This window comes from Bacillus sp. B25(2016b), from assembly GCF_001679765.1.
GTDB lineage: Bacteria > Bacillota > Bacilli > Bacillales > Bacillaceae_G > Bacillus_A > Bacillus_A thuringiensis_K.
Genome location: NZ_CP016285.1, coordinates 2372886 through 2430556 on the forward strand (window position 1 = coordinate 2372886; position 57671 = coordinate 2430556).

Genomic DNA, 57671 nt, shown 5'->3' on the forward strand with positions numbered 1-57671 from the left:
TAGTGGAAATAGAGGCACCTAAAGGCTATGAATTAGTAAAAGATAAAATAACTGTAAAAATAGAAAAAGATGCAGTAGCAGAAATTAAAATAGGAAATAAGAAATTGCCCGATCCAATGGGGAAAATGAAGTTAGTGAAAGTAGATACGGGAGATAAAAATAAAAAGCTAGCAGGGGCAAAGTTTCATATAGAAGATTCAAATAAAAAAGTAGTTGGGGAGTTAGTAACAGATGAAAAAGGAGAAGTAATATCAAAAGACTTACCAATAGGAAACTATACCCTAGTGGAAATAGAGGCACCTAAAGGCTATGAATTAGTAAAAGATAAAATAGCTGTAAAAATAGGAAAAGATACAGTAGTAGAAATTAAAATAGAAAATAAGAAATTGCCAGATCCGACTGGGCAATTTGAAATTGAAAAAGTTGATGATAAGGATAGTGAATTAAAGCTAAAAGGCGCTGTATTTCAAGTGTTAGATAAAGAAGGGAAAGAAGTTAGTAGATTAATAACGGATGAAAAAGGAAAGGTAATTTCCAACCAATTAGCAATTGGAAAGTATACGATTAAAGAAATAAAAGCACCGAACGGATACATGTTACTTAGGGATCCAATAGAAATAGAAATTACAGAAGCAGTAAAGACACAAAAAATAACAGTGAAAAATGCGAAGAATAATTGGGTAATTCCTAATACTGGTGGGAGCGGAACAACAATTTTTTACGTAATTGGTATTATGCTAATGTTTGGTGTGCTATATTTCTGTAAGAAAAATCGTATATTATGAACTAATTTTATAGAGTTAGACAGATCGTTGCGTTAGAGAGTTTTAGGGCATGAGTTCGGTATTGTACTGGACTCATGGTACTACATTTGTTGAAGGAGGAAGGATAATAGTAAACATAGAATATATTAATGAATTAAAATGTTTAAGAGGTGAACATGGTGGCAATAAAACAAGACGAAATTAAAGTAGTTGTCGGAGCTGGAGTGTTTAATAATAATCCAGGCTGGATTCAAACGCAAGAAGATGAACTTAACTTACTAGATAAAGCTACGTGGGAAGAAAGATTTGAATACAACTCTATTTCAGCTATTTTAGCTGAGCATGTATGGGAACACCTTACTTTTGAAGAAGGTGTAAGAGCAGCTGAAATCTGTTATGAATTTTTAAAACCATCTGGTCATATTCGGTGCGGAGTCCCTGATGCATTCTTTCAGGATGAGGTATATCAAAATATAGTTCAAATAGGGGGACCCGGTCCAAAAGATCATCCAGCAGCAAGTCATAAAATCGTTCATAATTATAAAACATTAACGAAAATGTTTGAAACTGCTGGATTCGAGGTAGTTTTACTTGAATATTGTGATGAAAGTGGTCGGTTTTATTACAACGAATGGGATGCAAACGACGGTGTTATTTTCCGTTCGAAAAGGTATGATTCTAGAAATAAAGGCGATAAACTTGGTTTTCCATCGCTAATTGTCGATGCGATTAAGCGCTAATCATTCAACAAAAAAAGGAGTTAATTCTATGATTTCATAAGTCGCAAATGCGGCTTTTTTATTTGTACGTAAATCTATATTTAATTTTCAATACTATATAACTCGATTTAGAAAATATTTAAGTTTTTCTCAGCGTCATTCACTTTAAATTAACACTTCGTTGACATAAATATTTATTTTATATTTATATTCGTGTAAAATGAAATGGGAACATATATTCTGTATAAGGGGGCAATCAAAATGATAGCTGAAATTGGGAAACTAACTGATGGATATATTGTAAAATTTGAACGCGAATTTCCATATACGGTAGAGGAAGTTTGGTCTGTATTAACAGAAAACAGTAAGCTGAAAAAATGGATGTCCAATTTACAGATTGAAAGCCTTAAAACTGGTGGAATAATAAAGTTCGACATGATGGACGGTTCATTCATAAATATTGATATTTTAGAGTGTCAACTAAACTCAGTACTTGAATTTACTTGGGATAAAGACCGTGTCCGATTTGAAATACATAAAGAGGAAAATAGTACTCTTTTATTCCTTAAAGAGTACATTAATGAATTAACAGATCATACACCGAGAGATATAGCTGGTTGGCATATTTGTTTAAATCTTTTTTCTTGCGTTTTAGAAGGAGACGAGAAAGAATTTTCTAAAGATGAATGGCAACAATGGTTTGAAATATACAAGGGTAAGATTCATGAAGTTAGAGGATAATTACATAATAGGTAATATTCATTATGTAATTATTATATTGCAAATATGTTTTTAATGAGAAATAAGAATAGAGGTTCATATGAAGGTAAATCAATTGATTGCTAGTCGCGATCGAATCAATAAGTGAATTTTTATAACCTAAAGAAGGAAGAGGATATAAAAGTAAATAAAGAAATATAATTCAAACGTTATAAACAGTTGACCCTCACACAATGTCATTGTTTAAAATAAAGTTGAGCTTCAAAGTAGATGTAACTTATAGGAGGAAATCATGTTTAAAATAGGGGATTTTTCAAAACTATCTTCCATTAGTATACGAATGTTGAGACACTACGATAAAGTGGAATTACTACAACCAGTAAAAGTCGATGAGCAGAGTGGATATCGATTTTATTCAGCAGACCAATTAAAAAAAGTAAATCAAATTCAAACGTTAAAAGCTATGGGGTTTAATATTGCTACCATCAAAGAAATAATAGAATGCGATAATATAGATACCATAAAAGAGCAATTTTTTAATCGTAGTGCTCAAATTAAAGAAGACATGAATAATCTCCAAAAACAATTACGTCTCCTCGAAGACTCAATGAAAACGATGAGAGAGGATGTTGTTGAGATGAATTATCATGTTTCCATAAAAGAAATTCCAGAAAGAACTGTAGCTAGTGTTAGAAAGATTATTCCATCGTATAATTGCGAAGGTGATTTATGGAGTATATTAATGCAAGAAATTCAAATGAAAAATATTAGTATTGCCCATCCGAGTTATAGTATTGCGGTTTTCCATGATCGTGAATACAAAGAAAATGATGTAGATATAGAAATACAGCTAAGTATTCTTGGTAAGCACGAAAATACAAAAGACGTTACATTTAAAAATATGAAATCAACCAATGTAGCTTCTATAACAGTTAATGGAAGTTATGAACAGATGACAGCTGTAAATGAGGCTGCAGCAAAATGGATTGAGACAGAGGGTTACAAATTAGCAGGCCCGATGTTTAATATTTATCATGTGAGCCCAGCAATGGAATCCGATCCTAATAAGTGGGTTACAGAAGTTTGTTATCCAATAAACAAATAAGTAATAAAAAAAGGCATGTTTTATGCCTTTTTTATTTTATTAATATCTCGAAATATATAAATCTTAATCTTTACAGTTTTCGTATCGGACTATATAAGGCAATAAAGACTTCAATTATTTTAGTAAAAGCAGCTAAAGCAAATATAAATACAGGATTGTAGGCTGAAATAATTCCACCTACTAATGCCCCCAATGGCATAGATAATCGTGTAAGTACACGAGAAAAACCTAAAACACGTCCTTGCAAATTGGATGGAACAGTTTCCTGCCGAATTGATGTAACAATCGTATTCCATGTGATATTACATGTCATCGCGATTCCGAAAGCAATTCCGGGAGCAAGCCAATATGTACTCCACAAAGCAAATGTTAACCCAAGCGCTCCTAAAAATAGGAGTAAAGGAATAAGTACACCACGTCGAAATTTCTTTTCTAAAGGAACGGCAATTAAGCTTCCTAAAAGCCCACCTATTCCTATTAAAGTATAATTATAGCCACTTTGTGCGGAGGTAAGATTTAATGTCGATAATAAATAATACATAAGTACACCTAAAACAGCACTTGCTCCAAAGTTACCTACCATAGCTTGAAGTGACAAAGCTATATTTAACCGATCATTTTTGAGCCATTTAAAACCATCAAACAAATCATTTAGTACATTTTGCAATGTTTTTTTATCAGTATTCTTTTTATTTAAGTTTTTCATAGAAGGTAATATAATCACAGCAATTAATGTAGCAATAAATGAAAGAACATTAATCCAAAGTACTTGAAAGCCGCCAATAAAAGATATGAAAAGCCCAGCTATGATTGGACCAAACAAACTAGCCAATTGATTAACCATTTGATATAAAGAATTAGCCTTCGTTAATGATGCACCTGCGATGTGTGGAATGACTGTAACAGTTGTTACATCAAAAAGCATGGACATAACTGCTAAGATAAAAGTAATTACGTATAAATGCCAGACTTCTAATAGATGTAATGCATGTAAAATTGGTACGAAACTTACTAAAATAATATTGGTAATATCCGCCATCCAAAGTAACTTTTTTCGATCATATCGATCAACTAGTACACCAACTAAAGGGCCAAATAAAACGATTGGCAATACGTTAACAGCAAATAAAGAACTCATAATTACAGCTGAACCAGTTAATTGATAGGCAATCCAAGGCAGTGCAAAAGTATATAGTGAATCCCCGATTCGTGAAATGAGTAAACCAAAAATAAAAATCTTGTATTCTTTTGAAAAAGTTGTCTTGATAGTTAATCTTCGTTCTTGTACAAATTTCACAATTGTATGACCTCCCTTTTTTATAGAGGAACTTGAAAATAATCCGTCCAATACGTATTAAATATAGAATTCTGTAAGAAGTTGTTGAATCCTACTTTATAATATTGATTTTATATAAAATTGTAGGGAATAGAAATTAGGGCGGTTTTTATGCGAGGAGGCGGAATGATTCGAGAACAAAAGGGGTTGCTGGATAAAGAGTTAATCTTACGACCTTTTCCACAACTTTTGTTTTAGCAGAACTAATAAAAGAGAATCCTATATTACTTCAGCGATGTTTAAATTAGCAACAAAAGCCACTGTAATAAGGGGCTTTTGTTGCTGATAATTTAATGATATGTGTACCCTCCATCTGGAAATAATACATTACCCGTAGTAAAACTATTTTGCATTAAATATAGAACAGTATGTGCAATTTCATTATTATGGCCAGGCCTTTTTACAAGAGAAAGAGATTTATAAGATTCATAAGCATTATCAAGAAATACCACCTAAAGTAGAATATAGCTTAACTGAACATGGAAAAACAGTCAGTACTGTTTTGGATAGTATTTGTAGTTGGGGAAGAAGACATTTAGAACATATAGTTAAAGATAAACTATAAAATTATTATGTAAACCAAATGTAGTGCGAAGTTAAATGTTGTTTTAATAATTTTTATTTTATAATATATAATTAAACAGTGTTGTAGGTTATATTACATATTTAATTTATTTTTACAAAGGGGAAGTAATAAGATGAACGAATTAGAGTATAAAAGCTTCTATGATAAAGTAGGAAGATTAAATGGATGGGATTTTAGCAAAATAAAATGTGAAACTGTAGGAGATACATGGGACTTTTATAGTGAGGTAAAAGAAAGGTGTAAACCATCACATATTTTACTTGATGTTGGTACAGGCGGAGGAGAAAATGTACTTAACATAGCATCTTCGGCTAAATTGTTAATTGGAATTGATAATTCTAACGGCATGATTGAAACGGCACATTCTAACTTGAAAAAATCAGGTGTACAAAATGTTGAGTTTCTTCAAATGGGTTCTGAAGCTTTAACATTTCCGCATGCCCATTTTGATATTGCTTCAAGTTGTCATGCTCCGTTTCTAGCATCTGAGTTAGCAAAAGTAATGAAAAAGGGTGCCTTTTTCTTAACACAACAAGTAAGTGAGAATGATAAATTAAACCTGAAAGAAGCATTTGGCAGAGGACAATGCTTAGGTGAACGAGATGGCACTTTAAAAGAAAAGTATATGGATGAACTTATTAGTGCAGGATTTGATCTCGTGCAAGTACGCGAATATGATGTTACTGATTATTACAGTACGCCTGAAGATCTTATTTTCTTATTAAAACATACACCTATTATTCCTAGATTTGGAGAAGAGGAAGAGGATTTTACTATTTTACAAAAGTTCATTGAAACGAATAGTTCTGAAAAAGGGATTCGTACAAATTCAAAAAGATTTATGATTATCGCTGTTAAATTATAATATATTTTAGTGTAAAAGCTGCTTTTCATTTAAAGAAAAGCAGCTTTTTGTGTGGAAAAGAATGCAGGAAATGAAGGTTTTGAAACGTTACTATATTAACAATGAAAAATTAAACGTACATATTACTGAATGGGGGAATAAGGATAAACCTGTTATTTTTTGTTTACATGGATTAGGAAGTACGAGTTTAAGTTTTATAGAAATTGCTGAGGAATTAAAAGAAGAGTATAGATTTATCTCCGTTGATGCACCTGGACATGGTAAAACACCGCCCTTTGAAAGAACGGAAGATTATGAGATGCCCAATTTAGCAAATTGGTTAAATGAAATAATAAATGAATTGAGAATCGAACACTTTTATTTTCTATCACATTCATGGGGAAGTTTTGTAGCGTTATTTTATTTGTTACATCATCCAGAAAAAGTACAAGGAAGTATTCTTATTGATGGTGGATATCAAACAAAAAGGCTTCAAGAAGAAACGTTGGGAGAAGAAATTGCTTATTATAAAAAGGACTTTGATGAATACGTTTTTAATAATTGGGACGAATTTTTCAAAAGTGAAAAAGAAGCTTATACTAGGTGGTCTTCATTGTTAGAAGTTGCTGTAAAGGACCTAGGGGTCGAAATGGATAATAAAGTATGGTGGCATGCCAGGGGGAATACAGCTAGTAATATAATAAGAGGTATGCATAAAGATGAAACGATAGATATATATGAGAAGCTGCCGGCTAATATTGTATTACTTCGAGCTACAGTTCCACAAGTTTGGGCGGATTATAGAGATAAGACAGCAAATGTTTTCAAAGAGAAAACGGACAGTATAGTAAAAGTAATTCCTGATACTACACACATGTTGCACGGGGATAAACCAGAAATTGTTATAGTAGAAATAAAAAATAATTGGAGCTAACATATTCATACTAAAGTTGTAGTTTCTATATAAAAAATCCACCCTTCCGTTTGATTTTATCTATTTATAAGTGTAATACAATACGAATAGATAATAAGAAATGAGGGGGAATGTAAAGTGATTACACATATATCAGATATAAAACTACAAACGGTTTCCATAGAAGGGGTAAAACAAGTTTATAAGGACATATTATCTTTTCCAATAAAAAAAGAAACAGCATCCTTCATTCAATTTGAAGTAACACCTTATACAACAATTAGCTTTCAAGAAGTGTATGAACCAATTGTACCTGCACATTTTGCTTTTGAAATCCCATATTCAAAATTTCATGAAACAGCAAGATGGCTTGAGGAGTCTGGATTACTCATTGCGAAATGGAAAGATGGTCATATAATTGATGAAGAGGATGGTCGATTCAATTTATACTTTAAAGACGGAGATGGAAATCTTCTTGAAATTATTGCACATAGTTATGTTAAAGAGGATGTATTAGTACCACACTCACCTTTAAACATTTTATACGTACGGGAAATTGGTCTTCCTGTTAAAAGTGTACCTATTTTTAGAGAATGGCTGAAATTAAATTTAAATATGAAAACGATGGAAGAAGGGGATATTTTCAGCTTTGTTATAGGTGGCACTGCATATATCGTCGCGACTTGGTGGCAGAGACCTTGGATTCCAATCGCGATGAAAGCTTTACCACCGAAAGTGCACGTTTCTTTTGGAACACCGGATCCCGCATTTTTACAGCGAATCCAAATTAACTTTAAGAAAAATAATGTTCCATTTGAATGTAAACATAATGAAGTGTCATTTATTGAGCAGGGATATACATTTTCTATTGTGTATATACCAGAGTTTCATTCAGATATTCCTAAACAAATAAATTTACCGCTTTCTATATAGTTATAGAAAGCGGTAAGTTTATTTTGTTTTAAGGAAAATTAAAGTCTAGTTATTATGTTGATTTAACATTTGAGCTATTCCTTGACCAAATGACCAATTCTCCATCGGTGTCTCGTGTAGTGTAATGAAAACATCAGCAGTAGAGATTTGTAGAATATTAGCTGTACTAGTGGCTATAGCTTTATATAAATCTTTTTTTTGATTAATTGTTCTTCCAGGTCCACATGTAATAGAAACATAAATCATATTATTGGATCGTTTTAATGAACCTTCTAAAAGATAAGATGAATTATAAAAAAGTTGATGAGAAGGATAAGGTAAAAACATTTGAAAATAATCATTTTCAGGAATATTGAAATGTTCAATTAACGAATGGTGAATTTGATTGCTTACATTTTTTAATAACTTATTATCGGATAATTTTTCAGGATGATAAACGGTGACAAATGGCATAATAGAGGACTCCTTTCCTTTTGATTTCATTTTACTTCCAATGTTTCCATTTGTATAATTGAAAATATATTAACTAATTATCAATAAAATCGATGAAGATGGTGTATGAAATGGAAATGAAAGAGTTACTTACATTTAAAAAAATTATTGAAGAAGGAACGTTTTCACAAGCTGCTAAACAATTAAACTATGCACAATCAACAGTAACAACACATATGAAAAAGCTGGAAAATGAAATTGGTTTTCTGTTATTTGAAAGAGGATGGGATGCAAGATTAACAGAAGAAGGAAAACTTTTTGCAGAGGAAGTAGAAAACTTAGTAACACATTGGGAATATTCAATAACTCAAGCACAACGTATTAGTAATGAAGAGAAAGGGAGTTTGAGAATAGGCCTATTAGAATCCGTTGCTAAAAGGTTAATACCGATAATATTAAAGTTTTTAAATGCTGAAAAACCATACATACATTGTGATTTTGTAGTGGGAAATACAGCACTTTTATCAGAAATGATAGAACATAATAAGATTGATTTTGCGGTGTGCGGAAATAATGAAAATAAATCAAAGGTACAATTCACCCCAATATGTGATGAACAGATTGAATTTATAGTGAATAATCCCAAGCATCCTTTGTTACAAAAAGAATCCGTTGAAGCATTTGATATTATAGATTATCCAGTTATTGTAGGAGAAAGTAATTGTTATTCCTATCAATCTGTAAGTTCTTTCTTGGTAGAAAACAATTTATCTTTTAAAAGAATTTACAATTGTAGTGCTTTAAACCTCATTCCAGAAATGCTTTTTGAAAATGCGATAGGAATTATCCCGAAAGGTACAATTTTGAATGAAGAAATACTATCTTTTAAGATTAAGGACTTTAATTCTAAAATCCCGATTGGTATATTAATTTCTACTAAAAATAACAATTATTTAAGTCAAACGAAACAAAACATTATCAACATCATTAAAGTCGCCCTATAATTATGCTAAAAAATTATAGGGCTGTTTTCGATGCGTACTTTTCTTTTAGCATTTCAAAGATTTTTGTAATAATAGGATTTATGTGAGTAGAAGGATTTCCTAACATTGCAGTGAATTTAAAATAGGGGTGTAGAATACTATATGGTTTAAGGAGGGTGAAACTTGAACTTAGGTGAGCCAATGGCTAAAGGAAATACAGCGGAAATTTATCTGTATGATAATAAGATTGTGAAGTTATTTAAAGAATATCTTCCAGGTACAGAGTCTATGAATGAAGCAAAAAAACAAAAATATGCTTATTCATGCGGGCTGCCAGTTCCAAACGTATTTGAAGTGACAAAGATACACGATAGACAGGCAATTATTATGGAATATGTAAAAGGAGAGAACATTGGTGATCTCCTGCTTAATAATTTGAATGAGGCAGAGCGTTATATCGGCCTTTGTGTTAATGAGCAAAAAAAGATCCATGCTATACGTGTGAATACAGATGAAATGGAGTTAATGAGGAAAAGGTTAGAGCGTCAAATTAAATCTGTACAAAAATTGGATGAAAGCAAAAAGAAGAATATATTACAAAAATTAGATTCTATTACATTTAATTTTAGGCTATGTCATGGAGATTTCCATCCATTTAATTTGATTTTGAGTAAGGAAGAGAAAGTGAAAGTTATAGATTGGGTAGATGCTAGTTCAGGTGATATTCGCGCAGATGTATTTCGAACATACTTGTTGTACTCACAATCTTCGGTAGAATTAGCTGAAATGTATTTACATATATATTGCAGTCGTAACGGCATATCAAGAGATGAAGTTTTTCAATGGGCTCCTATTATTATTGCAGCTAGATTTTCTGAAAAAGTATCACCGCAAAATGAAGTGTATTTGAAAAGATTATTGAATCAGTATTTATAAGTCATAAAAAAGGTTGTCAGCTAATTAATAAATGCTGTTGTTTAACCAAAGTTTCCTTGTAGTTAAACAACAGCGTTCTTAAATATTGATATAGGTATTCTTATTTTCGATCTTCATCCTATAAAGGTTCATAATCCGTACTTGTTCCTCCGTTAATTCTTCTTTATCCCAATACATATGCATTAAGCTATATTCAAAAATCTCCTTTAATTTAATAAATAATGGAAACTTGTCTATCATCTCTTTTGGTAGTTCATTTTCCTCTTGGTAGCCTTCAAATAGTGCTTTTGTAATAGAATGTTCATAGTCAATGATATTCCCATTTCCAGCAAATGAATATTCTATCGCACTATAAATAGGAACGGCTAAATCGAATATGTAAAAATGTTTTTGGAATGAATCCAAGAGAATACCAACGAACAACATGCCTATTCAATCATTTGTTAAACTCAATATAAATAAAGAAGGGGAGTTCAAAATGAATATTTCTAGAAAATTAGAGGTTGAACAGTTACGTAATAAGAATAGTGAGCTATTTGATAAAGATGTACTTAACATATTGAATGGTCAAATGATGTATGAAGAATTTAAAACGGAGGAGCTAATGGGTGAGTCTGATTATGCTCCATTTAACGAGGCCATGTGTGTAAATAGCGCTACTGCACAAGTTTTTGATGAAGAGTTTATTAAAATAAGAGCAGAAGGTCATAACAGTTCAGTCGAAAATTATGCAAAAAAAGTTATAGATCCGTTAGAAAATCTATTTGCGAAAAAGTATAAATGTATTGTTTTATGGTTCGGTGAAGATATGTTTTGCCAAATGAATCTACTTACTTTACTTTCATACCTTGAGCAGTCGTGCTATGAAGGGAAAGTATACTTAAATAGTTTCAGGGAGGATGAATTTAAAGTAAATCAAATTGAACTTGAATTGGGGGATAATTCTACTATATACAATGAAGTATTAGTAAACCATAAAAAGACTTATCATAAAGTACCACCTGTAATGTATCAAGCTATAGATTTATATTTAGAAATGCTAAAAGAAGATAATATCGTAATGAAATTCATCTCTAAAAATAAAGGTTTATCAAATCAAGAATTATTAACAAAGTTGTTTTATCTTTTTCCAACAATCGGATATGGTGATACTCAGTACATAGAATTGATAAATAAAATAAAGAAGAAAGCTGAACCTAAAATATAGGAACAGCTTACTTCTTACAATTGTTCAAGTGACTCTAATTCGTCCTCTACAAATAACATTAGTTCTTTAATCGTTTCTCCAGAAAAATCAAAACGAATTCCAGCCGCTTCATATATTTCCGGTAAAGATTTAGAGCTACCTAATGATAAAGCTTTTTTATAATTTTCTATTGCTTGTTTAGGATTTTCTTTATATTGTTTATACATTTGCAACGCACCAAGCTGTGCAATAGCATATTCGATGTAATAGAATGGTATTTCGAATATGTGTAATACAGGTAACCAGCCAGTTGCGATCCAATTTTCATACCCTTCGATATTTACGACGTTTGATTGGTAAGTGTTATGTAATTCTAAATATTTTTCGTTTCTTTCCTTAGCAGTATGATTAGGATTTTCATACATCCAATGCTGGAATTGATCAACGATAAGCATTGGGGGTAAATATTTAACAATATCTTTAAAGAAATCTAATTTTGCTTTTATAAATTCTTCACTATTATCATAAAATGTACCCCAATATTCCATCGAAAATAATTCCATCGTCATGCTAGCGAGTTCAGCTGATTCAGAAGGGATTTCTAAATATTTTTGTAGCTCTAACTGCTTCATACATTCATTATGAATACTATGACCCATTTCATGGAGAAAAATAGTAACATCATCATGTGTATGATTGAGATTCATGAAAATGAAAGATAATCGAGAAGCAGGCAAATATTCGCAAAATCCTCCTGGCGCTTTTCCTTTACGACTTTCTAAATCTAAGCAATTATTTTCATGCATACGATTCAGTAGTATAGAAAATTCAGGGTCTAGTTTATGTAAAATATAAGAACTCTTTTCGATTAATTCACTCGCGTCTTCAATTGGTTTTAATGCTTTTTGATTTGGTGCGGTTGCTTTTAAATCCCATGGACGAAGACTATCTACTTGAAGTTCAGATTTTTTCTCATTAAATATTTTATCGATAAGTGGTACTACGTATTTACGAATAGATTCAGCAAGCTCATAGCAATCATCAGGCGTATAATCAAAACGTTCATGTTTTTTAAACATATAATCACGATAATTATCTAATTGAATATTTTTAGCCTTTTGATGACGGATTGCGATTAATTCATTTAATATATGTTGTAATGTATCTTCAACAGATAAGAATGTTGCAGAAATGAGCGTTTTTGCTTTTTTTCGTATATGACGATCTGGATCTTGTAAGTAAGACTGTAGTTCAGTAACTGTTTTTTCTTCACCGTCCCATTGTGCAGTTAAACCACCTGTAATTTCGAAGTACTCGGTTACTAGTTTATCTTCAGTTATCTCTAAATCAATGTTCTTTTCACAAAATAATGTTTGCGCATTCTTAATTCTTTTGTCTAGTAAGCTATACTTTTTTACATCAAGTTCCATTCGAAAAGGTGACTCTAAATATTTATTATCAAATGAATTTTGATAACGTTTCAAAAGAGGGCGTACATATTGTTGATCATATTCAAAAGTATCTTTTATTTTTTTATTATTTGTATTACATTGAAACGCGATATAGTGCGATGTTAATTGTTCTTCAATTTCCCAAATGACTGTAGATTGTTTTTTTAACCAGTTTTCAAGCTCTAGCTTTGAAGAAATCTCTTTATTTAATAAAGTAAAAAGAGTCTTTTCTAATTCTAGAACGTTACTAATATCAATTGTATTTAAGCGCTGCATGACATATCCCTCACTTTTTATTTACTTAAGGAAGTATTCTTCTTCTTTACTACAATCCCTTTTTTTACAAAGAAGTTTGTGCCCACTACTCCAAGAACAATCAAAATTGTTCCGATGATGTGATAGTATGCGATTTGTTCATGTAAGAATACAACACCCGCGATAATTGTAATAAGTGTAGATAAATTGCTAAAAACACTTATTTTAGCTGCTTCAATATAAGATAAGGAATAGTTTAATAGCAATGCCGTCAGCAAGGACGATAGTAACCCTAAATATAAAATTGAGATAAGAAATGTTCCATTCGTAAAAGGTTTAAAGTATACCGTTATTGTACCTTTACTTATATGGCTGGCGATTGCGATTAAATTAAAGCTAATAAAACCGATTACTGTCATAGTGTAAGTTAAATCCATTAGTTTGAATTTCTTCGTCATTTTTCGAGCTAACACATTATAGAAAGCAGATGATAATGCCGATAGCAAAATAAGAATAACACCTATGAAACTAGTTTCATGAGTTCCTATACCATTCATGATAAATATATAAATGACACCAATGACAGAAATGAGTACAGAGATTTTTTGCCATGTATTTGTATACTCTTTTAAAAAATAGGAAGCTAACATCATTGTAAATATAGGAATCGCCGCTTGTATAATTCCCGCCTCAGAGGAACTTGTATACAATAAGCCAAAAGCTTGAAAAGCAAAAAAAAGTGCTGGATAAAAAAACGCAATTGGTAAAAGAGAAAGTATGTTTTTTAATGATATATTTAACTTTACGAATCCAAAAATAATCGGAATATTTGCTGCTATGAAAGCAACTGTAAAACGATGAGCCAGAGTATCAAGAGGGCTTGTAATGGTTAGTGTTAGTTTCACGAATAAAAAGGAAAATCCAATAATAAATGAATAGAGTAAAGCTGATAAATATGCCTTTGTTGTAAGTTTCATAATTTCACCTCATAGTAACTGATTTTTTACTGGCCAGTATACGTACATATTAATCTTTCTGATCTAGTGCTACAATGTGAATAAATACAAACTGTACCGGTACAAAATAAACGTAAGAGGTGTCATAATGTATAAGTATTTACATGTTTTAAATGATTTAGAAAACATGATTCAATATGGAGAGATAAAAGAAGGAAAGAAATTACCGTCTATACGGTCACTCGTTATGCAATATAAGTGTAATAAGGCAACAGTTATACGTGCACTTCACGAATTAGAAAAGCGTCATATTATTTATTCCGTGCCTCAGAGTGGATACTACGTTGTTAAAAAATCAGGGAGTACCATAGAAAGTAACGAGATAATTGACTTTGCCTCTTCAGCACCAGATCCAGATGTTTTTCCATATTTAGATTTTCAACATTGTATTAATAAAGCCATTGATACATATAAAAATGACTTGTTCGTATATGGGACGCCAAAAGGTTTACCGTCTTTAATTCCGGTCATTCAAAAACAATTAGCAAACTATCAAGTCTTCACTAAAGAAGAAAATATTTTTATAACGTCAGGTGTACAGCAGGCGCTAGCAATATTAACTTCTATACCATTTCCAAATGAAAATGAAACGATATTAATTGAACAACCAACATATCATCTATATATTGAATATCTAGAAATAAACCAAATTCCTGTAATTGGTATTAAACGTACGAATGAAGGGATTGACTTAAATGAGTTGGAACGTATTTTTCGAACAGGTAAAATAAAATTCTTTTATACAATACCAAGATATCATCATCCGCTTGGAACTTCTTATTCTAAAGATGAGAAAGAAAAAATCGTATTATTGGCTAAGAAATATAATGTATTTATAGTGGAAGATGATTACTTAGCAGATTTAGAAACGGATTCGAAAGCTGATCCGTTATATAGCTTGAATCATAATAATCATGTCATATATTTGAAAAGTTATTCGAAGATTATTTTTCCAGGTTTACGAGTTGGTGTAGCAGTTATTCCACCGATTATTGCGAATGCTTTTTATACATATAAAAAAATTTTAGATATTGATAGCCCAATGATATCTCAAGCTGCTTTAGAAATTTATATAAAGAGTGGCATGTTTGAACGTCATAAAAATAAAATTAAATCTTCCTATCACGATAGATCTAAAAAATTAGCAGAAACACTAGAAAGAACTCATAGTGAAAACCCACTTTTATTCACATATAAAAAGCATAATACAATTGGAATTCATACTTGTTTAAAATTACATAAAACGAGTATTTCAGAAATTTTTTTCCAAAGACTAAGTGAAAAACAAATAAGTATTGATACAATTGATAAAAATTATGTGAGAGGTTTTCCGCAAGAAAGACTATTAAAGTTAAACGTATCGAATGTAAAGGAAGATAGGATTGAAGAAGGAATTCGTAAAATAATAGAGGAAATCAAACAATTGGAACATATAACCTTCCAATTTAAAAAAGAAAAAAATGAATAAGTAGCTTTGTTGTGAGACGCAAAATAATTCTTTTGTTTGTGTGTATCGCTATAATAATTGAATTTATTTTTGTAACTGAATATTATAATAAGGATGATAATTATAATCCTTCAAAGATACATGGCACGATTTATTAGAAGATAATTCCTAAAGCCAATGCTTAATTAAGGTTATGGCGGGTGTAAACCAATTAGAACGTGATCTGATCCGTACGTGGAAACATAAAGGGATTGAGCTGAATAAGAAAGAAGGAAAATTTAAAGGTCGGTTAAAGAAATACCATAAAAATCATGCAGGAATGAATTATGCAGTAAAGCTTTATGAAGAGGTAGATATGAATGTAAATGAAATTTGTGAAATTACAAATGTGTCTAGGGCCTCATTATTTAGAAAGCTATCGGAAAGGAACAGTTGATGAGTTATACTAAAAATCAGAAATATATAATAAGGGATAAATTCCATAGAGAGGTGGAATTACATGCCTAAAATTGATAATATGTTAGCGATTCTATGGATGCTTCGCTCAGATAAAAAAATTACTGCAAAACAAATTTCAGAAAAGTTAGAGATGAATATAAGGACTGTGTATCGTTAAATTGATACAATTTCAACAAGTGGTGTACCTATAATTTCAGAACCAGGACATAACGGTGGATACACGTTATTAAACAATTTTATTGAGGCTCCTCTTTTTTTTGATTTTGAAGAGCAAACTTCACTATTTCACGCTGCTGTTTTTGCAGAAGAAGCCGGATATTATGGAGGTGAAGCATTAAATAGGGCCATTTCAAAACTAAGTAAATACTCAAATCAAGAGCAGGAAGCAAAGATAAACCGACATTTAAGTAGTCTAGAAGTAATAAGTCGATTTAGTTCATCCTCTATGGAACATTTTTTGAAGGAGTTGGAGCAGGCCGTAACTGATGGGTATTCAGTAAAAATTCTTTATTATAAAAGTGGGAAAAAGCAATTAAATTATAGATTGGTCGATCCGTACAGAATTATCTATTGGAATAATAAGTGGTATGTGATTGGATTTTGTCATCTTAGGAATGATATCCGTAGTTTTAGGGTAGATCGAATTGAAAATTTAATGCTAACCGAAAATAAGTTTAACCGGCCAGAAAATTTTTCAGCACGTGACTTTTTTATAAAAAATCTTCTTCCAACTATAGAAGATAAGGAAGGGATTATTTCTTTGGTTATTAGTGGGGATAAAAGTGTATTGGCTGATATTTGCCAACATTGGTTTTTAGGACATTATTTACAAGTGCGGACTTCAAATCAAGCAGTTTTTCTTCTTGAAAAAGATATGATACATACATATGTACCTTATTTACTTTTACCGTACAATAAATCTATTAAAGTTATTGAGCCAATAAGTCTTAAGAAAAGACTTATTGAAGTTCTGTCGGAATTAATAAAATTTCATGAAGTATGATAACTTCCCTGACGTTAACTGTCAGGGAAGTTATATTATAATATCCATATCAATTGTGATTGGAGTGATATGGGATACAAACAAAAAAAGTTTTTCTATATGTATTTAATACAATGTCGGACTGGGAATATGGATATTTAATTACCGAACTAAATTCAGGAAGATATTTTAAAAAAGATTTAGTACCTTTAAAAGTAATTACAGTAGGAGCTAATAAAGAAATGATTACTACTATGGGGGGACTGAGCATAAAACCAGATATTTCCCTTGATGAATGTACTCTTGAGAGTAAAGATCTTTTAATTTTACCAGGAGGGACTACTTGGAGTGAAGAAATTCATCAATCTATTTTAGAAAGAATTGGCCAAGCTTTAAAGATTGGCACTATTGTTGCTGCAATTTGTGGTGCAACTGATGCCCTAGCGAATATGGGATACTTGGATACTAGAAAGCATACAAGTAATAACTTAGAATATACTAAAATGGTATGTCCTAACTATAAAGGAGAAAAGTTTTATGAGTTGGTATCTGCGGTATCTGATGCAAATTTAGTTACTGCATCAGGGATAGCTCCTCTGGAATTTGCAATGGAGGTACTGAAAAAATTAGATGTATTTGCACCAGATACATTACATTCATGGTATAACCTAAATAAAACTCACAAACCTGAATACTTCTTCCAGTTAATGAATTCAATAAATTGCTGAACTAAAAAATCAACTAAGCAGATTTATATTTGTTTAAAAAATAACCATGCTCTAGACAATGTCAAAGCATGGTTATTGAATATAACTTAAAAATGGGTATAAAGTAATGAAAATTCCTTAACGTTGTATATTCGTATCTTCCTGACGTTACCTCTATAAAAGGAAATATGATAACAATCATATACCGAAAGTGATAGAACTGAGTTATAAAAAGTAGAAGAAAAGTGTTATGTTAATACTTTTTAGAGCACCCAATTGTTGAGTGCTCTTTTTGTTTAGGACATAATTGTTTCAAATGGAAATAAACTACCAATAGATGATATCTTTAAAGTATAGCATTTATTTTGAATGGGAGTTATTGGTTTACTCGCTTGTTATTTCTTAAAATACTATGTAGGTGTTGAGCATGTGGATGTTGTTGAGCCAAATAAAAATAGAAGAGAATTTGCAAAGAAGTTTGGTGCGAAAAACCTCTTTGATTCAGAAAAACAAATAATAGAAACATATAATTACGGTTTGGAATGTTCTGCTACAAATAGAGGGTTTCACACATTACAAAAGGCTATTAATAGTAATAGAGCGATATGTATTCTTTCTGATGGTAATATAGAAGACTTAACATTAACCGCCGAATTTTATCGAAAAGAATTGAAAATCATTGGTTCAAGTGATGGATATGGTTACCAAAAACATGCAGATTGGTTTTTTAGTCAAATAGAACAGACGCCATGGATAGAAGAGATTTTTCAATATGAAATTCATTATACTGCACTTGAAAAATGTTTTGAGGAATTAAGTCAAGGAATAATTACTCCTTTAAAAGTATTTGTCTCATATGAATAAAATGACAACGTACTTGTCACGTAGCTTACATATATTTTGTCATTAATATGATAATAAAACGAGGAGTAGCATGTACGTGTTAATTTTTAATAGGCACAACGGGTTGTTGCTCTTTCATTATGTACAAATCGTATATTATCTTTCTCAATGTACATATTAAGTAAAGTATTTAATATCACGTACATAAAAGGCGGGGTAATATGGATGGAAATAAGAAAAATGAAGAATTGAGTAAATTTAAGAAACAATGGTTTAATGAAGATAATCAACCAGTAGCTGGTATAGAGCTAGCTTTACCGCCTGATATAGGCAGCATGTTAGACTTGAAATCAGTTGATGATAAAAGTGGAGAAAGTAATAATGAATAAGTTTAATCTATAAGCATCCATTTGGGTGCTTTTGTTTTTTTGACAATAGAAAATAGATTATCAAATTCTTATTGAAAAAAGGTGGATCTAAATAGATCCATTTTCTATATATGTAAGTTTTAATTTCCACCAAAAAGTTTAAAGTGCATCTAGAATGCTAATAACATTTACCATTAAAGGATTGGGCTATTATGCATATTATTGTTGAAAGCATTACTTTAATTCTCACTGGGATTCTTGCATTAAAAATGACAGGTAGTAAATCTGTTAGCCAAATGACAAGAGTTGAAATCATTATAGTAGTATCAATTGCGCGTATTATTGTAGAGCCTGTATTAAGTAGGAAAGTAGTCCCATCTATATTCGCGGCTATCATATTTGCAAGCATACTACTTATCATTCATTTCTTTGAATTGAAATCAAGGGAGGTAGAACAATTTCTAAATGGAAGTAGCATTGGCTTTTTTTATTTTCTACAAGCGTAAGGATTAATAAAATAGGGTGGATTTTAAACCAGTCATTATAATAGATATAGACTTATAATTATGCTATATTCAATGGACCTAAAGTGAATGTGGTAAAAAATTAATTTGGCATAGGTAGCCGCAGTGTAAAAGTTGATAAGTTTTTAATGTGATACTAAAAATGAGATGAAAACAAGGAGATAGAAACATAATGGAATTTTGGGAATCAAGTTTTATTGAGAAACAAACAATGTGGGGATTTGAACCTACAGAATCTGCAATTTTGACAAAAGATTTTTTTCTAGAAAAGAACATTAAGGACATATTAGTTCCCGGTATTGGATATGGTAGAAACGCAAAGGTATTTATCGAAAATAGTATAAATGTAACAGGTATTGAAATTTCGAAAACAGCGATCGATTTAGCAAGAGAAAACGGACTAGAAGATGTTAGTATGTATCACGGTTCAGTAAACGAAATGCCTTTTGATAATAAACTGTATGATGGGATATTTAGTCATGCACTTCTTCATTTGTTGAATGGACAGGAAAGAGAAAAATTTATTGAAGATTGTTATAATCAGTTAAAACCAGGTGGATATATGGTTTTTACAACTGTTTCTAAAAAAGCTCCCATGTACGGAAAAGGAAAACAGTTGGATAAAGATTATTATGAGATAATGGAAGGTGTAAAAATGTTCTTCTATGATTCTGAATCTATAAAAAAAGATTTTAATCAATATGGATTAGTACAAGTTTCGGAAATTGATGAACCAAATAAGAACATAGTAAATAAACCTTCAATCAATTTCTTAATGATAAAATGTAAGAAAGAACGATAACTAAAAGTTATTAAGAATGATTAAAGATGTTTATATATTGATTATGCACAAATAAAAAGGACAAGCATATAATATAAATACCTTTTAACTTTAAGTAACCTTAACTTTCGTTAATAGGGTATCTCAAAATCCCCAAAAGAGCACTTGCGGAAACAAGTGCTCTTTTATTTTTTTGTTTCATAAATATTTATACTTGCAAATTTCGTGCAATAAAAATAAATCTGAGAGAAATAACCATATCTTTATTATACGATTATTTCTGAACTACAAACGTTATAGCATTTGTTTTTAATTGAATGTGTCTTTCATTACGAACTATATTATAAGCTAATTCTTTTATTTCAACTTTTACTTCTTTCCATCCTTTATAAATGCTTTTTAATAGACGTATCATTTCTTCGGTTGGGAGATTAATTTCAATTAAAGCTTTTACTTCTTCATTCGTTTTTAAAACAATTTCTTGTATGTTAGAGTTAATAATTAAACAATTAATACCGCCGTTTTTTGTCCCTTGTTTCATAGAATGGAGCACTTTTTTAAAAGCTTCTTTTGATTTAACATGCTCTAAACTTGATACTGCAACGATATAATCATAAGCGTTAGAGTCAATATGATAGTTTTCAATTTCTGCTTGTTCTGTTTTTATAACCTCGAATACATCATGTTCTTTACTATAAATTTTTAGCTTTGTTAAAGCGGAATCAAGTAAATCAACACATGTAACAGTGCCATTATAATTTTTTATTATTTGTGCAATTGGAATGCTATTTCTACCGACGCCAGATCCAAGGTCAAGTACTTGTAATTTGTTTTGCCCTTCAAAGTAGTTCATTAAGTCCATAACTGTTTTAACCGGTTTATAAAGCCAAGAGCCAGCTTCAAACAATTTATATTGTTCATAGCAAAGATCGTGATATTTCTTTTCTTCTTGTCTTATGTAATCGATACGGTTCATATTGTTTCAGTTCCAATATTTTTATTACAAAATGAATAGGTGGGGCAGCCTTTAACATTTGTTTGAATTCGAAAAATACCACCAGCATGTGGATACTCTTTTAATTCGTCATCAGTCATTCTTGTTCTGGCTGTTGTAACATATAAATCAGTTAAGTTAGGCCCACCAAACGTACATGATGTTACATATAACGCAGGAATTGGAATACTTAATATTTGTTCTCCAGTAGAGGGATTCCATCTAGTTATTTTTGAACCTCCCCAATGTGCAATCCATAAACAACCTTCTTCGTCAATTGTCATACCATCAGGTAGACCGTCATTTTCAGAGAAAATGATTACATCACTTGGATTATGAATTTCTCCAGTACGTATATTATATTGATAGCGAACCACTTTTTTAGTAGGTGTATCTATAAAGTAAAGGTATGTATGATCAGGTGACCAAGCCATTCCGTTTGAAGTATTTACATGTGAAATTTTTTTCTCTACACTTAAATTATTATGTAAACAATATAAGGAACCTGCAGCATTCATACCGTATGTATCTGTAGTACCTGCCCAGAAACGACCAGCGGGATCACATTTTCCATCGTTAAAACGATTTTCTATTAAATGTTGTTCGGGGTCAAAAATATGTGTCAGTTTTTCTGTATTTACATTAATAGAATAAAAGCCGTTTTCCATAGCTAAGAGTAGTACATCCTCTAAATATGGAACAACACAGCCAATTTGTTGATTGAGAGCAATTACTCGGTTCGTATTAGCGGTAGGATTGTATATGCATAATTTTCTCTCCATAATATCAACCCAATATAAAAGTTGCTTTTTTTCATTCCAACATGGTCCTTCAGCTAAACTTGCTTTAGCATCTAAAACTAATTCTATATCACTGAACAAGATGTTCACCTCGCGTTATAAGATATTAATATAATTCGATAAGAATAGAGGTAAACCTTTTAGTCAGAGGATATTAAGATTTATACTGTAGAAAAATGACCTTCTCACAAGTGATTAAAAAAGTGTATAAACAAGGAGAGGAAAATGCATATGATGTTTTACGAAATTGTTTGCTTTTCTTGTAAGAATATATTTCGTGTTTACGAAGGTAGTGAAAAATATAAGCGATTTAAAGAGAAACCAAAAGGGGCATATTGTTGTGATGAGTGTAGCCACAAAATTCAATTAGAAGCGATAAAGAATTTTTTTAGGTAATTAAACTAAAATTCCGGAAATCATAACTTAATTTTTATTTTAGAAGATTTTTTAAGAATAATGTCTAAATATAGAATGTAAATAAAGATGAAGTATACACAAAACAATTCGTTTAATCGATAAGTATATATTATGAAAATTGAGTTATAAAAAAAACGGCAAGCTAGAATTCGCTTGCCGTTTTTTTATAGTTTTGTATGTATTTGTATACCTTTTTCTTTTTCTTTTTCGTTCTTTACGCGTACAATTAAATTATAAGATCCAGATTTTGGTGCTTCAAAAGAAAGTAAACCTTCTTTTTGAGAAGTGACTTCTTCTTCGTAAATGACCTTATCGTCTTTAGTGATTTGTAATAAAATTGTACCCTCTTCAACGGTTGCATCAAAAGGGAATTGTACATTTCCTTGTTCAGTTTTGATCGTTTGTACATCGTAATACCCTTTCAGGGAGCCAATGTTTAAAGTTGTTTCGCCGTTTTTTTGAACCTTGGTGACTTTTACTGCTGTATTACCACATGCGCTTAATAATACAACAAGAGTTAGAATGAGAAATAAACGTAGTAATTTCATAGTGATCCCCTTTTTATCATTATAAAATTTTTCCAATGCGTAAATTAGTTTATCATTTTTTTATAAACAAATATATATATTAAAACTAAAAGTTGTTATTTAGTGATAATCTCTTATATACCATTTGGTTTCTATTAGTCTAAGAAACTTCAGTACATGTTGAATATTCAATTAATAAAATGTTATAGGAGTTAAATATTTTATCTTACTATTAGATTACTTGAATAAAAAGAAAACACCGAAAGTATATATAAAAGCAGGTACTTTCAGTGTTTTCTTTTTTACTATCGTGAATACATTTTCGGACATTCATCACCACTTGGTTCATAAAAACAATGGCTTTTAAACTGTCCTACAAATGGCTGGTTATACCATTCAGGTGAACAAGCTCCAACTGGACGGAAATACCAAAGTGCCCATCGTGCGGGCCAGCGCCATTCACCTTGCAAAACTTTTCGTGCGATTTCTTTTTCTGATTCACGAGCGCGTTGGTAAAAATACCCGTATTGTACTGCTTCGAATCCGCCGGGGCTTTGATATACAGCGTCGCGTACGGTACGGAGTTGTTTGAAATCTAAGCAATCACAAAATACACGGTTTACTACAACGCATCCAACTAACTCCTCACCTTGGCGACCTTCGCCTTCAGCTTCAGCACGAATTAAACGAGCTAGTAAATCAACATCACTTTCGTTGTATGGAATAAGGGGCATAGCAATACCACCTTTCTGTTATAGTAAAGATTGTATGTTATAAAACAATCGGCGTGCTTTTTTACATAAAAATAATATTAACTTTAAGAGGAGCTTGTATAAAAAAAGCTAATTAGTAATAGTAGATAAATATAAAAGGGAGAGGTATTATGTATCGAATTCATAAAGACCATATCATTTACTCAATGTCACCAGATAATCAGCCTTGTATCGAAGTAGAAATAGGGAGTCGTCTTGTATTTGAAACATATGATTGCTTTGAAAATCAAATTGATTCTGAAGATGTTGCGTTTCAAGAATTAGATTGGAACCGAATTAATCCAGCGACTGGTCCAGTATTTATTAATGGTGCAGAACCTGGTGATATATTAGTCGTAACGATTGAAAAAATTAAAATTGCAGAGCAGGGCGTTTTAACTACAGGTGCAAACCTTGGTGTAATGGGGGATGAGTTAAATGAAAATACAGTGAAAATTGTCCCAATACATAACGAACATGTTTTGTTTTCAAGTGAACTACAAATCCCGATTAATCCAATGATTGGTGTTATTGGTACTGCGCCGAAAGAAGAGAGCATTTCATGTGGCACCCCGCATGATCATGGTGGAAATATGGATTGTAAAGAGATAAAAGAAGGAACGACATTGCTATTACCTGTAAATGTTCCTGGTGCTCTATTAGCATTAGGCGATTTACACGCAGCGATGGGGGATGGTGAAATTGGTGTTAGTGGTGTAGAGGTTGCTGGTGAGGTAACTGTAACAGTTCAAATTATAAAAGAAAAGAAATGGCCGTTACCAATGGCTATTCAAAAAGAAAAAATGATGACGATTGCTTCAGAGAAATTGTTAGATGATGCAGCAAGTCGTGCTGTACATAATATGGTGACATTTTTACATGAAGAATTAGCAATGTCTAAAGCTGATGCAACTCTTTTATTATCGGCAGCAGGTAATTTAAAAGTTTGCCAAGTTGTGGACCCGTTGAAAACGGCGCGTATGGAATTAGGGATGGATTATGTGGAGAAACTAGGATTTACTTTTAGTAAATTTCATATTAAATAGATAAGGGACGAAAAAGGATACTTTTGTATAAAAGCATCCTTTTTTTAATTTACGGATTTTGTGAAAAGAGGTAGTATTTATTTTATATAAGTATATTTGAGATTGTGCATTAAAAAGGAGTTCAATAATGGTCAAAATTATGATTGTAGAAGACGATATGAAAATTGCAGAACTATTATCAACATATGTTGCGAAATATGGTTATCAAGGAGTTATTGTATCGGACTTTCAAAATGTATTAGACATTTTTTTAGATGAACAACCAGAGTTAGTTTTATTAGATATTAATTTACCGAGTTTTGATGGTTACTTTTGGTGTCGTCAAATTCGTGGTGTTTCTACATGTCCGATACTATTCATTTCGGCTCGTGAAGGTACGATGGATCAAGTTATGGCGTTAGAAAACGGTGGCGATGATTTTATTCCGAAGCCTTTTCATTATGAAGTTGTAGTGGCGAAAATTCGTAGTCATTTAAGACGTGCATATGGAGATTATGCACCGAAACTAGAAGAGCGAATGATTGAGCAACAAGGCCTTTGTTTATATCCTGAAAGACTTGTATTGAAACTTAGAAACGAAGAGATTGATATAACGAGAAACGAAGCTATTTTATTAGAGACATTAATGAAAAATTATCCGCGTGTTGTGAGTAGGGAAGTGTTGTTAAATAAATTATGGGATAGCGAATCTTATGTTGATGATAATACATTAAGTGTAAATACAACACGTGTGCGTAAAAAGTTACAAACGTTACATATAGAAGGTGCGATTGAAACGATTCGTAGTGTTGGATATAGATTGCATATTACTTGGGATACTGGTATAGAAAAATGATAAGGTTGTTTATACGTGATCATATACCACTTATTTGCTTTACTATAATTCAACTACTAGCTATATTTCTCGTATATTGGTTTGATGGGCATAATCACATTACAACGGCGTTATATGCAATGTTTCTAGGGGTTTTCTTTATGGGAAGTTATTTAGTGTTTCGTTATTTTACACATCGTTCTTTTTATGAGCGCTTAGCAAACCCGATGCAATCTTTGGATGAATCTGTTCAAAAATCTGATTTTGCAGCTGTATCGGCTGCTCTTCAAGAACTACTTGAGGTGCAATATCGACATTATCAAAATCAGCTGCAAATGCAAGAGAGAAAAAATAATGACCATTTAACCTTTATGAATCAGTGGATCCATCAAATGAAAACACCTTTATCTGTAATAGAATTAATTACACAGGATGAAGTAGATTCACGTTTTGAAAGTATAAATGAGGAAACTGATCGATTAAAAAAGGGATTAGAAATGGCTCTGTATGTCGCACGTTTAGAAGCATTTACACAAGATTTTTATGTAGAAAGAGTACAACTACATAAAATAGTGAATGATTCGGTACATGAGCATAAACGGTTCTTTATCCGGAATTTTGTATATCCAGAGCTTGAAATTGATAAAGGCATTACTGTAGAAAGTGATGTGAAATGGTTACAATTTTTAATTGGGCAAATACTATCGAATGCGATTAAATATTCATCAGGAAGTAGAGAAAAGATTAAAGTGAAAGCTTGTAAGGAAGGTAATACCGTCATACTTGAAATTGCTGATAATGGCGTAGGTATACCGAAGCAAGATTTACCAAGAGTCTTCAAACCTTTCTTTACAGGAGAAAACGGTAGAGGTTTTAAAGAATCAACAGGAATGGGGCTATATCTTGTATATGAAATTACAAAACAATTAGGTCATAGTGTAGAGATTCATTCAGAAGTTGATAAAGGTACGGCAGTACGAGTAATATTTTTTAATGTGTAAAAATTGATCAAGGCTAAAGAACTTTGGAGATAAGTTTTTTAGCCTTGTTTTGTATTTTTTTTAAAGTTTTCATATGAATAAACGATACAAATTAGTAAAAATTAAAGATACGAGCACATGAAATTGTAGAAATGAAAAATAATGGTTTTTGTAGTACAAATAATAATATTTACGCATACAGTATTATCATGGTACAATATGGTTACTAATGACGGAAAGGAATGATGGGTGGACGATGATTAACTAATCTTATTTTTAAATGTTGAAATTCAATAAATTTCAATTTCTAAAAAATAGGATTAGTCTGCCCAATTTCCATAGAACGGTATTGCTATTTATGTTACGTAATAGCTTATTTGGGTGTAAATATTTTAACGACTAATCCTGCCAAATTTATTTGGGAGGATTTTTTTATTCTCCCTTAATGAAAGGGATCGGTATTATGAAAGAACTATTAAAATTAAATGATGTTTATGTTGAAATAAAAGAAAATATGTTGTTAGAGAAAATGAATGTGACAGTAAAACAAGGGGATGTTATCGGACTAATTGGTAAAAACGGTGCTGGTAAATCAACGTTACTTCAATTAATAAATGGAAAGATTGAGCCTTCAAAAGGGATTGTTGAATGGCAGCAAATGAATATGACAACCGTATATGTTGAGCAAGAAATAGAATCTTTTATTAGTAATGATGTAATTGCAAAAGAAGCAGAACTTCTTGCGAAATGGGGTGTGCCAACGAACGATTTTCATACTTTAAGTGGTGGTGAAAAGCTGAAAATTCGATTAGCAAAAGGATTTGCTGAAAATCCTAATGTCTTAATATTAGACGAACCGACAAATCATTTAGATGAGATCAGTACGGGATTTCTCATTAAACAAATAAAAAACATGAAAGGTACAGTTATCGTTGTATCGCATGATCGATATTTTTTAGATGTTGTCGCAACAAAAATATGGTCAATTGAGGACAAAAAATTAATTGAGCATAGTGGTAATTATACGAGCTACATGAAAGCACGTGAGCAAGGAAGGAAGTCGCAGCAGCGTGAATATGAAAAGCAGCAAAAAAAGATAGAACAAGTAGAAACACATATAAAAGAATTGAGTTCATGGTCACAAAAGGCACACGCGCAGTCTACAAAACAAGAAGGTGTGAAAGAATTCTATCGTGTAAAAGCGAAGCGAATGGATGCACAAGTGAAGTCAAAACGAAAACGACTCGAAAAAGAGCTGGAGAAAACGAAAGTAGAACGTGTGAAAGAAGAGTATTCAGTTGAGTTTTCTATTCAAGCGAACAAAAAAGTAGGAAAACGCTTTTTAGAAGTAAAGCAATTAAAAAAAGACTTTCATGGGAAAGTATTATTTGAAAACGTTAATTTTACAATTCAGCACGGTGAGAAAGTTGCGATTGTTGGACCAAACGGTAGTGGGAAAACAACATTACTGAAGATGATTATGGGAACGGAAACTGCTGAAGGAGAAATATGGATTTCACCTTCAGCAAACATCGGCTATTTAACACAAGAAGTTTTTGATTTACCGCTTGATAAAACACCAGAAAATTTATTTTTTAAAGAGACGTTTGAAGAAAGAGGAAAAGTCCAAAATTTAATGAAACATTTAGGATTCCAAGCGTCTCAATGGAAAGAGCCGATTGAGCATATGAGTATGGGAGAAAGAGTAAAGTGTAAGCTAATGGCTTATATTTTAGATGAAAAAGATGTACTCATTTTAGACGAACCGACGAATCACTTGGATCTACCTTCACGTGAACAACTTGAAAATACATTAGCTGAGTATAACGGAACATTAGTAATTGTATCTCACGATCGATATTTTCTGGAGAAAACAACTAACACAAAACTCGTGTTTTCAAACAATACGATACAAAAGCAGCTAGAAGAACCTACTAAAACAAGAGATGATATTGAAGAGCTACGTTTAACGTTAGAAACAGAGAGACAAGAAGTATTAGGAAAATTAAGCTTTTTAACTTCTAAAGACAAAGAATATAAAGCACTGGATGAACGGTTTATTGAACTTACGAAGCAGATTAAGGAGCTGTAACGTAAGTAAGGGGGATTAACATGGGAGAAGAGAGATTCACTAAGTTATTTAAAATAGATTGTAGAGATATATACTTGCAAGAGTTTACTGTCAAAGATGCAGAGAGTATTTATAAAATAGCAAATCAACCGGAAATAGCAAAATTTTTACCAGACTGGAAATCAACGAAAGAACAAAGGGTGGATTGGATTGCAGATTATGAAATACCAGCAAACAAAGCATTTCTTGATGCAGTGAAAACTACGAATAACATAGATAATCATATGTTAAAGCTAGGAATATTTAAGAAAGCTACAAATCAACTCATTGGATGGTGCTGCACAGCTATGAAAGAAGAACTCGCTTCACCAAACAGAGAGATAATGTATGCTATCTCAAATGAATATCAAAATCATGGCCATGCTACAAAAGCGACTAAAGGTTTAATTGACTAATTGTTTAAAGAAACAAATTTAAATGTCCTTAACGCAATTGCTTTAATTAACAATGTAGCATCAAATAAAGTTATTGAAAAATGCGGGTTTATTTATAAGAGCCAACAGAGGATAGAAAATCAAATATATAATCATTATATATTGAGAAAATCTGAGTGGATAAAAATATAACGTTTGGTAGTAAAAGACCGATAGCAATCGGTCTTTTCTCATTTATATAATAAAGATTTATTATACATTATATTTCCTACTACTATACAATTATTATAAGATAGTTATGCGTTAATTTTAGTTTGAAATAATTATGTTGTCAGTTTTTTTAGAAATCTTACAAGCGTGTAAGGTAAATGAAAGGTGAATCAATATGAGCTGTAAGATAATTCATTTACACTTTATAGTGAGCAGTGGAAATGAAGGGAGAATATACATGGAAATTTTACAGGCTAAAAGTATTAGTAAAGTATATAAAGGGAAAGTACCTTATAAAGCATTAGTAGATATTGATTTATCAATTCAAGAAGGTGAATTTGTAGGAATTATGGGTCCATCAGGTAGTGGGAAAACAACGTTATTAAATATGGTATCTACTATTGATTCTCCATCATCGGGAGAAATATTTATTAATGGCACAAATCCTTTTCAATTATCATCAGAAGAATTAGCGTTATTCCGCAGAAAACAATTAGGATTTGTTTTTCAATCATTTAATCTTCTTAGCACACTTACTGTAAAAGAAAACATCGTATTGCCGATGACTTTAGATGGTGTTTCCGTGCAAGAAATGAACAAGCGATTGGAAGAGATTGCAGAGAAGTTAAATATTACAGATATATTGAATAAAAGAACGTTTGAAATATCAGGGGGACAAGCTCAAAGAACAGCAATCGCTCGTGCGATCGTTCATAAGCCGCAATTATTACTTGCAGATGAACCAACAGGGAACTTGGACTCTAAATCTTCAAATGATGTAATGGAGATGCTGGATACTCTAAATAAAGAAGAAAAAGCAACGATGATGTTAGTTACACATGATCCGTATGCAGCGAGCTTTTGCAGCCGAGTAATCTTTATTAAAGATGGTCAACTATATAACGAAATTTATTGTGGTGAAAGTAGGCAAACTTTTTATCAAAAGATTATGGATGTCCTTTCTTTGTTAGGAGGGAAAAGGCATGACTTTTCGTCAGTTCGCATTTAATAATATTTTTCGTAATAAGCGTACATATGCTGCCCATTTTTTAAGTAGTGCATTTTCTATTATGATTTTCTTTACGTATGCTCTTTTATTATTTCATCCTGATTTACAAGGTGAGTTGAAATCGACAAGTGCAACAATAAGTGCATTTGGTACATTGGGATTTTCAGTTTCGCAAGGATTGATTTTTGTATTTTCATTTTTCTTCATTTTATATTCAGTTAGTTCGTTTTTAAAAACGCGTAAGAAAGAATTTGGCGTTTTATTGATGCAAGGTATGTCAATGAGACAGCTTAAGAAATTATTATTAATTGAAAATATGTTGATTGGACTTGGTTCAATTTGTATAGGGATTTTCATTGGACTCATATTTTCTAAACTAGTCTTATTGATAAGTGCAAGTGTATTAATGATTAATAATGGTTTACCTTTTTATATACCAGTGCGGGCTGTATTATTAACAGTTATCACATTTCTTTTCTTGTTTTTAATTGTTTCATTATTTACATTTAAAATGATAAAAGTAACGGAACTTGTGGAACTTATTCGAGCAGAGGAAAAGCCAAAACCTGAACCGAAATCTTCAGTTTTATTATCGCTACTTTCTTTAATTAGTATAGGGTATGGATATTTTTCAGTATTTCGCTTCATACCAAGTACCAATTTTATTACGCTTGGAATAGGTGTGCTCCTAGTAATTATAGGAACGTACTTTTTATATACACAGTGTAGCGTGTATATATTGCGCCTTGCTAAAAGGAGGGACTCTTTCTTTTTAAAGAGAACAAATATATTAACATTTTCTGAATTAATTTACCGTATGAAAGATAATGCAACGATGTTTTTTATAGTATCTATTGTTTCAGCAGTTGCATTTACAGCAATTGGTACAACAGCCGCAATTGGAAATAGGGATTTGGTAAGGATGACAAATCCGTATACATTTTTGTATGGAAGTCTTGAAAATGACAAAGTATTGAATAAAAATCTTTCTATTATAAAAAAGCACCTTTCTGATGCTAATATTCCGTATCGAATGGCTTCATCTTCATATATATACACAGAAAATGGCGTAAATGTAATGAAGTTAAGTGAATACAACGATCTTGCTAAAGCACTAGGTTATCAACAAGAAACAATTGAAAAAGAAGATGAAATTTTATTAATTCCTGGAGTCGTATCACAAAAACAAGAATTTAAAAATGGCGAGTATAAAAAGAATATAGAAGTCATTCAAGGTGACTGGACAAAGACATTTCATGTGAAAAAAGCTGTAGAAAATTTAGTTTTACCACACGATTCTAGAACTATTTATATCGCTGTTCAAGATCAGGTATATGATGGAATGCCTCTTACTAGTGACCCAGTTAATAAAGAAATTCCATATCGTACTTACGGATTTGTTGTAGATGATTGGATAAAAACGAAAGAGATTTCCAATCAATTAAAGAGTATATTCGATAAAGATCTTAGGGACAGAGATTTCTACTTTGAAGCTTTAACATTAAACTTGTTGGAAGCAAAGCAAAAGAATGGTTTATTACTTATGGTAAGTATTTTAGTCGGAATCGTCTTCTTTACATTCGCTGCTAGTTTTATTTATTTCCGATTATATACAGATTTGGATCGCGATCAGCAGCAATATAAAATGATTTCGAAAATGGGATTAAGTAAAGGTGAGTTAAAAAAAGTTGTAACGAGACAGTTATTATTAATGTTCTTTTTACCAATTGTCGTTGCAGTGATTCATACTGTAGTCGCTTATATAGCATTACAGCAATTAGTCGATTTTTCTATCATAAATAGCTCTATCGTTATTTTAATTTCATTTATATGTATACAAGTTTTATATTTCTTTATAACCCGTTGGCGTTATCTGCAAAAGCTTTATAAGGTTATGGAGCAATAGAATTTATTAGCTTGTAAGACTACAATAAAGTATGTAGAAAAATGAACTGTATGATGAAAGGAAACGAGATGAAAAGAACTTTAACTATTTTTATGTTAACGATACTACTATTAATAAGTTTTAGTGCATGTTCTAAAAAGGAGAATCCATTTCCTGCAAACGGTGTATTAATAATTGGAGATGAAAATAATATTTCACCAATTATTAATCGTTATCAGGAAATTACGGAAGAAAATGAAGTGTTTTCTGTGAAAAAAGGGGAAGTTGGAAATGGAAATGTCTTAATTTTAAATGAATCTACAGCACAAGCATTGATTAAAGAAAAACTTTTTCGAAAACAAGATAATGGCTCCAATTATATTATAGATACGTTACCGAAATTCCCAAAAGAAGGGGCGCTAATATTTACAAGTGAAGACAATAAGACTATGAAAAGTATTAAAATAGGAGAGGAAGAGATTCCTGTTACATACGATAGTGATGCTTGGATAGGTAACAATCGTAAATATTCAACGGAATGGTATATAATTGTAGCAAAAAATAGTGTTTATAAAGAAATAAAGGCAAATGAAATGAAAATGCATCTTCTTCATTTGAAAAAATCACTAGGTGACGAAAAACCTAAAATGTCGACAGATAATACATTGGTTAATGAAAATGTCAAAGTAAAAAAGTTAATTAAAGGTTTGGAAGGAGAAGTATCTTTTCAATTTGTAACGATTGGCGAAAAACCTTAAAAAAGAGTTCGGAGTTGATAAAAATTTCATCAGCTTCGAACTCTTTTTAGTTTATAGACAAATCAATTATTATGCTTTACATTACTTCATTTAATCGAGTCTCGTTTGTTTCCTCAATCCCATTTGAATTTTGAACTGAATTATTTTGGGATTCTTTTTCTTTACGAGCCTTTTGTAGCATTTCAAGGATAATCCATAAAGGAACACCTTTATCCTTTAACATCTTCCATAAATCTAATTCATTAAATTTATGCTCAGGCTGTTTCATTTCTTTTTCAGATGAACGAATATCAAACTTGATAGGATCATTTACTTTCGTACTTTCAAGTTTAGTAGAAGAGATAGTATTATGCTCAAGAGTAGATGGAGTTATTTTAGTAGGTTGAGATAATGTATGAATATTTGATCCGATTTGCATGCTTTTTCCTCCTTTTCAAGCAATGAGATTAGTTTTCTTATGGTTTTTAAATCTTTTTAACATGAGGAAACTATATCTAATTATAAATCCAAATAAATAGATTTACAAGTTGTATTGTAAAAAGTAAATATTTACTTGAATTAATATTTATCAACATTTGTATATGTTTTCTATATATACAACGTATATAAAATACTTTACATTATGTTTAAGTTGTTAAAGTATTCTGTTATTTTTTAAAAAAGAAACATGTAAACGTTTTATTAGGGGGAGGAAGTATGGGGAAGTTATTTTTAAAAATATGTTTTTTCGCATTAGTGACCGTATGTTCATTCGCAGCAAAAATATCATACGCTGAAGAGAGGCAACAAAATAATTATCCTATCATATTGGTGAATGGATTTGCTGGATGGGGTAGAGAAGAAATGCTTGGCGTAAAATATTGGGGTGGTGTTCATGATATACAGGAAGATTTGAAACGCAATGGTTATACGGTACATACCGCAGCTGTTGGACCTGTTTCTAGTAACTGGGATCGTGCATGTGAATTGTATGCACAAATTAGCGGTGGGACAGTAGACTATGGTGCAGTACATGCTGAGAAACATGGACATAATCGTTTTGGCAGAACTTATAGTGGTTTTGCGCCGAATTGGAGTGAAACAAATAAAGTTCATTTAGTTGGACATAGCATGGGTGGACAAACGATTAGAACATTAGTACAGCTATTAAAAGAAGGTAGTTTTGAAGAAAAGAATTATGTGAAAAATGACCCAGACACCAAAATATCACCACTATTTGAAGGCGGAAAATCATATGTTCATAGTGTTACAACATTAGCAACCCCTCACAACGGTACAACACTTGCGGATGGTAGTCTTCTACTGCCGTTCGTTAAAGATTTACTCATTACAGCTGCAAGCTTTGGAGGAAACAATAATTTATCATTATATGATTTTAAATTGGATCAATGGGGTATAAAGAAAAATGCTGGAGAGTCCTTTTTCCAATATAGTAATCGTATTCTAAATAGTTCACTTTGGAAAAATACAAAAGATATAAGTCAATGGGATTTAAGTACAGATGGTGCAAAGGAGTTAAATAATTGGGTAAAGACGCAACCGGATGTGTATTACTTATCTTATAGTGGACATGCATCACAAGCAGCACCTATAACAGGTTTACATTTACCGTATATTACGATGAATAAAGTGTTGATGGGGAATGCATTTTTCTTAGGTTCTTATGCGAGATATGAAGAAAACCGTCCGTTAGTTGATACTTCTTGGTGGCAAAATGATGGTGTAGTAAATACAAATTCTATGATCGCACCAACTTCTAATGTTGCTGTAAATAATAATGAGTCATTACAGGTTGGAAAATGGAATCATATCGAAACGAAAGCGAATTGGGATCATCTCGATATGGTAGGATTAAGTGTTTCAGACTCGTTAGGTTTTTCTAGCATTCAAGAGTTTTATAGAACAATTGCTGAAAAGCTATCACGTTTACCGAAATAGGTAATAATAAAGCGCTCTCGATGGAATTCGAGAGCGCTTTATATTATATTGAAAGAGGGATTTGGTAGAAAAATATGGGGGGATATTATGAAAATTCAAGTTGTATTATCAGGATACGGAACAGTAGGCAGAGAGTTTATAAAATTATTAAATGAAAAATATTCATATATATATGAAACATATGGGATTCAATTAGTTGTAAGTGGCGTATTAGGGAGAAATATTGCAATACATAATGAAGACGGCTTATCACTTCATCATTTATTGATGTATGGTGGTGGTACCGCTGCAATTGAAAAATATTTAGAGTATCATCCGAAGGAACGTGCCACAACTAGCATAAGTGGTACTGTATTGGTAGAATCAACAGTTACAAATCTTAAAGATGGAAATCCAGGGAAACAATATATGAAACAAGCGATGGAGAAACAGATGGATATAGTAGCAATTTCTAAAGGGGCGCTCGTTACAAACTGGAGAGAAATAAATGAAGCAGCAAGAGGCGCAAATGTACGAATTCGATATAGCGGTGCAACAGCCGCTGCACTACCGACCCTAGATATCGGACAATTTAGTTTAGCCGGTTGCAGTATTGAAAAAATAGAAGGAATATTAAATGGAACAACTAATTATATTCTTACGAAAATGTATGAGGAAGATATGACATTTGAAGAAGCACTGAAAGAAGCACAAGATAAAGGAATTGCTGAGACAAACCCTATATTAGATATAAGTGGCTCAGATAGTGCGTGTAAATTGTTACTTTTGGCAAATAGCTTAATGGGAACAGAGAAAACACTTACTGATATACATATAAAAGGAATCGAGCACGTTACAAAACAACAAATTAGAAATGCTAAGGAACAACATAAAATTATTAAATTAATAGCATCAACATATAAGGATGAGGGTGGCAATGTCAATTTAAATGTTGAACCGTGCGAAATAGAAAAAGATCATCCGTTAGCAAAAGTAAATGGGACCGAAAAAGGAATTACGTTTTTTACAGATACGATGGGACAAGTTACTACAATTGGTGGGGCTTCTAATCCACGAGGCGCTGCAGCTGCAGCTTTAAAAGATGTAATTAACTTATATCGAAAAGATTTGTAAGACCGTACCGCCCTTTATAAAAAATACATATGTCGTGGACCTTTTGAGAATGAAATAAATATGCAAAAATGATTGCAGGGGGTAAGGAATTGTTTAAGGATTTTAAAGTTGTTAAAGATCGTCCCGTTTATATTCAATTGAAAGATTATTTGAAGAAGATGATTATGAAAGGGCATTTGCTCGGGGATCAAAAAATCCCATCAACAAGGGAACTAAGTGAATTACTAAGTGTGAGTAGAAACACTGTACTCGCTGCTTATGCAGATTTAGAGCAAGAAGGACTCATTTATGCAGTTAAAGGAAAAGGGAACTTTGTTGCGAAGGTGGATATATCTAACAATTCGTCTGTTGAAATAGATTGGAAAAATAAACTTAATACAGTGACCGCATTAGCGGATGAATTAGATTTAATGAAACATGGTGTTCGTTGGGAAAAGGGAATGATTGTTTTTAATAGTATAGCCCCGGATGAGAAGCTATTTGATGTTGAAAATTTCAAAAGAGCTTTTCTTACTCGTATGTCCATTGAAGGGGACATCGTATTGAACTACGGATATGCAAAGGGATATAGACCGTTAATGAATTATTTACTTCATTACATGGAAATGAAAGGTGTAGACATTTCAAATAAAGATATTCTAATTACAAATGGATTTACAGAAGGATTGGATATTGTACTCTCTTCTTTATCAAAAAAATCCGGTCGTGTCATTTGTGAGAATCCAACTCACCACGCTGCACTTAAGCTTTTCCGTTTACATGGACTTGAAGTTCATGGGATTGATATGCATGAGGATGGTATTGATACGAATGAAGTTGAAAAAAGTTTGCGTGAAAAAGATTTTGATTTTGCTTATTTAATTCCTTCTTATCATAATCCAACCGGTATTGTTACGAGTTCAGAGAAAAGAACGGAATTGATGAGGTTATTCTCAAAATACAACGTTCCTATTATAGAGGACGGATTTAATGAAGAACTACGTTATTCAGGTTCACATTTAGCTCCATTATTAACTTTTGCTGGAGCTGGCAATAATGTGATTTATATTAGTAGCTTTTCAAAGGTACTTTTCCCTGGTTTACGTGTAGGCTGGATTATTGCAGATAAAGAGCTGATTCATTATTTAGAAAGCGTAAAAAGAGCAAGAACGATTCACACATCTACGCTAGATCAAGCTGTTCTGTTTCAATATTTACATGAGGGATATTTTGAAAAATATTTAAAAAAGGCAAGATCTGTTTATAAGAAAAAATATGAGTTAGCTGTCGGGACATGTAACCAGTACATTCCTTTTAAAAGAATGACTGGAGATGGTGGACTTCATTTATTTATAGAGCTAGAAGAGCATATGAACGCCCGCACACTTTTACAAAAGTGTTATGAGAAAGGCGTTACGTTTTCACCTGGAGATGTTTTTTACTCTGATGGAGAAGGAGCGAACACTTTCCGATTAGGATTTTCGCGCTTGAAAGAAGAAGAAATAGTTCGGGGAATTAAAATAATTGGTGATACATTAAAAAATGAAATTTGGAGTTGAGAAAATGAAAATCGGTGTTATTATGGGCGGGGTATCGTCTGAAAAACAAGTTTCAATTATGACGGGGAATGAAATGATTGCTCATTTAGATAAAAATAAATATGAAATAGTTCCAATTACATTAAATGAAAAAATGGATTTAATTGAAAAAGCGAAAGACATTGACTTTGCGTTGCTCGCATTACACGGAAAATACGGAGAAGATGGGACAGTTCAAGGAACACTGGAGAGTTTAGGGATTCCTTATAGCGGAAGTAATATGTTATCTAGCAGTATATGTATGGATAAAAATATTTCGAAAAAGATTTTACGTTATGAAGGTGTAGAAACACCAGATTGGATTGAACTTACAAAAATGGAGGATCTAAAGCTTGATGAGTTAGATAAGTTAGGATTTCCATTAGTAGTAAAACCAAACTCTGGCGGATCAAGTGTCGGGGTGAAAATCGTTTACAATAAAAATGAATTGATCTCAATGCTAGAAACTGTATTCGAATGGGATTCTGAAGTAGTAATTGAGAAGTATATAAAAGGTGATGAAATTACATGTTCAATTCTGGATGGAAAAGAGTTACCTATAGTTTCAATTCGACATGCAGCCGAGTTTTTTGACTACAATGCAAAGTATGATGATACTAGTACAGTTGAGGAAGTTATCGAACTTCCAGCAGAAATTAAGGAACGTGTAAATAAAGCGTCACTTGCTTGTTATAAAGCATTAAAATGTAGTGTTTATGCAAGAGTTGATATGATGGTGAAGGACGGAATTCCATATGTAATGGAAATTAATACATTACCAGGGATGACACAATCAAGTTTATTGCCAAAAAGTGCAGAAGCAGCGGGAATTAGTTATAGCAAACTATTAGATATGATTATTGAAACATCATTAAAAGTTAGAAAAGAAGAAGGATTTTAAGGGAATTATATAACTAATTCTTTTGACAGTTTCACGAAGTATGCTATGATGAATACATTATAAAAATAAAATATTTATCCACTAGGGGGGCCTTTTATAGGCTGAGATCAAATGTGATTTTGAGACTCTTAGTACCTGATCTGGTTAATGCCAGCGTAGGGAAGTGGGAAAGACGTTGCTATTTAATGAGTAAATAAATACTGTCAATTTCACTTTCTTTACGCCTGTAAAGAAAGTTTTTTTATTTTACAGCTTTAATAATTGTGGATAAATACTTATATTTTATACATTATTGGAGGGATTTAAATGACTTTTTCACAATCATTACGTAAAGAAGTAGATTCAATTTGGGAAGCGAGTTTTAACCATCCCTTTGTAAAAAAACTTGGTGAAGGAACGTTAGATTTAGCTAGTTTTCGCTATTATGTGCTTCAAGATTCATATTATTTGAGTCATTTTGCTAGAGTGCAAACTTTAGGAGCTGCAAAAGCTCTTGAATTAGAGACGACAGCTCGTATGGCACACCATGCTCAAAATACATATGAGGCCGAGTTATCTTTACATGAGAATTTTGCTAAAAAGCTAGGGATAACAAAAGAAGAAAAAGATAATTTTATTCCTGCGCCAACTGCATATGCGTATACTTCACATATGTATCGTGCTGCGTATGAAGGACATTTAGGAGATATCATTGCAGCAATTTTACCTTGTTATTGGTTGTATTATGAAATTGGCGAACGCTTAAAAGAGTGTCAGCCGGAAGAGCCAATTTATAACGAATGGATTTCTGCTTATGGATCTGATTGGTTCCGTACGCTAGTTGAAGAACAAATTACACGTTTAGATACTATCGCTGAAAAAGTAACAGAGGCAGACCGCAAGCGTATGAAACAGCATTTTATTATTAGCAGTCAATATGAATATTCATTTTGGGAAATGGCTTATACATTAGAAAAGTGGCCAGTGGATACAGACGTAAAAGACGTAATTGGATAAAGAATAGAAGTAATGTTATAGATAGGTATGGATCATACCTATCTATATATTTTTTCTTGTTAAATTTGCGTAAAGTCATTAGTGCTACGGATATGGCGAAATAGAATATCGATAAGTTAGCTCATTTAATTGTCTACGAATTAACTGGATAAAATTCTGTCACACTTATTTTACAATCAAAGAACGTAAAGATTGGTGGTATGAAGTTAAATAAGAAAAGAAACCGGCTCTGTTAATTGTAACGGATTTACTTTTTCTTTACGGGAATTTCTAAATCATCATGGAATGCTGTTCATACAATATGCAAATATGCATATTGTATCTTTTTGAGTTCTTTATGTGTTAAAATTAAATATAGGGATATGGAAATATAAAGAAGCAAAAGCAGGAATATCCAATGAATTTTGAGAGGTGTTATATGTTTACAAATAAGAAATTAATTCGATTTGGTTTATCTTTGTTTGTGTTTTTAGGGATAATTAATTTTACAATAAGCTATTTCCAAACATATCTTGAAACAGCAGCAGATATCAAATGGATAATTCCAGAAATTTGGAAAACTATTTTGCTAGATGTTCCTCAAGGTATACTTGTCCTTTTAAGCGCAATTGCTTTATATGATTTCACAAAAGAGGCATCACAAAAAGACGCATCAATCTAAGTGTGTCTTTTTTGATTAGCAATTTCATAGAGAGCTTTGCTGGAGAAATAGAAAAAAAAGCCCTAATCAGGGCTTTTTTTTGTAGAAATTTCTTAACCATCGTAGAAACCGGTTACTAGGAGGTGTTGGCATTTATAGTACAGAAAAATCTAAGCGGCAGACGGAAATATATAGGAAATGGCACCATAATTATTGAGAAATTAATTGAACTTAGTAAGTATAAAGATATGAAACTAGAATTTATATTTTTTAATTTTTATTTATCCCACCAATCGGGCTGTCCGTAAAAGCCCGATTGGTGAGGACTAATTAAAGTTTCACTTTATCAATTAAAAAACATTAGTTTTATATATGTACGTGCCAACAAAGAATATAGCCATTATTAATGGATATATTCAATCATTCAAGTGAAAAAGTAACAATAAGATATATAGGTGTAATCAAGATGTGATGGATAAAGCAATGACTAGATTTAAAATCTAATCATTGCTTTTTTTATGGTTTTACTATCAAATATCTGTCTAGATTAGCGATTGATTTCTTCTAGCTAATGAATTTATTACAACTTTGTAAGGTTAATGTAATGTTAATCGATAGTAAATGAAGATGCTTGAGTGTAATTTAAATAAGATTAAAAAGTACTGTTTATCTATAAAATAATTGGGTAAATAATATGTAATTAGGAAGTGTATGAATATGATTGAACTAAAATCTATTATCCATTCGTATAAACTAAAGAGAAAAATAGCTAAAGATTTATACGGAAAAAGAGATGAATTGACACTGTTATTAAATGAATTTAATAATATGAAATGTACAGTAACATCTGAAAAGAAGAAAAACAATATATTATCTCGTTTGCAACTAATTTATCAAAATATGAAATTAGATAAGCAGTACCCTCTAGCAGTTGCTTTTGATAGTAAATTATTGGAGCGGTTAGAAAAAGAATCTCTACATACTATTGAGGATGGTGTAACATGTCTACATTTAATGTTAGATATGAATTATGAGAAAATAAAACAATATGGGTCGAGTACAAGTAGGTCATTTGTTCCATTATCGCAGTCTTCTATTTGTCTTGCTGATTGTATTTGTTTAACAGGATTTGTAGTAGGTTTACTAGGAGCAATTTCATTTGGAGGATTCATGTTATCTATATGTTCAATTACATAAAGGTTAATATTTGTAAAAAGGGCACCGATTTAAGGTGTTCTTTTTTGTTTTTCTGTAAAGTTATTGTAAATGATAAGTACAATACATCACATAAAATGTATAATTTAAATGTATTGAAATACAAATATACAGAGGTGTTGTAAATGATAATTACTTTAAATTTTTAAAAGAGTTGTTTTGATAAAATTTTATTTATATAAACAGTTTTTACTTTTCTTTTAAATACTTGGTTTGAATGGATTAGATTAAGTAACTATTGTTCTAGCATTTTGATAATCAAGACAACTACAGAAAGGAAGGAATCATTTTATGAAAAAATTAAGGCTGTTAACATTTGAAAATATAGTAGAACCCCTTTTAAATGAAGAGGTATCATTTATATACTTTCCTATTGAATGGCTTGACATCGTAGAGATACATTATAAGACGTTTTTATTAACGAGTAAGTTGAAACGTTTAAATGAAAGATTGTATGATATGTTTTCCGATATATTGTTTATTCAGCATAATCCGTACGTATTAAATGAAAATACACCATGGATTGTATCGAAAGAACCTATTAAACAAGAGCAGCTCGATTATATTTTTCAAAGTTGGTATGAGATTATTCATGATTGGAAGCCAAATAGATTAGTAGAGCCACCAAAATATGAATGGCAATCCGATTTGATTTCTAATTTGCCAGTACTACATGATAATGAAACGTATTCTAAGTGGGTGCCCGCTTTAATCTCACATATTTTTTGTGAGCGCCCTATATATTTAGAAAATACAAATGAAGAAGAAATCTATTTTTCTCCTCTTAGATCACAAAATATTTGTGAGGCGATGTCAGGACCGATAAAAGATGAAAAAACAGAAGATTTTTTCTCCTATGTATATCGATTCGAATGCATAACCCGCGGTGGTGAGAACGCTCCATTATTAAATATTTCAATAGGGATCCGGAGATTTTATCAAGAATATAATCATCCAGATATTCCTTTACTTTTAAGACGGAAACGAGGCATGATATTGATTTCTACCTCAGAGTTTGCGTCAAATAATAAAAAAATCCGGTTTGTAAAGCTAAAAATACAACAAGCTACAACCGGTATGAAATGGATTAAGATATTTAGAAATTTAAAAGATGATTTTCAAATAGGGGGGAGAGGTGGATTTAGACCATATTCTCCAATATCCGAAAGATTATATTGTAGGAGAAAATAAAAGGGTGTTATTTCCATACAATGAGAGAATTTATAAAGTTCAAGGTACTAAAATAGAACCGGGTATAAAGGTAAAGGAAAGAGAGTATTTATTTAAAGAATTTCAGCGTAAATTCTCTTATTTCACAATACTTCCAGAATGTAAAAAGATAGCAACAAATAACAAAAATGAATTATTTCCTTTATTTGCACCAAAAGGATTAGAGACATTAACATTAGAAGTTTGGTCTGAAAATATAGCGCTGGAAATAGAACAAGCATTACTTGAGAGTGAAATTGTTTTGACTAAAGTTGGTGAAAATTCTTATGTATTGAATACAGATTTTCCAGTGTTATTAAAGATTGTGAGATATAATATTGAAAAGGTGTTACAAAATCCATATAAAATGCAATATTGCCAAAAATATAAAACAAATCTTGTAGATGATGTTAAGAAAGCTGTCTATGCTACCGCGGGTAAGCGCAGTGATGCGACATTAGCATTAATCGCAATGAAAAATTGTGATGGACGCGAAAAAATTGATCCAAAACAAATCATTAGAGAGGGATTTGCACGAACAAACCGTATTTCAACATTTATTAATTTATTTATAGGCCAAAGTGTATCTCGTAAAACAATTGTAAATAGTATTTTTAGTCTATTAGAACAAAAAGGATTTTTGAAGCGTAGTTGGAATAAGATAAATTTACCTTGTACATATGTTAGTTTATCAATTGAACGAATATCGAAATTTGATTTCTTACCTATTTTTTCAAAAATAAAAGGAAAAGAAATTTTATATAAATTATATGGGAATACAGAGTGGCAAACGATTGATTACGTAATATTAAATATAAATAAACATAATGCATTTTTACCACAACCATCAAAGAGAAATGATATGGGGGCTCTTTTTAAACAATATGTTTTCGAAACATTAATGGAAATTGTACAATATGCAAAAGAACAAAATGAACAAGTTTACTTCATTGTAGATGCAAATTTGAGAAAATATTGGATAAAAGAGTTACAAAATAAAGAAATTAATACAGATATTTTACCTGATATTGTTCCAGAGGTGTTAAAGGTTCCAAATTTAAATATTATTAGAATAAATACAGGTTTTGATGTACCAAGTTACGGTGTAATAGTACGCTATGATGCTCTAGATAGCATTGGCTTATATGCAGATCAAAAAGGGATGTATTATAGCACTGGTGAATATTCACTTAATTGTAGTGGGACTTTTCATCGATATATACTTGAAATTCTACCATTAGGTGTAAAACCTGTAGAAAGGGATTATATCGCTAAAATGATACATTACATGTGCTGTAATTCTAGTATGATTTCGAAAAAGAATGTACACATGACATATTCCATGCATATGGAAAAGGTAATAAAGAGTTATATTACTGACATAGACGCAAGAGAGTTCAAAGAATTTGATGATGAATTGGATGTAGATGTAGTAAAAGTAGAAAAGTAAGATTCAATTACACTACTTTAAATACTAGTAAACAAATCCTGCTCGTTATATCGATTAGGATTTGTCATTTTTTTATGTAAATAAGGATATCCTTTGTCAAGTATCTTTTCGTTTACATATTTACTTTATGTGCAGACAGGATTAATATGTTTTTTAGAAATACAAAAACTATATCATATGGAAAAACGATTTTTATTAATTGAAAAAATTTGAAAGGAATGGGGAATTGTGAAGAAATTAGATGTGCTCTTAATGCTATTGAGCGTCCTCTTTCCAATTGCAGGACTTATAAAGCAAATCCCTCTAGAACAATCTATATATATTGGAGGACTTTTATTTTTTACTAGTTTCGGTAGTTATTTTGCTAAAAAGATGTATTCACGTATATGTAGCTGGATAGCGTATGCGCCATTTATAACATTACTGTTAGTTATTTGGCATCAGGATATTTCAACAAGCTCAATCATAGCAAATGCGAAAATTGCAGCGTGTGTCGCGTTAATACCATGTTTATTCCGTTTTCGTACATATGGACTTACTTTGGGCTTATTCTCATTATGGGCCGCTTTACTATGGGATATAAAAGAAGTACAGTCGTTAGTCATACTTGAACGCATAACGAGTTTAATGACAAGCCATTATGTATATATATTACTATTAATTGGAGGACTTGTAATAGGAGGATTACTTGCGATGTTCATTCACCGCAAAGAGAAAGATAATAATAAAGAAAATATAAATCTACTTGGACCAAAAAAGAAACGCAAAAGATTATCATTTAAGATTCGTCTTCCAAGATTACCGAAATTAAAGATGAAACTATTTAAGTTTGGTGGGAAAGAATCCAAAAGTAAAATGCCAGAAAAGATAAATGAGCATAAGTACGAAGGACCAGTTGCAACATATGAAATGACAGAGCAAATAGATCCATACAAAGAAAATGCAGTTCAAGGTCAAACAAGGATGGAACGCCGAAGAAATAGGTATAATGCATAATGAAGTTTAATAACCCCGTAATGACTTATCTTAATATTGATAAATCATTACGGTTTTTTTTATGTAATGAAATGAAAGTTGCTATTGCGGAGAGGAATAGCATATTTTATAGATAGGAACTAAAATAAGGGGAGGATAAAATGCTTATCATTACATATATATCTGCTTGTATATTATTCTTAGTTAGCTTTTTACATGTATATTGGGCTTTCGGAGGTAATTGGGGGACAAATAGTGTTATTCCAACTAAATCAGGGGAAAAGGCGTTTACACCTCGCGCCGGAATGACAATGTTCATTGCATTATTATTAAGTATGGTAGCAATAATTTTGTTGCAACAAGCAAAAATTGTTCATTTTGCAGTTCCTAATTTTATTATTCAAGTCGGTTCCTAGATTTGTATGATCATCTTTTCTATTAGAGTAATTAGTGAGTTTAATTATTTTGGTATCTTTAAACGACAAAAAAATACGCACTTTGCTAGAATGGATACCGGTTTATATATTCCACTTTGTGCATTGTTATCTTTATCTTTCTTATTAGCAATAACTTTGTGAGTAAATAATAGTAGTTTCTTTTCTCAAAATACATGTAAACGTGAGAAATCTAAGAGTAAATAAAAGGATGTAAGCGCCTTCTTGTCGAAATGTAAATTATTATGAAAGGCGGTGACACTATGAAGTATGTAAAAGTTAGTATGAATGGTGGAAGTGAACACAAATTCTCAATGACTTTAGATCGGTTTGAAGAACTTATTACTACAGAGAATGGGATATTAGAAAATAAATTAGTATGTATTGAAAATGTAATGATTAATCCTACTAATATATCTTCTGTAGTTGAAAAAATTGGTGTACCGGCTAAGTTTATGGAAGCTTAAAATCGTTAGATAAAAAACATCCATTGAGGATGTTTTTTAATTTATAAATATGAAATTGTACAGTGAATATTTGAGTAGATTTTTTAGTAATGACTATGCATATATTAAGTACCTGAACATGGTGCTTAATACATGCACGAAATAATAAGTATAAGCATATATTATGTAGTAGGACAAGATCTTTGTGTCCTACTTAATACTCAGAAAAAACCTCTAATCACATAAGAGCATCCAATTGCAGGGTGCTCTTATTTTTTATAAAAATCTACTACGAGCCTTATTTTATAGTAGGATGCAATAATAAAAGGCTATTTTGAAATATTGTTCTTTAGCCTTTAATTTTAAATTTATCTTTAATGTTAATAAATATTAAAAATAATATGATAGCAGAAATTAAGTTAGATAAGTAGAAATTTTGATGAAACAATAGTTCAAAGATGACATCGAAAGTAACGAATAAAGCAATAGTAGGTAGTATGCAAATAAATATAAATCTCCAATTTTTTAAGTAATGTTTATAATTTGTAAGTACTTTATCCATAAATATAGCTCCTATATTTTTATTTTTATATAATTATACATTTAGATACAAGGATTTTAAAAGTAAAAATATTTAGCAATTCAAAAATATAAGGAGAGCTTTTGTTGAAAATCCAGATTGCTGTAGCAATGTGAATTTGACTTTAAAGAACTATACTAAAATGATACACTATAATCTACGTTATTTTTGAAATGAATAGAGGGATTTGTGTGATAGATAAAATTAAAAATGCTGTAGGGGATATGTACGAAGATGAGGCTAAAGATTTACTTCAAAGTATTCTCATACAGTTAAACTTATTAGAAGAAAACTATAGTGAAGATACAATTAAAAATTTGATGGATATTCCGAAACAATTAACGAGTAATCCTACTTATAAAAGGAATGTAATAGAAAGTACGCACGTACATATTGCTTTTGATGATTCAACGGCTGGTTGCTTAAAATATATGTTAAGCCAAGAAGAGTTATATGAAGAGAGTGTTGTTGCTTTTTCTGAATTCTTTTCAATTGGACCGATATATAAGTTGCATACGAATGAGGGGCAACTAGCAAGACAGAAGTGGTTAATAAATAATTTAACTGCTTATGATAGTTATTTTGTAGAAGAATATTTATCAAGATTTATAGCAACTATAGAAGAACTACATACTATTCCTGTTGAAACGCCTATTACAATTTGGAAGGCTGATAATGCACATGAACATGTAGGCCTAAGTTTTGTAATAGCACAATTAAAGAATAAGAAAAACATTCGAGTTGTTAATACGTCTGAAGCAAGTAGAGAAATATTAAAACAAGAGTATGATATTCGTGGAACGGGAGAATTACCACCTGAAAGTTTAGCTTTATTCCAAAAAAGTTTTATAAAGTTACCTTATTTAACTGAAGAGAAGCGAATGAAGTTTGAACATGAGTGGGATAGATTATCGGAAAGCATAGAATGTTTAAGAGTGTGGAAAGAAAATGAAGTGCATTCTGTACAAGAAGATTATTTTGATCAATTTATAATTGAATGCGCGAAAAGTGTGGGTGCTGATCGAGAGTTCCTCAAAGCTCCTAGAGTAATTGGTGAAGCACTTGGTCTTGTTGAACAATTGGTTGGAGATACTTTCTTAGAATATCGCTTGAAACAATTAATTAAACAAGAAGTATTTGAATTTGAAGGTACGTTAGATGAAATGCGTTTTTATAGTGTGAAGTTAAGGAAATAATAAACACATTCTATTTTTGAAAGGCTCGTATTTTTAATAATACGAGCTTTTTAAGTTGAATTTGGGCTATACATAAGCTTCCCAGCGAGGGCATATCACATATGAATGGTAAAGGTAATGAATGAAAAGAAGGTGATTTGTTAATATGTATAATCAACAAAATTATCCATATGATCAAGCGATGTATTACAATACACAAAACTACGGGTATGAACCTACAAATGAAGTGAGAGATATTGAACAAGAAGATTACAGACCAGATGATGCGGAAGATGCTCCAACGTCACCACCACCGTCACAAGCGCCGTCGTTACCGTCTACATTTGCTTCTCCAGCACAACCAGGTAATATGAAATCATGGATGTGTAACTGTCTAGGAAGATGGGGCTATTTACGCTTACATCGTCCTGGTCCTTTCGGAAGGGATTTATGGTTCTTCCCGACTGAAGTGAGAAGAAATGGAGTGTCAGGTTACACGTGGCAAGGTGGTCGTCGTCGTAAAGTAAGTTATCGCTATCAACAAATTAGTAATTTTATGTGCTTCGCATAAAGAGAAGTGAGAGAGTGAAACGATTTTACTCTCTCACTTTTTTATTTTTCAATATACGAAGTAAGATTTTGATTAAAAATTTACAATTTTCACGTTTTTATTAGAGTATAATGCATATGTTGGGTTGGTTTTCAAAAACAAATGAGAGTGAGGGAATACAATGTCAATGAAAAACAAAGTTGGACTAAAAATAGAGGATGGCATTAATTTAGCTTCAGCTCAATTTAAAGAAGATGCGTATGAAATTTATAAAGAATCTAGAAAAATGCAACCTATCTTATTTGTGAATAAAACTGAACTAGGAGCGGAATGGCTTGTCACAAGATATGAAGATGCCTTGCCGCTTTTAAAAGACAGTCGCTTAAAAAAAGATCCAGCCAATATATTTCCTCAAGATGCATTGAATGTGTTTCTTACGGTTGACAATAGTGATTATTTAACTACTCATATGTTAAATTCAGATCCACCTAACCATAATCGTCTACGATCACTCGTACAAAAAGCTTTTACACCGAAGATGATCACGCAATTGGAAGGAAGAATACAGGATATTGCAGATGGTTTGTTAAATGAAGTCGAGCGAAAGGGTTCATTAAATCTTGTTGATGATTATTCGTTCCCTTTACCTATCATTGTAATAAGTGAAATGCTCGGTATTCCAAAAGAAGATCAAGCGAAATTTAGAATTTGGTCTCATGCTGTCATTGCTTATCCAGAAACACCAGAAGAAATAAGAGAAACTGAAAAGCAACTATCTGAGTTTATTACATATCTTCATTATTTAGTTGATATTAAAAGAAAAGAGCCAAAAGAAGACTTGGTGAGTGCTTTAATACTTGCAGAGAGTGAAGGGCATAAACTTAGCGCTCGGGAACTATATTCAATGATAATGCTATTAATTGTAGCAGGACACGAGACGACAGTGAATTTAATTACAAATACGGTATTAGCACTTCTTGAAAATCCAAATCAATTACAGTTATTAAAAGAAAACCCAAAATTAATTGATGCTGCTATTGAGGAAGGATTACGATATTATTCTCCAGTTGAGGTTACAACTTCAAGATGGGCAGCGGAGCCATTTCAAATTCACGACCGAACAATCGAAAAAGGAGATATGGTTATCATTGCCTTAGCTTCTGCAAACCGTGATGAAACTGTATTTGAAAACCCAGAAGTATTCGAGATTACTCGGGGAAATAATCGTCATATTGCCTTTGGTCATGGTAGTCATTTCTGCTTAGGCGCCCCACTTGCTAGGTTGGAAGCAAAGATTGCTATTACTACTTTGTTTAATCGAATGCCTGAACTACAAATAAAAGGGAATCGTGAAGAAATTAAATGGCAAGGTAACTATTTAATGCGTTCTTTAGAGGAATTACCTTTAACTTTCTAGAATAGTTAAAAGGAGACATGCATACATCGAAAATGATTTACATAGAGTATGTATGTATTATTTAAATTCGAAACGGAAGGGTGAAGACATCCCGATGATCTACTAATTCTATTTATAAGAGATCTTCGTTAAAAAACGAAATATTCTTCTGAATAGGGTTAGTCTGTACATTTATAGAAAAGGGATGTATTTCGCTCTGCGAATATATAGTCTTTTTATATGATTTGTGCTGCCTCCTGTTCAGAACATGAAATAGGAGGCTTTTTTATGTCGACAAATGTAGTAACGAAACAAAACAATGGGGTATCACAAGTATTAAAAAATCGGTTTGTTCAAGGGATTTTAGCATCAGCATTATTTTTACAAATAGGAATATGGGTTCGAAACTTTGCGGTATTACTATATGTAATGGAAATGACAAAAGGTGATGCTTTTGCTATTTCGATGATTTCAGTTGCTGAATTCGCTCCAATTTTTATTTTTTCATTTATTGGCGGTACTTTTGCTGATAGGTGGAAGCCAAAGAAGACAATGATATGGTGTGAAACGTTAAGTTCCATTTCAGTATTCGCTGTATTAATTACGCTTATGTTTGGAACGTGGAAAATTGTGTTTTTTGTGACACTCATCTCTGCAATCCTTTCACAGTTTTCACAACCATCTGGAATGAAGTTGTTTAAACAACATTTATCAACGGAACAAATTCAATTAGCAATGTCTATATATCAAACGATATTTGCAATATTTATGGTATTAGGACCAATCCTAGGGACATTTATCTTTCATAGTTTTGGAATTTATATTTCAATCATCATAACAGGTATCTCGTTTTTACTTGCGGCAGTTGTATTGTTATTTCTTCCAAAAGATCTTGAAAACGACGTAGAAAAGAAAGATATCACTCTGTTGCAGGAGATGAAGGATGGTATTAAGTATGTCAAAAAGAAAAAAGCATTAACTTTGCTAGGGCTTTGTTTTATGGCTGCAGGACTAGGTATAGGATTAATTCAGCCATTAGGTATATTTATTGTGACTGAGCAGTTAGGGTTATCAAAAGAGAGTTTACAGTGGCTATTAACAGTAAATGGTGCAGGAATGATTGTTGGCGGAGCATTAGCGATGGTATTTGCGAAAAACGTTGCTCCGCAAAAGATGTTAATTATCGGTATGCTTGGTCAAGCAATTGGTATTGGCATTATAGGATATTCTACAAATTTATGGGTGACACTTACAGCGCAGCTTTTTAGTGGTTTAGCTCTTCCTTGTATCCAAATTGGTATTAATACGCTTATTATTCAAAATAGCGATACTGATTTTATAGGTCGTGTAAATGGTATTTTAAGTCCGCTTTTTACTGGTTCAATGGTGGTAACGATGAGTATTGCCGGTTCTTTAAAAGAGATGTTTTCATTAAGTATGATGTATGAAGGGACGGCTTTACTTTTTATAATTGGATTATTGTTTATTTTACCTATATACAATTTAAAGCCAGTAATAGTGGTGGAAAGTGAAATAAGTGGTAAAGGAAGTGCTGTACAAAATGAATCCTAATCCAAATGTTAAATACCCTATTGAAGGGAATCAAAACATTCAATTTATAAAAAATACAATAACAAAACCTAATATACTTGTTGGTGACTATTCTTATTATGATACGAAAGATGGAGAAACATTTGAAGATCGAGTATTACATCATTATGAATTTCTAGGGGATTGCCTTACAATTGGAAAATTTTGTAGTATTGCATCTGGAATTAACTTTATTATGAACGGAGCGAATCATCGAATGGATGGATTTTCAGCATATCCATTTAATATATTTGGAAATGGGTGGGAGAAGTATACACCTAGTTTGTCTGATTTACCTTATAAAGGTGATACAGTTATAGGAAATGACGTTTGGATTGGTATGGATACAACAATTATGCCCGGAATAAAAATAGGGGATGGTGCAATCATTGCAGCTAAATCTGTTGTGACTAGAGACGTTGCACCATATACAATTGTTGGTGGAAACCCTGCAAATAAAATAAAAGAGAGATTTTCAAATGAAATAATCCAAGAATTATTGCAAATTCAATGGTGGCATTTTGACATTGAAAAAATAACTGAAAATATTGATGCTATTGTCCGAGGAGATATTGAACCATTAAGAAAGCTAAAAAGGGAATAAAAAATGAATGACAAATAGTATCATACCTCCGAATTTTGTTAATGATAATAGAACAAGGAGGTGTGATACTATGGCACAAGACGTTTTATGTGAAGTAAACAACTGTAAATTTTGGGAAAACGGTAATAAATGTAGTGCAGAGGCAATTTACGTAGTAAGTCATAAAGGTAAACATGCATCTACAACGGAAGAAACAGATTGCAAAACATTTGATCCAGAAGTGTAATTTCTTTAAGGGTAGCCAAATCGTGGTTGCCCTTTTATTAATCATAGTATTGATAATAAATATCATTTTCATTCATTGTTTTTAACTTTTCTTGTTATTTTTTCATATTTTTTTCATAAGTGATGTAATCCAACTCAATTCATGTTCAATTCGTGATTTACTAAATTCAATGACTTCAGTAATAAAAGATGAGGTGACATCTAGAGTCTGAATAGCAGTAAGCTGATTATGTAGTACGTTTTGACGTACAGTCAAAATCTCTTTTCTATCCTCATAGTCAAGTTTTTCAAATAGCGCAATACGAACTAGAAATTCTGTATTGTTTGTCGCAAGTTTTTCAGGAAACTCTCGTAACATTTCAGAAAAAATTTCTTCTCCTGTTTCTGTTATATCGTACATATTTCGGTTTGGTTTTCCGACTTGTTTATGTATTTTTTTCGTTATAGCACCCATATTTTCAAAGCGCCGAAGGGCAGGGTAAAGCATGTTGTGATTTAATTCAAAATTCTCACCTAAACGATTTTGAACATTTTTTTTGATTTCATATCCATGTTTTGGTCCTGTCGTTAATTCAGCTAGCAGTAAAATGTCAACGTACATAAAACTCCCCCTTATATATTTCTCAAGTTTTCTAATGAAAACTCTCCTTTTGTATATGTTAAAATAACATATGATAGTTTATACAACTTTGAACTGCCGACCTATCACTTTTATTGTAAAAGAAAAGGGAGGAAAGAACTATGGCTTCACCTGAAAATGTTATTTTAGTTCATGAAATTTCAAAGCTGAAAACAAAAGAAGAGTTATGGAATCCATATGAATGGTATCGTTTGATGAGGGATAATCACCCAGTTCATTATGATGAAGAGCAGGATGTATGGAATGTTTTTTTATACGATGATGTAAATCGTGTTTTATCAGATTATCGCTTATTTTCAAGTAGAAGGGAGCGCAGACAATTCTCAATTCCTCCTTTAGAAACTAGAATAAATATAAACTCTACAGATCCACCAGAACATCGCAATGTACGTTCCATTGTTTCTAAGGCATTTACTCCAAGAAGTTTAGGACAGTGGAAACCTCGAATACAGGCTATCGCAGATGAACTTGTACAACATATCGAAAAATGTAGTGAAGTTAATATCGTTGAACAGTTTGCTGCACCTTTACCTGTTACCGTTATTTCTGATTTATTAGGAGTCCCAACAACAGATCGTAAAAAAATTAAAGAATGGTCTGATATTTTATTTATGCCGTATAGTAAAGAAAAGTTTAATGATCTGGATGCCGAGAAAGGGATAGCATTAAATGAATTCAAAGCATACCTTCTACCGATTGTTCAGGAAAAGAGATATCATTTAACCGATGATATCATATCTGATTTAATTCGAGCTGAATATGAAGGCGAAAGATTAACCGATGAGGAAATTGTAACCTTTTCATTAGGTTTACTAGCGGCTGGGAATGAAACCACTACAAATTTAATTATTAATAGCTTTTATTGCTTTTTAGTAGATTCACCTGGAATTTATGAAGAGTTAAGAAAAGAACCTAACTTAATTTCAAAAGCGATTGAGGAAGTATTACGCTATCGCTTTCCTGTTACATTGGCCCGGAGGATTACAGAGGATACAAATATATTTGGTCCTTTAATGAAAAAGGATCAGATGATTGTTGCGTGGGTTAGTGCAGCGAATTTAGATGAGAAAAAATTTTCACAAGCCTCTCAATTTAATGTACATCGAACAGGAAATGAAAAACATTTAACCTTTGGGAAAGGTCCTCACTTTTGCTTAGGAGCACCACTTGCACGTTTAGAAGCTGAGATTGCATTAACTACCTTTATAAATGCTTTTGAAAAAATAGAGCTATCTCCATCTTTCTGTTTAGAAACATGTATATTAGAAAATGAACAAACATTAAAATACTTACCTATTCGATTGAAAGCCAAATAAAAATCATAACAAGGTGCATACATTTGCATCTTGTTTTTTTTGTTTCTCAATTGTGAGTTTTCGGAAATTACCTTAATATGGAATTATATAAAGCGTAGAGGAGGATTCTTATGTTGACTTGTAATGGAAGTAAATCATTTCAAAAGTTTATTAAAGGTGTTACAGATCTTATGGAAAACAGTTTATTTGAAGAAGAAATAGTGTGTGGCATTGAAAAATTATTAGAAGAACTTTTAGAAAAGAAAACATGGCTTCCGTTAGATAAACAGAAGGCCAATTTGACTCAATATGCACGACATTTATTGTATGAAGATCCGCTCAAACGTTTTGAAGTACTAGCTCTCGTATGGAAAGATGGACAATCTACACCTTTACATGATCATGACGGCACATGGGGAGTAGAAGGCGTATTTTCAGGAAGGATAATGGTGCAGAACTTTATACAAACGAAACAACTTGGAAATTCACTTGTTTATTTAGCACATACAGGAAATCTTTATTTGGGAGAAGGAGAAACTGATAAAGTAATTCCACCAGCGGATTGTCATATTCTTGAAATCAGCAAAAATGAAAGCGTTATTACGATTCATGTCTATGGAAAACGGTTAGAAAAGTTTAAAGTATATATCCCAACTGAAGAAAAAAATGTGTACATGTGTGAGACAAAATACATTAGTTATAATTCATAGTTTAAAATCCGAAGCTTTTTTAAAAAGAAAAGCTTTGGATTTTATTTTTAATTATTTCTTGACCTGAAATGCTTTTCATAAATTATAAATAAGAAGTACCTCACGAGGGTTGTATGAAAACGATACCTAATAATTAATTAAAACTCGTGTATTTATAGAAAGTGGTGAAGAAATAATGAAATTAATCGCAATTGATTTAGATGGAACTCTTCTTTCAGGGAATAAAATGATAAGTAAAGAAAATGCAGAAGCAATTCGAACATGTCAAGAAGCTGGTCATGTTGTAGCAATTTGTACAGGACGTTCTATTGTTGACATTGAGCGATTATTGTTAGAAGTTGATTTAGAGTGTCCAATCATTGCGGAAAATGGCGCCCTTATATATAAAGATAAAAAAATGATGAAGAGATATCCAATTCAAAATATGCAGGCACTTGAAATTGTAGAATATCTTGAAGAGAATGGTTTATATTATCAGCTTTATACTGATAAAGGTGTGTATGTGCCGGATTATGGAGTAGAGAGTGTACGTAATGAAATTGAGTATGTGAAGAATTCAAAAGAAAATTTCGACTTGAAAGAGTTAGAAACAATCGCAGCATTATATCTTGAGCATACAGCGTTTCATAGTGCGGAAAGTTGTAAACCAATTGTAGAAACAGATATATATGTGCATAAACTATTACCATTTTCTTATGATATTGAGAAATTAAAAAAACTAAAAGAAACATTTCTTCATAATACAGATTTAGCAATTACATCTTCATATTGGCACAATTTAGAGATTAATCATCGAGATGCTCAAAAAGGGAATGGATTATATACTTTAGCAGAACATCTTAATATTTCGGTTGAAAACACTGTAGCGATAGGTGATGGGCTAAACGATGTTTCTATGATGGAAAAAGCAAACATATCAATTGCAATGGGGAATGCAGTTGAAGAAATAAAAGCAATGTGCAAATACGAAACGTTATCAAATGAAGAACATGGTGTGGCACATGCTTTATATAAATATGTAATGTAATTAAAAAAGAAAAAAGAATCCAAATGGATTCTTTTTTCTTTTTATTAGGGGTAAGGTATTCTATGAGATTCATAGAAGCCTTATTACATTTTATTATATAGAATATATTGGAATAAATGTTTATATTTTTCATAAAAATTGTGAATATTTTGTGAACTTTATATTTATTGCATGTTTATACCGCTATTAGTGACACGTATGACTCTCAAGTGAAAATTCAGTGAATATAAGGAGGAATTCAAGTTACCTAGACAATAAGTGAGGAATCAACGAAATATATACTAATTAAAGGTATATTCAGTATATATATTCTTTTCTTATTTTAATTGAAAAATAAAATTTGTTCGAATAATTATTCTACAGCTATATACCTACACTAGCTTTCTTCGTATAATGGAGAAGTATGAATTTTACATATTGAGGTGAAAAAGGAATGAATTCGCGGCTAATGGAACTTATTGATGTGAGTACAATAGAAACCATGGCAGAACAATTTTATAAATTAACTAACATATCACATCAACTTCTTGATGCTGAAAAAGAGTGTGTTTTTTCATTCGGAATGAATGAGATAAAAAAGAGTAAACTTCCAAAGATTGAAATCCCCATTTTCTTATACAATCAACATTTAGGATCTTTTGTTGTATGGTCCAAAAAAAGTGAAATTTTCAGTTGTCAAAAATACTTTGAAATGCTCTCGAATTTAATTTTAGATGGTGCAATAAAAATATTTCAAAGTAAAAATACAACGTTGCTTTCTCGGAAAGAGGAGGAACTACATACGATTTTACAAAACATGCCTGTTATGGTCGATGCGCTTGATTATAATGGAGATTTTGTTTTGTGGAATCGAGAATGTGAAATTGTAACCGGTTATACCGCTGAAGAAATAATTGGAAATCCCAATGCACTGCAATTATTGTATCCTAATCATAATTATCGCCATCAAATACAAAAGAAATTTTTAACTTGTGGAAAAAATTTCAGAGATTGGGAAATGCACTTAACATGTAAAAATGGTGAAATCAAAACAATAATGTGGTCGAATATATCAGAACAGTTTCCTGTAACAGGATATAGTTATTGGGCTGTTGGTGTAGATATTACCCATTTAAAAGCGATAGAAGAGCAGTTAAAACAACAAACATCTGAACTGGAATTAATTTTTAAAGCTTTACCGGATTTATGTTTCTTAACAGAAGATGATGGTACAATTATAGATTACAAGGCAGGATCTCCTACAAAGTTTTACGTACCCGCAGAAGCTTTTATGGGAAAAAAGTTTTACGAAGTATTACCATCTTCAGTAGCACAGCAGTTTCAGGAAGCCATTAATCAAGTGAAGGAAAAAGGAACGAATGTAATTGTAGAATATCCACTCACACTTAATGGAAGTATTGATTTCTTTGAAGCGAGGTGCTTACCATTATTACATGATAAAATTATGATTATTGTACGCGACATTACAGAGCGAAAAAAGACAGAAGAATTGTTAAACAAAACAGATACACTTGCAGCAATTGGTCAATTAGCAGCTGGCGTGGCTCATGAAGTAAGAAATCCTTTAACTGTAATTAAAGGTTTTATACAGTTATTCCAAATTAATAAAGAAGATCAAGAAAGATATTTTGATCTTATGCTTTCTGAAATTGAAAGGATAGAAGCAATCCTACAAGAATTTCTATCAATTGCTAAAACAGATGAGATAAATACAGAAAAGAAAAATATTTATCAAATTTTTAAAAATGTCGTATCGTTAATGAATACAAAAGCAATTATGACAAATATTCAAGTTGAACTATTTACGGATGACAAAGATATAATTATTGAATGCTCAGAAAATCAATTGAAACAAGTATTTATTAATATTTTGCAAAATTCAATCGAAGCTATGCCAAATGGTGGGGAAATTTCAATTCACATAAAAGAAATAAATGATGATGGTGTCATCATTCATGTAATAGATGAAGGAATAGGAATACCTGAAGAAAGAATTAAGAGATTAGGTGAACCTTTTTA

General features: G+C 31.6%; 53 protein-coding genes, 10 pseudogenes and 1 riboswitch (1 of these 64 only partly in view). Of the genes and pseudogenes, 50 read left to right on the forward strand and 13 right to left on the reverse strand.

Features of this window, described 5'->3' with window-relative positions:
- The 4 genes from BAQ53_RS12035 to BAQ53_RS12050 all read left to right on the forward strand — a co-directional run.
- The coding region (locus BAQ53_RS12035; protein ID WP_208906879.1) for an MSCRAMM family protein at positions 1-785 on the forward strand (785 nt) is incomplete at its 5' end.
- A gap of 158 nt (positions 786-943) precedes the next feature.
- Entirely contained in the window at positions 944-1504 is a 561-nt protein-coding gene (locus BAQ53_RS12040; protein WP_033673015.1) for a class I SAM-dependent methyltransferase, read from the forward strand.
- A gap of 240 nt (positions 1505-1744) precedes the next feature.
- On the forward strand, positions 1745-2224 hold the full coding sequence (locus tag BAQ53_RS12045) for an SRPBCC family protein (protein ID WP_000559845.1): 480 nt from the start codon (positions 1745-1747) through the stop codon (positions 2222-2224).
- A 271-nt stretch (positions 2225-2495) separates the two neighbouring features.
- Positions 2496-3308, forward strand: a complete 813-nt coding sequence (locus BAQ53_RS12050; RefSeq protein WP_000472626.1) for a MerR family transcriptional regulator — start codon at positions 2496-2498, stop codon at positions 3306-3308.
- A gap of 70 nt (positions 3309-3378) precedes the next feature.
- Here the strand turns inward: BAQ53_RS12050 and BAQ53_RS12055 are convergent, their stop codons facing one another.
- Together BAQ53_RS12055 and BAQ53_RS12060 are read right to left on the reverse strand one after the other, a co-directional pair.
- The gene (locus BAQ53_RS12055; protein ID WP_000673888.1) at positions 3379-4605 is read right to left on the reverse strand and encodes an MFS transporter; all 1227 of its coding nucleotides are present in this window, start codon (positions 4603-4605) and stop codon (positions 3379-3381) included.
- Positions 4606-4934: 329 nt separating this feature from the next.
- Positions 4935-5078 (reverse strand): annotated as a pseudogene (locus tag BAQ53_RS12060) (SDR family oxidoreductase); the annotation flags it as partial.
- Here BAQ53_RS12060 and BAQ53_RS12065 point away from each other — a divergent pair.
- The 4 genes and pseudogenes from BAQ53_RS12065 to BAQ53_RS12080 form a co-directional block, all read left to right on the forward strand.
- Positions 5075-5209: pseudogene (locus BAQ53_RS12065) on the forward strand (winged helix-turn-helix transcriptional regulator); the annotation flags it as partial. The pseudogenes BAQ53_RS12060 and BAQ53_RS12065 overlap by 4 nt on opposite strands.
- Before the next feature lie 133 nt (positions 5210-5342).
- Positions 5343-6095 carry a class I SAM-dependent methyltransferase gene (locus tag BAQ53_RS12070; RefSeq protein WP_001003875.1) on the forward strand — a complete coding sequence of 251 codons (753 nt, stop codon included), beginning with the start codon at positions 5343-5345 and terminating at the stop codon, positions 6093-6095.
- Positions 6096-6174: 79 nt separating this feature from the next.
- Positions 6175-7008, forward strand: a complete 834-nt coding sequence (locus tag BAQ53_RS12075) for an alpha/beta hydrolase (RefSeq protein ID WP_208906880.1) — start codon at positions 6175-6177, stop codon at positions 7006-7008.
- A gap of 117 nt (positions 7009-7125) precedes the next feature.
- Positions 7126-7920: a VOC family protein gene (locus tag BAQ53_RS12080; RefSeq protein WP_000627937.1), complete on the forward strand. Its 795-nt coding sequence runs from the start codon at positions 7126-7128 to the stop codon at positions 7918-7920.
- A gap of 45 nt (positions 7921-7965) precedes the next feature.
- On the opposite strand, the gene BAQ53_RS12085 is transcribed toward BAQ53_RS12080, so the two are convergent.
- A complete protein-coding gene (locus BAQ53_RS12085) occupies positions 7966-8373 on the reverse strand; it encodes a tautomerase family protein (RefSeq protein WP_001117409.1) in 408 nt (135 codons plus the stop codon).
- A 110-nt stretch (positions 8374-8483) separates the two neighbouring features.
- On the opposite strand from BAQ53_RS12085, the gene BAQ53_RS12090 reads away from it, so the two are divergent.
- Both BAQ53_RS12090 and BAQ53_RS12095 read left to right on the forward strand, forming a co-directional pair.
- Complete coding sequence (locus BAQ53_RS12090) at positions 8484-9356, forward strand: LysR family transcriptional regulator (protein WP_000425265.1); 873 nt, start codon at positions 8484-8486, stop codon at positions 9354-9356.
- A gap of 162 nt (positions 9357-9518) precedes the next feature.
- Positions 9519-10271: an aminoglycoside phosphotransferase family protein gene (locus BAQ53_RS12095; protein ID WP_001048448.1), complete on the forward strand. Its 753-nt coding sequence runs from the start codon at positions 9519-9521 to the stop codon at positions 10269-10271.
- Between the two features lie 78 nt (positions 10272-10349).
- On the opposite strand, the gene BAQ53_RS12100 is transcribed toward BAQ53_RS12095, so the two are convergent.
- The gene (locus tag BAQ53_RS12100; protein ID WP_000899728.1) at positions 10350-10697 is read right to left on the reverse strand and encodes a hypothetical protein; all 348 of its coding nucleotides are present in this window, start codon (positions 10695-10697) and stop codon (positions 10350-10352) included.
- A 52-nt stretch (positions 10698-10749) separates the two neighbouring features.
- Between BAQ53_RS12100 and BAQ53_RS12105 the strand changes: the two genes are divergently transcribed.
- Positions 10750-11478 (forward strand): hypothetical protein, encoded by a 729-nt coding sequence (locus tag BAQ53_RS12105; protein WP_002181532.1) that lies wholly within the window; start codon positions 10750-10752, stop codon positions 11476-11478.
- 14 nt (positions 11479-11492) lie between these two features.
- On the opposite strand, the gene BAQ53_RS12110 is transcribed toward BAQ53_RS12105, so the two are convergent.
- Together BAQ53_RS12110 and BAQ53_RS12115 are read right to left on the reverse strand one after the other, a co-directional pair.
- Positions 11493-13184, reverse strand: a complete 1692-nt coding sequence (locus BAQ53_RS12110; RefSeq protein WP_001189358.1) for a M3 family oligoendopeptidase — start codon at positions 13182-13184, stop codon at positions 11493-11495.
- A 17-nt stretch (positions 13185-13201) separates the two neighbouring features.
- Positions 13202-14140, reverse strand: a complete 939-nt coding sequence (locus BAQ53_RS12115) for a DMT family transporter (RefSeq protein WP_208906881.1) — start codon at positions 14138-14140, stop codon at positions 13202-13204.
- A 127-nt stretch (positions 14141-14267) separates the two neighbouring features.
- On the opposite strand from BAQ53_RS12115, the gene BAQ53_RS12120 reads away from it, so the two are divergent.
- The 8 genes and pseudogenes from BAQ53_RS12120 (at position 14268) to BAQ53_RS12155 (ending at position 20311) form a co-directional block, all read left to right on the forward strand.
- On the forward strand, positions 14268-15647 hold the full coding sequence (locus tag BAQ53_RS12120) for an aminotransferase-like domain-containing protein (protein WP_208906882.1): 1380 nt from the start codon (positions 14268-14270) through the stop codon (positions 15645-15647).
- 106 nt (positions 15648-15753) lie between these two features.
- Positions 15754-16062: pseudogene (locus BAQ53_RS12125) on the forward strand (helix-turn-helix domain-containing protein); the annotation flags it as partial.
- 63 nt (positions 16063-16125) lie between these two features.
- Positions 16126-17088, forward strand: a pseudogene (locus BAQ53_RS12130) (helix-turn-helix transcriptional regulator).
- A gap of 74 nt (positions 17089-17162) precedes the next feature.
- Positions 17163-17795 carry a type 1 glutamine amidotransferase family protein gene (locus BAQ53_RS12135; RefSeq protein WP_033672617.1) on the forward strand — a complete coding sequence of 211 codons (633 nt, stop codon included), beginning with the start codon at positions 17163-17165 and terminating at the stop codon, positions 17793-17795.
- A gap of 348 nt (positions 17796-18143) precedes the next feature.
- Positions 18144-18638 (forward strand): annotated as a pseudogene (locus BAQ53_RS12140) (MDR/zinc-dependent alcohol dehydrogenase-like family protein); the annotation flags it as partial.
- 200 nt (positions 18639-18838) lie between these two features.
- The gene (locus tag BAQ53_RS12145) at positions 18839-19006 is read left to right on the forward strand and encodes a hypothetical protein (protein WP_000348946.1); all 168 of its coding nucleotides are present in this window, start codon (positions 18839-18841) and stop codon (positions 19004-19006) included.
- A 191-nt stretch (positions 19007-19197) separates the two neighbouring features.
- Positions 19198-19464 (forward strand): annotated as a pseudogene (locus BAQ53_RS12150) (DUF421 domain-containing protein); the annotation flags it as partial.
- Positions 19465-19681: 217 nt separating this feature from the next.
- Positions 19682-20311 carry a class I SAM-dependent methyltransferase gene (locus tag BAQ53_RS12155; RefSeq protein ID WP_000397589.1) on the forward strand — a complete coding sequence of 210 codons (630 nt, stop codon included), beginning with the start codon at positions 19682-19684 and terminating at the stop codon, positions 20309-20311.
- A gap of 253 nt (positions 20312-20564) precedes the next feature.
- Here the strand turns inward: BAQ53_RS12155 and BAQ53_RS12160 are convergent, their stop codons facing one another.
- Both BAQ53_RS12160 and BAQ53_RS12165 read right to left on the reverse strand, forming a co-directional pair.
- Positions 20565-21266 carry a class I SAM-dependent methyltransferase gene (locus BAQ53_RS12160; RefSeq protein WP_001079456.1) on the reverse strand — a complete coding sequence of 234 codons (702 nt, stop codon included), beginning with the start codon at positions 21264-21266 and terminating at the stop codon, positions 20565-20567.
- Complete coding sequence (locus tag BAQ53_RS12165; protein WP_208906883.1) at positions 21263-22165, reverse strand: SMP-30/gluconolactonase/LRE family protein; 903 nt, start codon at positions 22163-22165, stop codon at positions 21263-21265. Before BAQ53_RS12165 ends, BAQ53_RS12160 begins: the two co-directional genes overlap by 4 nt.
- A 144-nt stretch (positions 22166-22309) precedes the next feature.
- On the opposite strand from BAQ53_RS12165, the gene BAQ53_RS12170 reads away from it, so the two are divergent.
- Positions 22310-22480: a DUF2197 domain-containing protein gene (locus BAQ53_RS12170; protein ID WP_000551042.1), complete on the forward strand. Its 171-nt coding sequence runs from the start codon at positions 22310-22312 to the stop codon at positions 22478-22480.
- Between the two features lie 185 nt (positions 22481-22665).
- On the opposite strand, the gene BAQ53_RS12175 is transcribed toward BAQ53_RS12170, so the two are convergent.
- Together BAQ53_RS12175 and BAQ53_RS12180 are read right to left on the reverse strand one after the other, a co-directional pair.
- Positions 22666-23049: a BA_1872 family lipoprotein gene (locus BAQ53_RS12175; protein WP_208906884.1), complete on the reverse strand. Its 384-nt coding sequence runs from the start codon at positions 23047-23049 to the stop codon at positions 22666-22668.
- Positions 23050-23333: 284 nt separating this feature from the next.
- Entirely contained in the window at positions 23334-23762 is a 429-nt protein-coding gene (locus BAQ53_RS12180) for a cell wall hydrolase (RefSeq protein WP_001128399.1), read from the reverse strand.
- 149 nt (positions 23763-23911) lie between these two features.
- Between BAQ53_RS12180 and BAQ53_RS12185 the strand changes: the two genes are divergently transcribed.
- From BAQ53_RS12185 to BAQ53_RS12220, 8 genes and pseudogenes are all read left to right on the forward strand, one after another.
- Complete coding sequence (locus BAQ53_RS12185) at positions 23912-24826, forward strand: acetamidase/formamidase family protein (RefSeq protein WP_000285656.1); 915 nt, start codon at positions 23912-23914, stop codon at positions 24824-24826.
- A gap of 127 nt (positions 24827-24953) precedes the next feature.
- The gene (locus BAQ53_RS12190) at positions 24954-25661 is read left to right on the forward strand and encodes a response regulator transcription factor (protein WP_000239007.1); all 708 of its coding nucleotides are present in this window, start codon (positions 24954-24956) and stop codon (positions 25659-25661) included.
- The gene (locus BAQ53_RS12195) at positions 25658-26641 is read left to right on the forward strand and encodes a sensor histidine kinase (RefSeq protein WP_208906885.1); all 984 of its coding nucleotides are present in this window, start codon (positions 25658-25660) and stop codon (positions 26639-26641) included. Before BAQ53_RS12190 ends, BAQ53_RS12195 begins: the two co-directional genes overlap by 4 nt.
- Before the next feature lie 442 nt (positions 26642-27083).
- Positions 27084-28712 (forward strand): ribosomal protection-like ABC-F family protein, encoded by a 1629-nt coding sequence (gene abc-f / locus BAQ53_RS12200; RefSeq protein WP_208906886.1) that lies wholly within the window; start codon positions 27084-27086, stop codon positions 28710-28712.
- Between the two features lie 20 nt (positions 28713-28732).
- Positions 28733-29317, forward strand: a pseudogene (locus tag BAQ53_RS12205) (GNAT family N-acetyltransferase).
- 256 nt (positions 29318-29573) lie between these two features.
- A complete protein-coding gene (locus tag BAQ53_RS12210; protein ID WP_000404440.1) occupies positions 29574-30344 on the forward strand; it encodes an ABC transporter ATP-binding protein in 771 nt (256 codons plus the stop codon).
- Positions 30319-32250, forward strand: coding sequence for an ABC transporter permease (locus BAQ53_RS12215; RefSeq protein ID WP_000144157.1), 1932 nt, complete (start codon positions 30319-30321; stop codon positions 32248-32250). Before BAQ53_RS12210 ends, BAQ53_RS12215 begins: the two co-directional genes overlap by 26 nt.
- Positions 32251-32300: 50 nt before the next feature.
- Positions 32301-32987, forward strand: coding sequence for a lipoprotein BA_5634 family protein (locus BAQ53_RS12220; RefSeq protein WP_208906887.1), 687 nt, complete (start codon positions 32301-32303; stop codon positions 32985-32987).
- A gap of 76 nt (positions 32988-33063) precedes the next feature.
- On the opposite strand, the gene BAQ53_RS12225 is transcribed toward BAQ53_RS12220, so the two are convergent.
- Positions 33064-33405: a DUF3914 domain-containing protein gene (locus BAQ53_RS12225; protein WP_208906888.1), complete on the reverse strand. Its 342-nt coding sequence runs from the start codon at positions 33403-33405 to the stop codon at positions 33064-33066.
- A 278-nt stretch (positions 33406-33683) separates the two neighbouring features.
- Between BAQ53_RS12225 and BAQ53_RS12230 the strand changes: the two genes are divergently transcribed.
- The 12 genes and pseudogenes from BAQ53_RS12230 to BAQ53_RS12295 all read left to right on the forward strand — a co-directional run bounded on the left by BAQ53_RS12230 (position 33684) and on the right by BAQ53_RS12295 (position 45881).
- The gene (locus BAQ53_RS12230; protein ID WP_208906889.1) at positions 33684-34925 is read left to right on the forward strand and encodes an esterase/lipase family protein; all 1242 of its coding nucleotides are present in this window, start codon (positions 33684-33686) and stop codon (positions 34923-34925) included.
- Between the two features lie 87 nt (positions 34926-35012).
- On the forward strand, positions 35013-36038 hold the full coding sequence (locus BAQ53_RS12235) for a homoserine dehydrogenase (protein ID WP_016098567.1): 1026 nt from the start codon (positions 35013-35015) through the stop codon (positions 36036-36038).
- 89 nt (positions 36039-36127) lie between these two features.
- Positions 36128-37576, forward strand: a complete 1449-nt coding sequence (pdxR, locus tag BAQ53_RS12240) for a MocR-like pyridoxine biosynthesis transcription factor PdxR (RefSeq protein ID WP_208906890.1) — start codon at positions 36128-36130, stop codon at positions 37574-37576.
- A gap of 4 nt (positions 37577-37580) precedes the next feature.
- On the forward strand, positions 37581-38495 hold the full coding sequence (locus tag BAQ53_RS12245; RefSeq protein WP_208906948.1) for a D-alanine--D-alanine ligase: 915 nt from the start codon (positions 37581-37583) through the stop codon (positions 38493-38495).
- 73 nt (positions 38496-38568) lie between these two features.
- Positions 38569-38674: riboswitch (TPP riboswitch) on the forward strand.
- Between the two features lie 127 nt (positions 38675-38801).
- Positions 38802-39491, forward strand: coding sequence for a thiaminase II (gene tenA / locus BAQ53_RS12250; RefSeq protein WP_000144509.1), 690 nt, complete (start codon positions 38802-38804; stop codon positions 39489-39491).
- Positions 39492-39888: 397 nt separating this feature from the next.
- A complete protein-coding gene (locus BAQ53_RS12255; RefSeq protein ID WP_208906891.1) occupies positions 39889-40152 on the forward strand; it encodes a DUF3937 family protein in 264 nt (87 codons plus the stop codon).
- Between the two features lie 351 nt (positions 40153-40503).
- Positions 40504-40635 (forward strand): annotated as a pseudogene (locus BAQ53_RS12260) (site-specific integrase); the annotation flags it as partial.
- A 207-nt stretch (positions 40636-40842) separates the two neighbouring features.
- Positions 40843-41328 carry a hypothetical protein gene (locus BAQ53_RS12265; protein ID WP_002164034.1) on the forward strand — a complete coding sequence of 162 codons (486 nt, stop codon included), beginning with the start codon at positions 40843-40845 and terminating at the stop codon, positions 41326-41328.
- Positions 41329-41637: 309 nt separating this feature from the next.
- Positions 41638-44005 (forward strand): annotated as a pseudogene (locus BAQ53_RS26240) (RNaseH domain-containing protein).
- A 228-nt stretch (positions 44006-44233) separates the two neighbouring features.
- Complete coding sequence (locus BAQ53_RS12280; protein ID WP_000732212.1) at positions 44234-45001, forward strand: DUF3959 family protein; 768 nt, start codon at positions 44234-44236, stop codon at positions 44999-45001.
- 140 nt (positions 45002-45141) lie between these two features.
- Positions 45142-45558: pseudogene (locus BAQ53_RS26245) on the forward strand (DUF3995 domain-containing protein).
- A gap of 119 nt (positions 45559-45677) precedes the next feature.
- A complete protein-coding gene (locus BAQ53_RS12295) occupies positions 45678-45881 on the forward strand; it encodes a hypothetical protein (protein ID WP_000878369.1) in 204 nt (67 codons plus the stop codon).
- A gap of 328 nt (positions 45882-46209) precedes the next feature.
- Here BAQ53_RS12295 and BAQ53_RS12300 read toward each other — a convergent pair whose 3' ends face one another.
- Positions 46210-46422, reverse strand: coding sequence for a hypothetical protein (locus tag BAQ53_RS12300; RefSeq protein ID WP_000362071.1), 213 nt, complete (start codon positions 46420-46422; stop codon positions 46210-46212).
- Between the two features lie 209 nt (positions 46423-46631).
- Between BAQ53_RS12300 and BAQ53_RS12305 the strand changes: the two genes are divergently transcribed.
- From BAQ53_RS12305 to BAQ53_RS12330, 6 genes are all read left to right on the forward strand, one after another.
- The gene (locus BAQ53_RS12305) at positions 46632-47636 is read left to right on the forward strand and encodes a DUF1835 domain-containing protein (RefSeq protein ID WP_000565703.1); all 1005 of its coding nucleotides are present in this window, start codon (positions 46632-46634) and stop codon (positions 47634-47636) included.
- Positions 47637-47781: 145 nt separating this feature from the next.
- A complete protein-coding gene (locus tag BAQ53_RS12310; protein ID WP_000282694.1) occupies positions 47782-48186 on the forward strand; it encodes a hypothetical protein in 405 nt (134 codons plus the stop codon).
- 160 nt (positions 48187-48346) lie between these two features.
- Positions 48347-49582 (forward strand): cytochrome P450, encoded by a 1236-nt coding sequence (gene cypA, locus BAQ53_RS12315; protein WP_208906896.1) that lies wholly within the window; start codon positions 48347-48349, stop codon positions 49580-49582.
- A 267-nt stretch (positions 49583-49849) separates the two neighbouring features.
- The gene (locus tag BAQ53_RS12320; protein ID WP_000106397.1) at positions 49850-51133 is read left to right on the forward strand and encodes an MFS transporter; all 1284 of its coding nucleotides are present in this window, start codon (positions 49850-49852) and stop codon (positions 51131-51133) included.
- The gene (locus tag BAQ53_RS12325; RefSeq protein WP_208906897.1) at positions 51123-51755 is read left to right on the forward strand and encodes a Vat family streptogramin A O-acetyltransferase; all 633 of its coding nucleotides are present in this window, start codon (positions 51123-51125) and stop codon (positions 51753-51755) included. Before BAQ53_RS12320 ends, BAQ53_RS12325 begins: the two co-directional genes overlap by 11 nt.
- A 70-nt stretch (positions 51756-51825) precedes the next feature.
- Positions 51826-51981 (forward strand): DUF1540 domain-containing protein, encoded by a 156-nt coding sequence (locus tag BAQ53_RS12330; RefSeq protein ID WP_208906898.1) that lies wholly within the window; start codon positions 51826-51828, stop codon positions 51979-51981.
- Positions 51982-52083: 102 nt separating this feature from the next.
- Here BAQ53_RS12330 and BAQ53_RS12335 read toward each other — a convergent pair whose 3' ends face one another.
- On the reverse strand, positions 52084-52581 hold the full coding sequence (locus BAQ53_RS12335) for a PadR family transcriptional regulator (RefSeq protein ID WP_000289125.1): 498 nt from the start codon (positions 52579-52581) through the stop codon (positions 52084-52086).
- Positions 52582-52721: 140 nt separating this feature from the next.
- Between BAQ53_RS12335 and BAQ53_RS12340 the strand changes: the two genes are divergently transcribed.
- From BAQ53_RS12340 to BAQ53_RS12355, 4 genes are all read left to right on the forward strand, one after another.
- Entirely contained in the window at positions 52722-53936 is a 1215-nt protein-coding gene (locus BAQ53_RS12340) for a cytochrome P450 (RefSeq protein ID WP_061884232.1), read from the forward strand.
- 110 nt (positions 53937-54046) lie between these two features.
- Positions 54047-54625, forward strand: coding sequence for a cysteine dioxygenase family protein (locus tag BAQ53_RS12345; RefSeq protein WP_208906899.1), 579 nt, complete (start codon positions 54047-54049; stop codon positions 54623-54625).
- Between the two features lie 175 nt (positions 54626-54800).
- On the forward strand, positions 54801-55652 hold the full coding sequence (locus BAQ53_RS12350; RefSeq protein WP_000766388.1) for a Cof-type HAD-IIB family hydrolase: 852 nt from the start codon (positions 54801-54803) through the stop codon (positions 55650-55652).
- Between the two features lie 433 nt (positions 55653-56085).
- Positions 56086-57671, forward strand: partial view of a PAS domain-containing sensor histidine kinase gene (locus tag BAQ53_RS12355; protein ID WP_208906900.1) — the 5' portion only. The gene runs 202 nt beyond the window's last position; 1586 of the gene's 1788 nt are visible here — the first part of the coding sequence; it begins with the start codon at positions 56086-56088; its stop codon lies off the right edge, out of view.

Coding starts and splice junctions, on each gene's coding strand:
- BAQ53_RS12115 (WP_208906881.1), bottom strand. CDS start 14,140: ATGAAACTTACAACAAAGGCATATTTATCAGCTTTACTCTATTCATTT.
- BAQ53_RS12230 (WP_208906889.1), top strand. CDS start 33,684: ATGGGGAAGTTATTTTTAAAAATATGTTTTTTCGCATTAGTGACCGTA.
- BAQ53_RS12105 (WP_002181532.1), top strand. CDS start 10,750: ATGAATATTTCTAGAAAATTAGAGGTTGAACAGTTACGTAATAAGAAT.
- BAQ53_RS12170 (WP_000551042.1), top strand. CDS start 22,310: ATGCATATGATGTTTTACGAAATTGTTTGCTTTTCTTGTAAGAATATA.
- BAQ53_RS12185 (WP_000285656.1), top strand. CDS start 23,912: ATGTATCGAATTCATAAAGACCATATCATTTACTCAATGTCACCAGAT.
- BAQ53_RS12255 (WP_208906891.1), top strand. CDS start 39,889: ATGAATTTTGAGAGGTGTTATATGTTTACAAATAAGAAATTAATTCGA.
- BAQ53_RS12235 (WP_016098567.1), top strand. CDS start 35,013: ATGAAAATTCAAGTTGTATTATCAGGATACGGAACAGTAGGCAGAGAG.
- BAQ53_RS12245 (WP_208906948.1), top strand. CDS start 37,581: ATGAAAATCGGTGTTATTATGGGCGGGGTATCGTCTGAAAAACAAGTT.
- BAQ53_RS12265 (WP_002164034.1), top strand. CDS start 40,843: ATGAATATGATTGAACTAAAATCTATTATCCATTCGTATAAACTAAAG.
- BAQ53_RS12335 (WP_000289125.1), bottom strand. CDS start 52,581: ATGTACGTTGACATTTTACTGCTAGCTGAATTAACGACAGGACCAAAA.
- tenA (WP_000144509.1), top strand. CDS start 38,802: ATGACTTTTTCACAATCATTACGTAAAGAAGTAGATTCAATTTGGGAA.
- BAQ53_RS12190 (WP_000239007.1), top strand. CDS start 24,954: ATGGTCAAAATTATGATTGTAGAAGACGATATGAAAATTGCAGAACTA.
- BAQ53_RS12085 (WP_001117409.1), bottom strand. CDS start 8,373: ATGCCATTTGTCACCGTTTATCATCCTGAAAAATTATCCGATAATAAG.
- BAQ53_RS12340 (WP_061884232.1), top strand. CDS start 52,722: ATGGCTTCACCTGAAAATGTTATTTTAGTTCATGAAATTTCAAAGCTG.
- BAQ53_RS12210 (WP_000404440.1), top strand. CDS start 29,574: ATGGAAATTTTACAGGCTAAAAGTATTAGTAAAGTATATAAAGGGAAA.
- abc-f (WP_208906886.1), top strand. CDS start 27,084: ATGAAAGAACTATTAAAATTAAATGATGTTTATGTTGAAATAAAAGAA.
- BAQ53_RS12320 (WP_000106397.1), top strand. CDS start 49,850: ATGTCGACAAATGTAGTAACGAAACAAAACAATGGGGTATCACAAGTA.
- BAQ53_RS12160 (WP_001079456.1), bottom strand. CDS start 21,266: ATGAACCGTATCGATTACATAAGACAAGAAGAAAAGAAATATCACGAT.
- BAQ53_RS12310 (WP_000282694.1), top strand. CDS start 47,782: ATGTATAATCAACAAAATTATCCATATGATCAAGCGATGTATTACAAT.
- cypA (WP_208906896.1), top strand. CDS start 48,347: ATGTCAATGAAAAACAAAGTTGGACTAAAAATAGAGGATGGCATTAAT.
- BAQ53_RS12215 (WP_000144157.1), top strand. CDS start 30,319: ATGACTTTTCGTCAGTTCGCATTTAATAATATTTTTCGTAATAAGCGT.
- BAQ53_RS12295 (WP_000878369.1), top strand. CDS start 45,678: ATGAAGTATGTAAAAGTTAGTATGAATGGTGGAAGTGAACACAAATTC.
- BAQ53_RS12330 (WP_208906898.1), top strand. CDS start 51,826: ATGGCACAAGACGTTTTATGTGAAGTAAACAACTGTAAATTTTGGGAA.
- BAQ53_RS12300 (WP_000362071.1), bottom strand. CDS start 46,422: ATGGATAAAGTACTTACAAATTATAAACATTACTTAAAAAATTGGAGA.
- BAQ53_RS12225 (WP_208906888.1), bottom strand. CDS start 33,405: ATGCAAATCGGATCAAATATTCATACATTATCTCAACCTACTAAAATA.
- BAQ53_RS12180 (WP_001128399.1), bottom strand. CDS start 23,762: ATGCCCCTTATTCCATACAACGAAAGTGATGTTGATTTACTAGCTCGT.
- BAQ53_RS12195 (WP_208906885.1), top strand. CDS start 25,658: ATGATAAGGTTGTTTATACGTGATCATATACCACTTATTTGCTTTACT.
- BAQ53_RS12050 (WP_000472626.1), top strand. CDS start 2,496: ATGTTTAAAATAGGGGATTTTTCAAAACTATCTTCCATTAGTATACGA.
- BAQ53_RS12145 (WP_000348946.1), top strand. CDS start 18,839: ATGGATGGAAATAAGAAAAATGAAGAATTGAGTAAATTTAAGAAACAA.
- BAQ53_RS12120 (WP_208906882.1), top strand. CDS start 14,268: ATGTATAAGTATTTACATGTTTTAAATGATTTAGAAAACATGATTCAA.
- BAQ53_RS12155 (WP_000397589.1), top strand. CDS start 19,682: ATGGAATTTTGGGAATCAAGTTTTATTGAGAAACAAACAATGTGGGGA.
- BAQ53_RS12100 (WP_000899728.1), bottom strand. CDS start 10,697: ATGTTGTTCGTTGGTATTCTCTTGGATTCATTCCAAAAACATTTTTAC.
- BAQ53_RS12345 (WP_208906899.1), top strand. CDS start 54,047: ATGTTGACTTGTAATGGAAGTAAATCATTTCAAAAGTTTATTAAAGGT.
- BAQ53_RS12175 (WP_208906884.1), bottom strand. CDS start 23,049: ATGAAATTACTACGTTTATTTCTCATTCTAACTCTTGTTGTATTATTA.
- BAQ53_RS12045 (WP_000559845.1), top strand. CDS start 1,745: ATGATAGCTGAAATTGGGAAACTAACTGATGGATATATTGTAAAATTT.
- BAQ53_RS12220 (WP_208906887.1), top strand. CDS start 32,301: ATGATGAAAGGAAACGAGATGAAAAGAACTTTAACTATTTTTATGTTA.
- BAQ53_RS12110 (WP_001189358.1), bottom strand. CDS start 13,184: ATGCAGCGCTTAAATACAATTGATATTAGTAACGTTCTAGAATTAGAA.
- BAQ53_RS12070 (WP_001003875.1), top strand. CDS start 5,343: ATGAACGAATTAGAGTATAAAAGCTTCTATGATAAAGTAGGAAGATTA.
- BAQ53_RS12090 (WP_000425265.1), top strand. CDS start 8,484: ATGGAAATGAAAGAGTTACTTACATTTAAAAAAATTATTGAAGAAGGA.
- BAQ53_RS12325 (WP_208906897.1), top strand. CDS start 51,123: ATGAATCCTAATCCAAATGTTAAATACCCTATTGAAGGGAATCAAAAC.
- BAQ53_RS12350 (WP_000766388.1), top strand. CDS start 54,801: ATGAAATTAATCGCAATTGATTTAGATGGAACTCTTCTTTCAGGGAAT.